Consider the following 57,671-nt stretch of genomic DNA (forward strand, 5'->3'; position numbering starts at 1 on the left):
CATTCCTCTTTATTTATTTCTTTTAATTGTTCTATATTAAAATTTAATAAATTTAACTTACCATAACCCATACTACTATTTGGATATTCAAATCTTGAATCTCTCTCAGCAAATTTAACTAATAACGACTTTAGCTTTTGAGAATATAAGTGGCTATCATTACCTCTTACTACTCCCCATTCTAAAATAAGAGCACACACTCCTGTAACATGAGCAGCAGCCATACTAGTTCCTCTCAAAGCTTCTTGAGTACCATGCATATATATAGGTGCTATATCCTCCCCAGGAGCTAATATATCAGGCTTGAACACTTTAGACAGTACGTTACCTTCTCCAGAAAATGTTGATACCAATTCACTTCTATGGTTATAACTACCAACTGTAATCACATTTTCTGCTGTACCTGGTGATGTGACAGTAGATTTTCTATCAGGAATTAAAAACTTTGATTTACTCGTATTACCATCTAATATATAGATATCAATATTTCCTGTCATTATATTAACTGGAATAATTACTATCTTCCATATACCTAAGTCTATAAAATCGTCAGAAGTCATATTTATATTAATTTTTCTATTTAAAAAATAAGTTGAGACAGGATAGAAAAATCCTTTAATTTTCGTTTTTCCTATAATGTTTTTAACTTCTCCAGATGATAAGGATATCAACTGAGTTTTTCGATTTTGTGGACTTTCTAAATACAACATAAAATCATCAGCAAAATCTGGCCATAAATCTATATTAACTTGTTTACAACCTCTATCAACATTAAATTCAACCTCTATATTTTTACTTTTATTTTTAATATTAAGATTTTTATGATGTGATTTATCTCCATTATTTCCTAATGCTACTACAATATTATTTTTCCAATATGAACACATACAGTTAATATAAGTTTCAAATAAACATATTCCTTTATGATTGCCTTCATTGCTACCATAGCTAATATTTATTGCTACAGGCATATTTAATTCTATACCCTTATCTAAAATAAATTTTATAGCCCTCATGATATCCGTGCTTTTTGAATTAGCGTTCCCTTCAATATCTCCAACTCTAACAACTATCAAACTTGCTTCACTAGCAATCTCGGCACAAATTCCTGCTACATTTGTACCATGCGCACTAACAGTTGATACGTGTATTTGTAACTCTCCATTAATAGCCCTATCAATATCTTTATTAGTATATAAAGTTCCTTGACTAAATCCCGCTGGTGGTTTTCCTTGTATAGATTGGTCCCAATAATATAGTATTTTTGTGTCCCCTTTATTATTTTTAAAAACAGGCATATAATAATCTATCCCCGAGTCGATAACACCAAGTATTACACCATCTCCTGTCAGCCCACTATTTTGCTTAAAATTATTTATTCCTGAATTTATATAACTCTGCTCATCCTGTGGTTCTAATATAAATGGTTTTTCTATATATTCTATCTCCTGGTATTTTGATAAACTACATAAAGTTTCTTCAAAATTTGAACTAATAATTGCATAATTATATCCTAATTCTTCTATATATACCTCTAGTTCATCTTCTATTCTTTTAATATTTCCATTATATCTAACTATAACTTCATAATTTATGACAATCCCTCCTTATTAAAACCAACTTATTTTAGTTGTTCAAACATACCTCTAATATTTAGCACACCATATCCATAATCATTATTTGGGTATATTCTATTTGGATTTCTATCTGCTCCTGCCTTTAAATATGTTCTAGCTTGTTGAATAAAAGCTCTGTCTGGATATGTTCTTTCTACTAAAGTGTATTGTAAATAGAGGGCTAATGCTCCACTCACATGTGCTGATGCTGCAGATGTTCCTGTAACCGTACCATAACTATTTCCTGGGTATGGCCCTATTATATTTACCCCAGGTGCAACTATGGAAGGTTTACTTAATCCATCTACAGTTGGACCTCTTGATGACGTTGGCCAAAGTCCTTTATTGATTGTATCGTATGCACCAACTGCCAGTACTTCTTCTGCTGAAGCAGGAAAATCGATGGTATAATAAGGATCCGGTTGTCTGAATTTAGTACCCGGCTTCAAAAATACCCTATTAGGTAAAAACAAATGATATACACCACTAATAATATTTTCTCCTGTCAGTCTAATTTTCCAGATACCTTTTCTAGCATTACTAATTTTAATCCTAGTTTCTTGTTGGCCTGAAAATGCTGTAGGATATATATATATTATTCTATATTTTGAGCCTTCCAAGTCAAATATACCCGTTATCTCCTCATAACCTTGTACTTCCAAACTTTTACTTTCCTCTCCCATTGGTGATATTATAGATACAATAATTTTGTCTGGTTTGTTAGCCAATACTTGTATTTCTAAGTTTTCCTCTTCCTCAGATACTTCTACTTCTATAGAAGCACTCTCTCCATTAAATTGTAATTTTCCTGTAGCATGTGTAGCAGTATTCCCTTCATTTCCTGATCCAGCAACTAAAAATAGTCCTCTTGTAAGGTATGGCGAAAATTCCTCATTAAATAGTATTCTTGAGTTTAGGCCTATTGAAAAGTTACTTCCTAAAGATAGATTTATAACTACAGGCCTATCTAGCTCCAATGCTTTTTTGTAAATGTATTGAGCAGCTGCTACTAGAGTTACATTATTATAATGTCCACTAATCTCTGCCACCTTTACTACTATGAGCTCAGACTCTTCTGCTATACCAGAATATGCTTTATTAATATTTCCCATACCTGCACATATTCCACTGATTATCGTTCCATGACCTACCTCATCTTTAGATAATGAAGGATCGTTGTCTGCTATTGCTTTATTTATGTCTTCCCTAGTATACTCACTTCCAACTAAATATTCTTTAGGTGGCTTACCTTCTTTTGATTGATCCCACAAGTATAATATTTTTGAAGTTCCATCAGGGTATATAAAATCTCTGTGTAAATAATCAATCCCAGTATCAACTATTCCAATAATCACACCTTTTCCCGTAATAGAAAGATTAGGATTATTTTTAAGAAAATCTGCACCTGTTTCTGTTGTCGCTACAATACCTCCGGATGTACCTTCTCTAACCTCTCCTAATACTGCAAGGTTTGATATTTCTTCTAGTTTTATAAATCCTTTCATTGAAACTATTTTTTTTACATTTGCTTTAGTATTAGGATTTATAAATATAATTCCTAAGTTATCACCAAAGTTTAATAATTTATAAGATTCCCCCAGACTCTTAAGTTCTTCCTCAAACTCAGGACCATGAATAACTCCAAATCTCGGTATAAAGCCTTCAAAATCTATATTTTGTCTATATAAATTTAATTGTTTATCACTTTCTATGATTTTTATTTTATTTCTTACTATATTATTATTGTAGTTATTTTTTAAAAATAGCTCTTCATAGTCTAATTTATCTAAATTAAAATGACCATATCCCATACAGTTTTTTGGATAGTCAATGTTATCTATATTATCTCTATCTATTATAAAAAGTTTAGTGCACTCTGACATTGCCTTAGAGTAATGCATATCAAATTCTAACTTTCCACTTATTACACCCTTAGGAACCATTACTATTTTCCATATACCAGCTTCAATTGAAGAAGTTGAACTCATTTGAATTTTTACTCTTCTTTCTGTTATAGATTGATCTATTTTTTGAAGATATCCTTTTATTTTTGTATTACCAATAATATTTTTTATTACTTCTGATTTAGCTGAAATAGTATATGATTTTAATTTTGATGGGCTGATTATATATAGTTTAAAATCACCTGAGATATCAGAGTACAGATTAATATTAAGTTCCTTTTCACTCTCACCGACTCTAATATATATCTCTAATTCTTCACTCTGTTCATTTATATTTATACTTTTATAAGTAACATTGTCTCTACTATTATTTTCTAGACTATTACTGTACTTAATATCTTTAACCTTTTTATTTACAATATTAGAGTGATATTTTGGTGTAATAATTATTGTTTTTTCGATTTTTTTAATTTCATCGTGCATCAATATAGCATCATCAATTTTTTTGCTAGAACTAATAATCGCATGATTATTCCCTAGTATTTCAGCTTTCATATTTAGCTTTTTAGCTATATCCAATATATCACCAATATATTTTACTATTACTTCATAAGGTATATTAATCCCCTCCTAAGAATCTAATTTATATACTTCATTTTAATAATTCTATATTTATTGCAACTTCTTTATAAGATATTATATTTAAGTTTTTAATATTATTGCTTATAATATTACTTTTTCTTTTAAGTTTATAATACTAACATACATTTTATATACAATATTTATATACAATATAAAAAAAGCTAGGATTATAATCCTAGCTCATCATTTACTATTTCTTCCATTTCGTGAGTTTTATTCCTCATCATTAAGTCAATTACTACTTCATTAGGGTTCATACCTTCATAAAGTACAGAGTATATAGCATTAGTTATAGGCATATCTACGCCTAACTCTTTAGCCACTTTATAAGCTACCTCAGTTGCAGTAATACCCTCTACTACCATTTTTACTTCTGTAAGTGTTTCATCTAAGCTTTTACCTTGCCCAATAAGTATACCAGCTCTTCTATTTCTACTATGCATACTTGTGCATGTAACTATTAGATCTCCAATACCTGATAACCCTGCAAATGTAGATGTATTTGCTCCCATAGCAACACCTAATCTACTTATCTCACTTATACCTCTTGTCATAAGTGCGGCCTTTGCATTATCTCCAAAGCCTAGTCCATCACATATACCAGCTCCAAAAGCTATAATATTTTTTAATGCACCACCAAGCTCAACACCTACTATATCAGGATTTGTATAAACTCTAAGTTTAGGGCTCATAAATATATCTTGTACAGTCTGAGCTATTTCTAAGTTCTCAGAAGCAACTACTACCGTTGTAGGTATATCTCTTGATACCTCTTCTGCATGAGATGGTCCAGAAAGGGCTACATATGGATTATTAGGAAGTTCTTCCTTACAAACTTCTGATAATCTAAGTCCTGTTCCTTTTTCTAAACCTTTAGCAACATCAACTAATATTTGATTCTCTTTAACATAAGGTTTAATGTTTTGACAAACACTTCTTATTGCTTGCGATGGAACTGCTAAAACAACTATTTTACTATTTTCTAAAGCTTCTTCAAGACGTGTTGTTACTGTTATGTTGTTAGGGAATAAAATTCCTGGTAAGTAGTCTATATTTTCTTTAGTTTTATTTATTTTATCTGCCTGTTCTTCATTTAATGTCCAAAGGCTTACTTCATAACCTTTTTTAGCAAGGCTTAATGCTAGAGCACTACCCCAGCTACCAGCTCCTAATACACACATTTTTTCCATTTTAAACACCACCTATGTATATAGTAATATTAATCTTTCTTTTGACCTATCTTTCTCTCTGTTCCATTAAATAGTCTCTTTATATTTTCTCTATGAGTATATATAACTGATAAAGTTAAGAATAAGCATACAATAAATCCTTCTTTATTTTTAAGTGCTATCATTACAATTGGCGACATACCAATTCCTAATACTGATCCTAAAGATACATATTTAGTCACAGCTACTATAATTAAGAATACTGCAAAACAGCTAAGGGCTATCACTGGATTCATAGCTATCATGGCTCCAAGTGAAGTTGCAACCCCTTTTCCACCTCTAAATCCTAAAAATGCAGGCCAATTATGTCCACACACTACAAATACTACAGCTATATAACCTGCCATTAGGCTATCTACTCCCGCTATATTTGCAATTAACCTTGCAATAAATACAGCTAACATACCTTTAAGCAAATCACCTAAAAAAGTAAGCGCTCCCGCTTTTTTTCCAAGTGTTCTAAGTACATTTGTTGAGCCTGCATTACCTGAACCTTGTGTTCTTATATCTACGCCTGCCATTCTTCTTGCTATTATATACGAAGTCGAAACATTACCTAAAAGATAGGCAATTATCATGATTATTATGTAACTAAACATCTTAACCCCCCTCGAGTAAAATTCGCTTCGCTCATTTCGCCAACGTCTGCTCGGCAAGCTCGCATCCCGTTGCTCAAAATATGCTCCCTTACATTGTAACGTCTGCTCAACTAGCGAAGCATCTTACTTTTATTTAAAAATATTATTTTCTTTTTTGATTATATTCAAATCTTATTGAAGTTCCTTCAAATCCAAAGTTCTCTCTTATTTTATTTTCAAGATATCTTTGGTATGAGAAGTGAGTTAACTCCTTATCGTTTATGAATAGAGTTATCTTTGGTGGCTTAATATCAGTTTGTGCACCGTAGTAAATCTTTAATCTCTTACCTTTGTCTGATGGTGGTTGGTTTAACATTACAGCTTCACCTATTACATCATTTAATGCTGATGTAGATATTCTCTTACTTTGTTCACTTGCAACAAATTCAACTGTTTCTAGTATCTTATTCATTCTTTGGTTAGTTTTTGCCGATACGAAAACTATTGGTGCATACATCATGAACGGGAACTTTTCTCTTATTTCTTTTTGATAGTTACCCATTGTTTTGTTATCTTTTTCTATTAAATCCCACTTATTGATTACAAATATACATCCTTTACCTTCGTCATGCGCTATACCTGCAACCTTTGTATCTTGCTCTGTAAATCCTTCTGCTGCATCTATTACTATAAGTACAACATCCGCTCTGTCTACAGCACTCATAGCTCTTATTACACTGTATTTTTCTACATTTTCATATATTTTGTTTCTTCTTCTTATACCAGCTGTATCAATAAGAAGGAACTTTTGATCACCTTTTTCAAAGTAAGTATCTATAGCATCTCTAGTTGTACCTGCTATTGGACTTACTATAACTCTATCTTCACCTAATATGTTATTAAGTATAGAACTCTTACCAGCATTAGGTTTACCTGTTATCGCAACTCTAATTATATCTTCGTCATACTCTGTATCTAATCCTTCTGGGAAATTTTGTACAACTTCATCTAATAAGTCTCCAAGTCCCATACTGTTAGCACTTGATATTGCAAAAGGCATTCCAAGTCCTAATTCATAGAAATCATATACATTGTCATATTGATTTTGATTGTCTATTTTGTTAACAACTAATATTACTGGTTTTTTAGTTTTTCTAAGTAATTGTGCTACTTCTCTATCTGCAGCTGTCATACCAGCTTTACCATCAACTACAAATAATATAACGTGAGCCATATCCATAGCAAGCATAGCTTGGTTTCTCATTTGAGTTAATATTATATCGTCATTAGCTGGTTCTATACCACCTGTATCTACTAATGTAAAGTATTTAGTTAACCACTCTACCTCCGTAAATATTCTATCTCTCGTTACTCCTGGAGTATCTTCTACTATTGATATTCTTTTTCCTGCTAATTTATTAAATAATGTTGATTTACCAACATTTGGTCTTCCTACAACCGCAACTACTGGTCTATTATCACTCATAGCAATCTCCTTTCTTATTTTAAAAGTTTATCTACAAAGTCATTTCCTTCATTTAAGCAAGGAACGACTTCTAGTTTCATTATTTCATTAAGTTCTTTCAATGTTATATTATCAAGGAATATTTCTTCGTCTGCTTTTAACATACTTCTAGGAATATACAATGTTTCTCCTAAATCTTTGTCTTTTAACTGATCTATAATATCAGTAGCAGTAATAAGACCTGAAACAGTTATTGTCTCTCCGAAGAAATTATTTACAATCTTATATACATCTATTTCTATATTATCAAACTTGTCCATTACCAATTTAGCCATATTCTTAATAAATTCATATGCTGAATGTCCTGTTGCTATAGAAACTTTTTTCTTTCTTGTTAAATGTTCTTTAGGTAATGTAGCTAAATAATCAGTAATTTCTCTTTCTAGCTTGCTTATCATACCTACTCCATTTTCAAACTGTATAAATCCTTCATACTCATCATACTCAAGTAAAGGTCTATTTGCTATTATGTAGAACTCGTCTGATAAAAATGCAAATCTAGTTCCTCTTTTCTCAAGATATTTCTTTTGTATTTCATTGATTTGGTCTATAGTTTCACTTGCAGTTTTTTCATTAAATATTTCTAAATCAGGTAAATGACTTCTATGCTTAGTTATACCAACAGGAACTATTGCCGCACTATTTACATGTGGATATAGTCTTTCTAAATCAGTTATTGTTCTAGTTAACTCTTCTTTATCATTATATCCGGGACATAAAACTATTTGGCAGTTCATTTCTATACCTGCTTCTGCTAGTCTTTCCATTATACTATATAATTTACCTGCAAATTTATTCTTTATCATTTTTTGTCTTAGTTCTGGATTAGTTGTATGTACAGATATATTAATAGGACTTATCCTATATTTTATTATATTATTTATATCTTCTTCACTCATATTTGTAAGAGTTACGAAGTTTCCTTGTAAGAATGATAATCTTGAGTCATCATCTTTAAAATAAAGAGTTTCTCTCATTCCTTTTGGAAGCTGATCTATAAAGCAAAATACGCATTTATTTCTACAACTTTTAGCTTGGTCTATTATAGGATTTGTAAACTCAATGCCTAAGTCGTCGTCATAATCTTTTTCTATTTCATATATATATATTTCGCCATCTTTTTTCTTTATTTCTACTTCTAAGTACTCATCACTTAGTAAAAATTTATATTCTATAATATCATGTATAGGCTGCTCATTTATTGATATTAATAAATCTCCGACTTCAATACCAACTTCTTCTGCTATACTATTTTTATATACTTTACTTATATAATTATTGATGTTTTTAACGTTGACTTCCATTTTCTATCACCACTTTTCTTATAAATACATCATATTATAATACCATGTATGTATTATAATAGTCAACTTACAAAAGGTACCGCAAGGTACCTTCTTAATGCTTAACTACAATTAATGTTCCTTTTGTTAATTCATGAACCATCCCACCAACACTTTTTGCCATTAACATAGCTTTATGTTGTAAGTCTTTATTATCATTAGCATGGAATATGGGACATCCTCCACTACTCTGTAAGTTCTTATCTGTTGTTAAAATAGCTAAGGTATATTCTGTTAAGCTAGTATTATTTCCCATTATTGTGCACTTCCTTTCTCACCTATTTTATAATTAATTGATAAGTTTTTACCTTTAGAACTTGAAAGAATAGGGGCAGATTTGACAGCTTCTATAACTTTTTGAGCATCTTTTTCTATTGGTATATAGGCTAACATAATACTTTCATTTTTAGGGTTTCTTCTTGGAAGAGGAACAAACGCTGGCTCATCATCTTCTCTTTTTATACCTAATCTAGAATAAATATTAAATACTATAGCTTGTCTTTGACCTGAATCATATAATATACTCGCATTACTATAACTGTTATCCTTTGGCTTTATTTCTATACCTATTCCATACTTTAAATATCTTTCTCTATCGCTTTCTAAACCTACATTTGTAATACCTTTTAAATCACCTACTTGCATTATTGTTCCATCTACAAAACTAATTTTAACTTCTCTAACATCTGCAATATCTCCAACACTTTTTCTTGTTATTAATTTTTTTATAAGCAGCGATAATGCTATCCCAAATACTCCGCTTATCATTAAGCTTGTATTATTAGTTATATTAAACTCTTTAATAAGCATATGATAAAACGCCATAGTTGAAAAAGATGTAAGTATACACATATAGTTTCTTACTTCGTATGTTCTTGCTATTTCTTCTATAAATGCACTTCCTCTTTTAACTAGTTGAATATCTTCTAAGTTTTGCAATGTATTTCTTCTACTTTCCCTAACTTTTCTAAACTGCTCTGCCGCTAATGATAAGAAAGTTATTGACGTATAAGACTTCGCTGCTAAAGCTGGTACTACTAATGCGCCTAGTGCAGAAGCTACAAAAGCTAATACCATTTGTGTTAATAATGTATTCGGTTGGGTTGGATATTGTTTTTTATCCAGATTTAACATTATTACCCTAGACATTACCCCTATAAACATTGCTACTAAAAATGCTCTATCCACTATATCACCTCATCTAAATTATGCATTCTTTTTATAATCACTATTTTTACTTTTTGCAGTCTCTAATATAGGAGTACTTTTTGCTATCTTAATCATTGTGTCTATATCTTGTAAAATAGGAATAAATGGTATCACCACCGTATTTTTGTATATATTCAATTTAGATACAGTTAAAATATCTTTTTCATCTACATCTTTATTTACTCCCATGTGTATAAAAATATTATGTATTATCGCTTGTCTTTGACCTATGTCACTAACAATCCCATAATCTCCAATATTTTTAGGAACAATTTCTATTGCAAGCCCTTCTTCCAAATATCTTTTTCTTGTATCTTCTAATCCTATATTTGATATCATTACATCATTTACTTTTAATAATGGCCCGTCAAATTTTATTTTTGCAGGACGTATATCTGCAATATCTCCTACGCTATGTCTTCTTAAATATCGTCTGATTAATAGTCCTACAATCGCTGCTCCAATACTTGCTGCGACAGTACACATAAAAAATCCAAATTTAAATCTGTTGTTGCAAAATATAAATAACCCTGATGCAGCCAAAGCTGACAATAAACTAATGTAACATCTGCTTTCATATGTTGATGATATTTCTTCAACGTATGCTGATCCCTTTGGAACAATTTCATCTTCATCAATATTTTTTAAGGTAATTCTTTCTTGTTCACCTAATCCTTGAAACTGTTGTATCGCTATTGCAAAAAAAGTCAGTGCAGAAAACTCCTTATCTAAAAGTGCAGGTAATGCTATGGCTCCCAGAGATGCAGCTAGCCCTGATGTAATAATTTGCTCTAGGAAGTCTTGGGGTCTAGTTGGATATTGTCTATCAGTTACTCTTAGTACTAATCCTCTACACAAAACACCTAATGTTAAAGCCACTAGAAATGAATGTCTAAACAAAGCTTCTTTCAGTAAATCTTCTCCCATTATTTCAACTCCTTATATTAAATGTATTTTTATAGCTTTTTTTATTTACACTCTTTAGTTTGTGCAAAAACAAAAAAAAATTTCCTTTATTCAAGGAAATTTTTCTGTGGCAAAGTAACAATAAATTCGCTACCTTCGCCTAATTCACTTTTTAATTCTATATTGCCACCTAGACTTTTTACTATATGTTTAGTAATAGCTAGCCCTAAACCTGTTCCACCAACATCTCTACTTCTAGCCTTGTCAACTCTATAGAACCTTTCAAATACTCTATCAACATCTTCTTTAGGAATACCTACTCCATTATCTTTTACTCTTAAAATAACATTTTTATCTTTTGTGTATACACTAGTATGTACTTGTCCATCTTGACCTGTGTATTTTACCGCATTGTCAATTAAGTTTAAGAATACCTGCTTTATATAGTCTCTATTTGATAATATGCAAAGACTTTCATCACTAAAATCATAGCTTACATTTATATTTTTACTATGTACGCTATAATTAGTCATTTCACAAACTTCTTTAAATACTTCAAATATTTTTATATTCTCTAAAACTACATTGTCCTTATTTTCTATAAATGATAACAGTAATATGTCATCTATAAGTCGTTTTAATCTATCTGATTCACTCTCTATTATACCTAAAAATCTATTTCTTGTTGCTACATCAATATCTTCATTTAACTTTAATGTTTCTACAAATCCACTAATAGATGTCAGAGGCGTTTTTAACTCATGACTTACATTTGCCACAAAGTCACTTCTCATATTTTCAAGTCTTACCTTTTCAGTTATATCTTCTATGTTTATAATAGAACCAATCATAACATTAGTTGTGCCTTGAAGATATATTGGATCTAGTTTTATTTTATAGACAATACCACCTTCTGTAGTTATTTGACTACTTTCATTTTTTCTTGATCCTGCAAACTTATATATTTCTTTTAGAATTTGTGGCTCTTTTATAGTGTTTCCTATACTCTGACCCTCAGGAGAGTTGTCTATATCACTTTTTATCATTCGTTTTGCTTCTTCATTTATTAATAATATATTGCCATTTACATCTATAGCTAAAATACCATGAGATATGCTTTTTATTATAGACTTTAATTGAACATTTTTATATTCAACTTCTGTAACTGTATCATCCATCGTTTCTATCATATAGTTAAAGTTACTTGCTAGTTCTCCCAGTTCACCCTTTGCTGATATGTATAACCTAGAATGAAACTCTCTGTTACTTACTTTTTTAGAAACCTTAATAAACTCCTCAAGGTAGCTTCTAAGCCTAACAGTATATCTTACAGATAATATAGCAACAATAACTGATATTAGCATAACAAAGAAATATATATTATTTATTTCTTCCATATATTATCTCTCCTAATACTCTTAATCTAGTCAATTTTATATCCCACACCTCTTATGGTTTCTATATATCTTTCATGCGTGCTTTCATTTTCAATTTTCTTTCTTAAATATCTTATATGAACATCCACAGTTCTAGTTTCACCATAGTATTCGTATCCCCAAATTTTATCAAGAAGGAAGTTTCTAGAAAGTACTTTCCCCTTATTTTGAAGTAATAATTTTAAAAGTTCAAACTCCTTAAGAGTTAAATCTATTTTTTCGCTACCCTTCATTACTTCGTGCTTAGATAAATTTACTTTTAAATTACCTACTGATAAAATTTCTTCTTCATTACTTCCATTTAAGTTATAACGTCTCAAGACAGAACTTATCCTTGCTAATAACTCTTTTATACTAAAGGGCTTAGTTATATAATCATCTGCTCCTACTTCTAAACCTTCTACTTTATCGTTTTCCATATTTTTCGCTGTTAACATTATAACAGGAATATTTTTCAAACTTTCATCACTTCTTATTTTTCTTAAAACATCAATTCCACTAATATTTGGTAGCATCCAATCTAGCAATATCAAATCCGGCTTTACTTCCTTCGCTTTAACGAATCCATCAAATCCATCATATGAATAATGCACCTCGTAGTTTGATGTTTCTAGATTGAATTTAAGAAGTTCTACTATATGTATTTCATCATCTATAACAAGTACTTTAGTATTCATTTTTATTTAAGCTCCCTCCTATTTTATCTGCAGTATCATTCCTATTCTCTTTTGTGTTTTATCATGCTTTCTATATGAATGGAACTCTTCTTCTTTACAACTGCTGCATAGATTTAAATTTATAATATTTTTTTCACTAATCCCACTAGATTTTAATATATATTCATTTATTTTCCATAAATCTAAATAGTATTTTCCTTCTTTTATTATATAGAATTTTTCATCGCAGTTTGTAAGATTTGTGTTAAATTTTTCAATTAGTTCTTGAGATACTTCATAACAGCATGGTCCAATAGAAGGTCCTATAACACAAACAACATCTTCTGGGTTTGAATTATACTCCTTATTCATAAGATCTATAGTCTTTTGTCCTATTTTATCATAAGTTCCTCTCCAGCCTGCATGAGCTAAACCTATTGCTTTATTTTTCTTATCAATAATTGCAATAGGCACACAATCTGCTGTAAATATTAATAGTGGAACACCTTCTACATTTGTAATTAATGCATCTCCATCTATTTTTTGATTAATATTATCTTCCTTTATTACATTTACAATATCCGAATGTATCTGAACATTACTTGTCAAGTTGCTAAAATTAAATCCTGCATCACTACATACTTTAATCATATCTTCTCTGGACTTTGCATCTACATTTTTACATGTTATGGCTAAGTTTACACAATCAATCTTTTCTTCTATCTCTTTAACTCTAATGTAGTCAATCATAAACTAATCTCCTCTTTCCATAAGTATGTTTTTTAATTCTTTTACAAATGTATTTATATCTTTAAATTGTCTATATACAGATGCAAACCTTACATAAGCGACTTCATCAACATCTTTTAGCTTATCCATAACCATTTCACCTATTTTAACACTCTCAATTTCTGATATGTAATATTTATTTATTTCATTTTCAACATAAGAAACTATTTTATCTATTTGATCTATAGATACGGGTCTCTTTTCACAGGCTTTTAATATACCATACTTGATTTTTTCTCCATCAAAGCATTCTCTAGAATTGTCCTTCTTAATTACCATAACTGGAGTTGTTTCTATCTTCTCATATGTTGTAAATCTCATTTTACAAGATTCACACTCTCTTCTTCTTCTTATAGACTTACTGTCTGTATGTCTAGAATCTATTACTTTAGATTCTTTATAGTTACAATACGGGCATTGCAATGTCATGTCCTCCTTTGTTTTTTTGCTATATGTTAAACTCGTCTAACTTTAATTCAGAACCAATATTTACTATTATTGTATCACAACCTATTTTTAGTATATCATTCCAAAATATTACTTGTCCCTCTCCTCCTCTTGAGAAAAGTCCTCTTCCTCCATCGCCATAGATTGTAAACGATACTACTTTACCTTCATTTATATCCATATCTATGTCTGTTATAAACCCCATTCTTTTTCCATTTTTCACATTTATTACTTCTTTTTCCATTATATCAGATATTCTAATCATATTATAATCTCCCTCCCTTTAAAAATAAATATGTACTTGAACAAAAAAAAATGACCTATATTGGTCATTTTTATTATTTTAAAATTCATTTTTAAAGATTTTAAGCATTTCAATAAACTGTTCAACTAAAATAGGATCAAATTGAGTACCAGCATTTTCCCTTAACTCCATAATACCTTCTTCATGGCTTTTTCTAACATTATAAGGCCTATTTGATGTCATAGCATCAAAACTATCAGCAATAGTTAACACTCTAGCCAAATAAGGTATTTCTTCACCTTTTAAACCATCTGGATAACCTCTACCATCATAACGTTCATGATGATGCCTAATAAGCGGTATAAATGATTTAAATTGTTCTATATGCTGTATTAATTCTACCCCTACTATTGGATGTTGCTTTAACATAACAAACTCTTCATCTGTAAGTCTTTCCTTTTTATTGAGTACATCTTCCGGAATTTCGATTTTTCCTATATCATGCAAGTATGCAGCTATCTTTAAATCTATTTTTTGTTCATCTGTTAGCTCTAAATGCTCAGCAAACCAATTTGTATATATCACTACTCTTTCAGTATGACCATAAGTGTATCTATCTTTTTTATTTATCATACTTATAAATGCTTTTAGAGATTTTACAGTATCTTCACTAACTTCCATATGACTACATATGTATTCTAATACGTTATGATATGTTTCTACTCTATTTTTATTAAATGACTTTGCTCTATATAAAGCATCATCTGCTGTATTAATTAACTGATGCTTATTTTTTGACCTTTTAGGATATGATGATACTCCTATTGATATTGTGATGTTTCTATTTGGCTGATTTTCTTGACCATAAAAATGTGTATTTTGTATAGCCTGTCTAATTCTTTCACCAACTATTATTGCATATTCTTCTTTTGTATCAGGTAGTATTGCTGCAAATTCTTCTCCACCGTATCTTGCTACGATATCATTTTGCCTTATACAGCTTTTTAAAATTGTTCCTACTTCTTTTAATAACCAATCCCCAGATTGATGACCATTGATGTCATTGTAGTTTTTGAAGTAATCTATATCCATAAATAACAGTGATATTTCTTCTCCTGTCTTATCAGCCTTTTCAATGGCCTTTTCAAGATATTCTTGGAAATATCTATGATTATATAATCCTGTTAATTCATCTTTATTTACTAATGTAATTAATTGATTTCCATGTTCTTTTTCAACGTTAACATACATACCTAGTATGTAAGATGTTGCCAATAAAGCACCTATTAGAACCAAGTCTGCCTCAAAAATCGGACTAGTTAATTCATTGCTACTAGATATATATATCATGTCTGTTCCTAATATTATAATTGCAGAGCATATAGATATTGATATACTATATATTCTTCCAAATTGAATTGCACCTACTAAAATAACAAATATACACATAAATTTATATTGACTCTCATATGCCCTAGTTACGCTAAGGACAATAACAAATATTACTAAAAGCAGTGTAGTTTCTAGTATATCTTTAAGTTTAGGTTTTTTACCAATATTGTCTTTTTGATAATATACTGTCCATAAAAAATAAATAGCTATAAAAAGAGGAATTACACTAGCATATATTACAAGCATCTCAGGTTGAGGATTATCTCGTATTGCATCTGAACCAAGTACTGCAACAACACCTAACAATACATATACAACTTTTAATACAATTATTATCTCAAATATTTTTTGATTTCTTGCCTTCTCAAATCGATTCATTATACCTCACCTAAACAACTATATTCGTTTCAAGTAATAAACCACAAGGTTTACCCTCATGGTTTATATTTAATCTACTATTCTTCTCTTAATGATTCTGGTACCTCTGGCTCATAGAATACTATCATACAATATGTAGATACTCCATTCGCAATATTTTCTGCTAAAGTTGATATTGCATTAAATAAGAAATCCATAATATTCCCTCCTTTTATATTATAAATTGAATATTAAATTATATATCTTTTACAGATATAATAATTAACTAGGTAAACACAGCATATCTTTGTGATATTTAATCATTATGTCTTCTTTGTAATAATCCATCAATAAATCCTATTGTTTTTTCACCTATAACACTTAGTGCAAAAATTTGAATAAAAGCTCCAAATAGTATTGATATACATATTGATTTTGCAAAGGTATTATCCAAAGAACTGCTATAAATATACATAATCATCATTGAAAAAGCATATAAGTTCATAACTTTAAATGACTTTTTCCTTAATAATTTTCTCTTAGCTTCATTCTTAAGAGGCTTCTGTTTAGAGCCTATTGGACATCTTTTATACAACACAAAGTAACATACTAAAATTCCAGCTATTAATATGACCAGCAAATTCATATTGCTAAGCTTTTCCACAAATAATTTACTAGTCAATGCTAGCGCTGTACACATACTTACGCCAACAAGCAAACATCTTATCGGACTGCTTGAATGAACCCCCCCTGAATATCTTTTTAATATCGCTGAACATAATGATATTATTATAATCTCCTTAACTGTATTTGTAACTACTCCTACAATTAAGGTAGCTAACATAACTAAACTTGTATGTAATATGGCAAACATACCATAATTTATAACCGCAATTTCTTCCTCTGTTTTACCCAGTCTATCTCCAATTTTGTTTGCAATGTTTAAGGATATTTGCTCTATTCCCATATAAAATTCCCCTTACTTATTTACACTTTGCTTAGCGCTAATTTTATTAACAAAATATTTCATCAAAATAACTATCCCTATAAATATAATTAACGAAGGAAGAGTACATAAAGCCGCTATTGCATCAGTATCAGTCAATATTTCCATAGGTATGCCTATAATACCAGTAGCTATTCCTATATATATTCCTTCACTTAATGCTAATGATATAAATATTCCGCATGTTGCCATTACGACTTGGGCTAAAGGAAGCTTACTTATTTTAGTTAGTATATAGCCCCCTATCATCATCGCTAGGACTGTATGTATTCCATATGCAATAGGTAATGACCTTATTGCAGTTACAATCCCACCTAATAAAAGCCCATATACTAATAACTTAATTTTATCTATTTTTAAATTCAGTAATATGAATCCTGCTAACATAAATAGGATACTTTCTGGCAATGTTCTTATTATAATATATTCAAATGATGACTCTAACATATCATTTCTCCTTCTATAATTTGATGACATATGTATAATTATAGCATTTAATACCAAATTTTTCAATTTTTCGTTAATTTTTAATACTTTTTTTTACAACGAAAAAACGTTGGTATAATAAATACCAACGCATAATATCTAATCTAAATATATTTCCTCATATTTTTAAGTGCATTTTTCTCAATTCTAGAAACTTGAGCTTGAGATATCCCTATTTCATCAGCCACTTCTATTTGAGTTCTTCCTTTGTAAAATCTTAAATCTAATACTAACTTCTCCCTGCTATTTAATTTTTTAATAGCCTCTTTTAATGCAATTTCTTGTAGCCAATTTTCATCCGTATCCTTTTTATCTTGAACCTGATCCATTACAAATATTGCATCTCCATTATCCTGATAAACTGGATCAAATAAAGATATAGGATCTTGTATTGCATCTAATGCCATTACCACATCTTCCACAGGCAGCTCTAACTCCTTAGAGATTTCTGATACTGTTGGCTCTTTCGCATTAACTCTTACTAATCGCTCCCTGACTTGTAGAGCTTTGTATGCTATATCTTTTAACGATCTACTTACCCTTATTGGGTTGTTGTCCCTTAGATATCTTCTTATTTCTCCGATAATCATTGGAACTGCATAAGTTGAAAATCTAACATTTTGGCTTAAGTCGAAGTTATCTATAGCCTTTATAAGTCCTATGCATCCTATTTGAAATAAATCGTCTATATTTTCCCCTCTGTTATTAAACTTTTGTATAACACTCAGAACCAATCTTAAATTCCCTCTAACAAATTGCTGTCTTGCTTCTTCGTCTCCATCTTTTATTTTATGTAGGAGCTCAGTCATTTGGTTATTTTTAAGAACTGGTAGCTCTGATGTGTTAACACCACAGATTTCAACTTTGTTAATTTGCATACATTTCAGTCCTCTCTTAAAAGTATTTATCTATTGAAATTATTTACACTTCATATATTTTTATACTGTTAAGAGAAATTTATTTATTTTAGACAAATTTTTTCATCTCTTTTTTTAATCTTGAAATTATCTTTTTCTCCAGCCTCGAAATGTAAGATTGAGATATACCAAGGATATTAGCCACTTCTTTTTGAGTACGCTCTACTCCTTTACTCGCTAATCCAAATCTTAATTCCATAATTTGCTTTTCTCGATCTGATAAACTATCCAATGCCATAACTAATAAATCTCTATCTATTTCTTCCTCAATAACCTTATATATCTCATCATTTTCAGTACCTAACACATCAGATAACAGCAACTCATTTCCATCTAAGTCAATATTTAAAGGTTCATCAAATGACACCTCAACCTTTTTCTTATTATTCTTTCTAAGATACATAAGTATTTCATTTTCTATACATCTAGATGCATATGTAGCTAATTTTATGTTTTTATTCAATTTAAATGTATTTACTGCTTTAATTAGACCTATTGTTCCTATAGAAATTAAATCTTCAACATCTATTCCTGTATTTTCAAATTTTCTTGATATATATACTACTAGCCTTAGATTTCTTTCTATAAGTACAGTTTTCACACTATTATCTGCCTCTAGCTTTTGTAATAATTCATTCTCTTCTTCTGCATTTAATGGTGGAGGTAGTATATTAACCCCGCCCATATAATAAACTCCTTTAGGTTTTATTATCTTTAGTTTTATTCCTACCCCTATAATGAAATTAGTTATTTTTGTCTTTACCTTCAAAATTAATGACTTCATTTTGCTCTCCCCCTTCGATAATTGTATTTATCTAAATCTCTGACAATATACCTGGATTTAATATTGCTCCATATTCATCTTCTTTAAAATCTGAAATACCTAAAATTACATTACCTATTTTCTGATTGTCAATAATTACACAATCAGCCTTGAGACCAATTATAATTCCACTACCACTACTCCCTGCATGTTTGTAAGGAATCATTCTTACTCTTGTTGAAATTTCATCATCTAAACTACTAATTATTTCTTCAGCTTTTATAATATCCATATTTTCATAACTAAACTTTAAAAGAGAACTTGGTAACAAATTTGTTATTGCACTAGATTTTACTATTATTACATCATTATTACTCATCGGATCTTTTAAAAGATTTCCACTATCTAAAAGAGCTTTACATTGACAACTTTTATCTAATAAATTTATTGTTATTGTTTTTGAAAACTCTTTAATATACTTCATAAACTTAATATCTTTGTAAATATACTTTAATAATTCACAACTTACATATGCACATACTATTAAAAAAGATATCTTCATGTGGTCAATACCAGTAAAATAAATTATAAAATATGTAGTCCCTGATATAAAAATATTGACCATATAAAAAACCAATAACAATCTAATGTAATCCCTTTTATTTACATATTTAAAGGATATTATCGTAATTAAAGTCATAATTATTATTTTCAATGGCCATGTAAATAATATATCTAAAGAAGGATATAAATAGGCTACACTATAAGCTACACCAATACTTGATCCAATTACTTTTCTTTTAGTATCATTTGGTCTTTTAATTAGAATATAAGTACAACTTATAATAATATAATTTATTAATAGGTTTTCTATAATGTAATACTCTATATACACTACATACTTCCCCCCCTTTGTTCTTTAGTATATTATAAGTTAACTATATAACTCTTTTATGTCACTTTTAATAGTCGAATGGCTAGAAATTTACCCTTTAAAATAACAAAAAAAGAAAGTATTCCACTTTCTTTTTTTGTTAAAAATTATATATTTATTTTTGATTTATTACCTCAAATACTGTTAATTACTTTATTCTTAATAAATATTTATTCATTTAGTATTATTTTTATTCTTATATTTTCTATTTTATTTAAAGATATTAATTTGTAGAAATTATTAGTTAATAGTAATAATTCGCTTATTGTTTTTATGATTTATATGCATAATTTATAAAAATAATATTTCATTTTATTTCTAAATACTAAATTGAGACAGTAAAAAAGAAGCCTTTTAGGCTTCTTTAATATCAGTTAGTTATCTTCTTCTTCTTAAGAATGTAGGTATTTCCATATCGTCATCTTCTACTATACTAGCTCTTTTAGGTTCTTCTCTAGTTATAGCCACTTCTTCTTTAACTTCTGGAGCTACATTTTGATTTATAGCACTATTTAAAGATGGTCTTTCAGAAACCTTTGGCTTATTGTCAAAGTTTAACTTCATATCTTGACCATCATCAAATCCTGTAGCTATTACAGTTATCATGATTTCATCACCTAAGTCTTCTCTTATCGAAGCACCAAATATTATATTAGCTTCTGCATCACAAGACTCTTGTACTAAAGTAGATGCTTCGTTTATTTCAAATAGACCTAAGTTAGACCCACCTGTTATATTAAGTAAAACACCTTTAGCTCCTCTTATCGAAGTTTCTAATAATGGCGATTCAATTGCTTTTCTAGCCGCTTCTACAGATCTATTTTCTCCAGTAGCACTACCTATACCCATGTGAGCTAATCCTTTTTCTTTCATTATTGACGTAACGTCAGCAAAGTCTAAGTTTATTAACCCTGGTACAGCTATAAGATCTGATATAGATTGTATACCTTGCTTTAATACATCATCAGCTACTGAGAAAGCTTCTAACATAGATGTGTTTTTTTGTACTATTTGTAGTAGTCTATCATTAGGTATCGTTATTAATGTATCAACCTTAGATTTAAGCTCAGCAATACCTGCTTCAGCATTTTTCATTCTTACTTTACCTTCGAAAGCAAATGGCTTAGTAACAACCCCAACTGTTAATATACCCATTTCCTTTGCTAATTGTGCGATTACAGGTGCTGCACCAGTTCCTGTTCCCCCACCCATACCTGCAGTAACGAATACCATATCCGCTCCTTGAAGTACTTTTACTATTTCATCTTTACTTTCTTCTGCTGCTCTTTTACCAACTTCAGGATTTGCTCCTGCTCCAAGCCCTCTTGTTAATTTCTCACCTATTTGAATTTTATATTCAGCTTTAGATGTGTATAAAGCTTGCTTATCAGTATTAACTGCTATAAACTCAACACCCTTAAGTTGTGCCTCAACCATTCTGTTAACAGCATTATTTCCGCCGCCGCCTGCACCGATTACTTTAATTTGCGCAAACCCATCTAATTCTACGTCAAAGTTTAGCATCAATAGACCTCCTTATTTAATGATTTAAGTAAATGTATGTATTAATTATATCATTTAATCTTTTAATTTTGTTAATATTTAACTAACTTATTCCACAAAAATGTTTATTTTCCTCTTTTTTTATTACTCAAATTTGAAATAATATGTCTTCTTATCACGGATAAATTGTCAAATAATCTCGAACCAAATACCAATATAGCAACATAGTATAAAGGAAGCCCTAATCTATCTCCTATATAGGTTAAAATAATCGCTAACAATGAATTTCCAATAAATCCTGTTACAAATATCAAATTATCATATTTACCTTCAAATCCTGACTTTACTGCTCCAAATATAGAATCCATTGTTGCAAGTATTGCCACTGACATATAAAGCGAGTAATCCATAGGATATGTAAATGGAACATAAAATCCCACTACTATACCTAAAGCTAGTCCAGCCAATATCCATATCAAAATTATCACCTTCTCTATTTTACTTTGAAATACCTATTTTGTTCAAGTTTTTTAATCATTTTTATGTATATTTTTCATAAGAATTTACAATCATGTTATTATTTTCTTCTATTTGTATATTTATTCCATATACCTCCTTTAGTAAGTTAACATATGAATCAGGTGAAATAACAGCTGCTTTTAGCATATCTATATTACCGATAGCTTTAATTACAAATGGCTGTCCATAAGTAGTTTCATTTACAGTAATTGTTGCACCTGAACAATTGACCTTACTAGTAGGCAAAACTCTTTCTCCATTTATAGATATAGCTTTTGCTCCAGATTTTTTCAAATCATTTAATATCCTTAAAATATCTATATCATGAACCAGCAAATCATTCGGATTTTGACCATTTTGTAACTCCTTATCACTATCACTAATAGATAATACTACACCTGAACCTTCAACTGCCGAGCGTCCACTTATCATTTTATAGTGTTCTAGCTCCTTTTCCATCAAATCCATAGGTGATTTATTAACATCTTCTAATGCACTCTCATAATCATCTAGTGTTTTTTCTTGTTCCTTTAAAACACTTTTTAATCTCAAAATCTCTTTTTTTGTATTTTCTATATTACTTTCTATTTCTTTTTTTTCGTCTAAGGTTATATACACTTTATCCGTATCTAATGTTTTCAAATAAATAGATATAAGAATCCCAACTATAAACGCGCCTGTAATAACCATCTTTTGTTTAATACGTTTATCTCTTTTATTCATGTTATCCCTCTTACTTGTTGATTATTTAACGCACATTGCTAGCACTATCGCTATATCCATTAATCGTTACTGTATCCTTCTTTTCTATCTCTACAGTTGCTCCATAGTATTTTTCTATTTCCCACACTATTCCATACTTTATTTGTAAAGCTGATGCAAGAGTATCTGGTTCTCCTATAGCTTCTACAACAAACGGTTCACTGATTTGTGTATCATTAATGTATAACTTGTCTGATTTTAAATGAAAGTATGTATTCCCAACTATTCGTTGGCCATTTATAGATATTGCATTTGCCTGGGCTGAGTTTAACTTATTAATAAGGGATAGTAATAAATCATAATTATACATTATACTTTTGTCCACATCTTCACCAATGGTTCCATTAGTTGGCTTTATCTTAACCTCTATACCTTTTCCTTCTACATCAGTATATCCTGCTAGTATTTCATATTTTTCTATTTCTGATAAAATAGAATCTTGTCCTTCTTCATCTTCTAAACCTTTATATTTATTTATATTTTCTTTTATTTCGCCAATTTCATTTTTTAATTCTTCTTCTTCCTTTTTTAATGATTTAAGCTCTTGAGCTAACTGTTCCCCTTTTTTAGTTGTTGTCATACCATTATTCTCCATATTAACAACTTTAAGCTGGATACTAATAAATATACCAAGAATTACACTAACTACCATTAAGCTTTTATAATTATTTTTTTTCAAGTCTAATCACTCCCTGTTACCTTTCCTACTTAGGACTATATAAGGCATAGTTACTATATGTTAAATCAATAGTACCTTCTTTCTTATTTTTACTTTGTAAATCTACAAGTATTTTACCTAGTCTAGATACATTATAATCCAAGTTATCATCATTAGGTATAATTACTTTTGTATTATTTTTTGTTTTTAAACTTATTATATTTTCTTCTCTTAAGTTTATCTCATAAATTTCCTTACTTATATTTTTATCAACAACACAATCTAATAAATATAATAACCTTTTCTCTATTTCATCATTCTCAAATTCTATACTGTTTTCCTTGTTAACATAGTCAATATCCACTATTATTTTATCGGTATTTTCGTCTAGGTCTTTAATATCAACTATTTTTTCTCCCTTTGATGAAATATAACAATAGTTATTGTCATCTTTTAAAAGCGCAGAAGGAGTTATTTCTTTTATAGAAATTATCATCGTACTTGGTAGCTTTAATTTTATATTTACATCCTCAATATAAGGATTTTGCATTAATGTTGACTTAATATTTTTGCTATCATAAGAAAAAATATTTTTATTTTGAATTATATCTAACTCACTAATTACGTCCTCTGTTTTTAGTTCTTTATTTCCCTTAATAGTTACTTGTTGTAAATCAAATATATTGCTTTTTAAAAATACCGCTATACTAACTGTCATCATTAGTGCTAGCATTAAAACTAATATTAATTTATTTGTATTTATCTTTTTTTTCTTTTTTTTACTTTTTTTCAAAAAATCATCTCCTCATTCTTTAGGTTTATTTATTACTAATACAACTTTACTATTTAAATTTCCTACATAAAAAAACTATTATTTTAAACTAATTTCATAGCTTTTTTTACAAATTTTATTAAATAAATTAAGTAAATTTACATTATATGAAAAAAAGGTATAAAATAATATTTATTTTATACCTTTTCTCACAAGAGCTAATGCTGCTTTATTTTAATAATATTATTAGCAGATCTTTAACAATAATCTAATATTCTACTTTTCTTATATTCGCGCCTAAACTTCTTAATACAGTTTCAATATTTTCATATCCTCTTTCCACATGATATATATCAGAGATTTCTGTATCTCCCTGTGTTGTCAAAGCTGCCAATACTAAAGATGCTCCGCCTCTTAAATCTGTACTTTTTACACTTGCACAATGTAACTTATCTACACCTTTTACCATACAAATCTTTTCCGTAATATATCTAATATTAGCTCCCATCCTTGCAAGTTCAGAGACATGCATAAATCTATTTTCAAAAATAGTCTCATGGAATACACTTATTCCATTGGATAAGCACATTAATGTCATTAATTGAGCTTGCATATCAGTAGGGAAGCCAGGATGAGGTGAAGTTTTTACTAAATCAATAGATTTTATAACTTTTGGTGGAATTAATGTAAGTCCTTCTTTCGTGTAATTTATATCACATCCAGCCATTCTTAGCATTTCACAAATTGGTTCCATATGAGAAACAACAACTCTATCCACTTCTAACTTTCCACCCGTAATGGCGCTTCCTATCATATAAGTTCCTATTGCTATTCTATCGGGTATTACAGTGTGCTCAACAGCATGTAGCTTGTCTACACCTTCTATCTCTATATAGTTAGTCCCCCCACCAGTTACTTTTGCTCCCATTGCGTTAAGAAAGTTTTGCAAATCTTCTATCTCAGGTTCTCTTGCGGCATTATATATTCGTGTTATTCCTTTTGCCTTAACAGCTGCCAATATTGTATTTTCTGTAGCCCCTACACTAGGGAATTCAAAGTTAATTGTTGTGCCTATAAGTTCATCTTTAAAACATCTCATATATCCATTTTCTTCTTCTATCCTTACCCCTAATTGACGCAAAGCCTTCAGATGTAAATCAATTGGTCTAGAACCTATCTCACAGCCTCCTGGATGGCTTATAATAGCATAATCTAACCTTCCTATCATCGCTCCCATAATAATTATTGAGGATCTCATCTTTCTTACATACTTTTCATCTATTTCACTATTATTAATATTTGTACTATCAATAATTAAAGTATCATCTTCATAACTAACTTTACATCCTACACTTTCCAATATTTTAATCATAAAATGAACATCAGAAATATCAGGTACATTGTGAATAATACTTGTACTCTCATTTAAAATAGAGGCTGCCATTAATGGTAAAATCGCATTCTTAGCACCTCTGATACTTAGTTTCCCCTCTATTTTATTTCCTCCGGTAATTATATATTTAGACAAAATTAACCCCCCTAGCTGTAGTATATTAAATCAAATGCCTATAATTTAAATACTATGATCTAGAGGGGTAATATGTTACTTTTTCTTTATTCCTATTGTTTTAGGTTGCTTTTCTGTAGTTTCATTATTACTAACTTCTACAGATTTTGTTTCTTCTTTATATTCTTTTTTAGCTTTTTTTACTTCTTTATTATTAGAATTATATATCTTCATTACTTCATTATATATCAGATCTATTGATTCTGGCTTACCTATTTCTTTACTTGCATTAGCCATATTTAATAAAACTTCTTTATCTCCTAAAAGTTTAAATACTGCGTTGTTTAAGCTTTCTGGTGTAAGGTTTTTTTCTAATATAGCTATCCCTGCACCTTTTTCTTCTATACTTCTAGCATTATATTCTTGGTGATTTTCAGCTGTATAAGCTTTAGGTATTATTATAGATGGCTTACCAAGAGCTGTTATCTCAGCTAATGATATTGCACCTGCACTACCTATTACTAAATCACTTGCTGCTAGGGCATTTGCCATATCTTCTAAATATGGTACGACCTTTTGGTATGGCTTTAAGCTTATACCTTCTATACTCTTTATAAATTCATCATAATAGTACTTTCCTGTAGCAAATATAAATGCCACATCGTCTTTTACCATATTTTTAATTACTAATTTCATTGCTTCATTTATTTCTTCTGATCCACCACTACCTCCGTAGCAAAGTACCATCTTCTTATCTTCAGCAATACCTATTTTCTTTCTTGATATTCCTTTTCTAGCAACTAAGATTTCTTTTCTAACTGGATTTCCTGTAAGAACAAGCTTTTCTCTAGTTCCTTCTGGGAATCTTTCATGAGAATCTTCAAAACTAGTTAAAACAGTTGTTACCATCTTCGCAAGTATTTTATTAGTAACTCCAGGGAATGAATTTTGTTCATGTACTACTGTTGGAATTTTGCCCATAGCTGCATTGAATAATACAGGACCACTTACATATCCTCCAGTACCTATTACTACATCTGGCTTAAACTTCTTAACTACTCTTCTGGATTCTTCTAGACCCTTGAATAATTTAAATACTCTTTTTACGTTATCAAAATCTATTTTTCTTTTGAATCCTTGTACCGTGACAGTTTTTAGTTCATATCCATACTTAGGAACTATTTCAGATTCTATTCCTTTTTCTGTACCTACAAAAACTATCTCAGCTTCAGGATGTTCTTCTTTTATTTTGTTTGCTATGGCTATGGCTGGATATACATGTCCTCCAGTTCCACCGCCAGATAATAATACCTTCATTGTATCATCTCCTGTTAGTTAATTTTGACATGTTTTGAGATGTTTAACACTATACCTATTGCCGCCATAAATATACAGAGCGAGGTTCCTCCTGAGCTAATAAATGGTAGTGCCACACCAGTTGCTGGCATAGAAGATGTAGCAACTGCAATATTTAATGCCGCTTGTATACCTATTTGCGCTCCTATTCCGATTACTGTCATACATGCAAAAACATTTGAACACTTTAATGCTATTCTAACACATCTATAAACAAGTATCAAAAATAGCAGCATTACAACTATACATCCTATAAATCCTAGTTCTTCTCCTATTATGGCAAATATAAAGTCATTTTGCGGTTCTGGTATGTAAAAATATTTTTGTTTACTCTTTCCTAGTCCAAGGCCAAATAACCCGCCTGAACCTAAAGCGTATAAACTTTGTATTACTTGATATCCTTTACCAAGAGGATCTTGAAATGGGTCTAAGAAGGATGTAACACGAGCCAATCTATAGGGTTCTGCTATTACTAGAGCTACAAATAACCCGACTCCAGTTCCCATCATTGCAATTACAAACTTCATATTCATTCCTGCTACAAATATCATTATAAATGTAACTATTATTATTGTTCCTGCAGTGGATAAATTGGGTTGTAATATTATTAATGCGAAAAATATACTAGGCACAATCAGAAGTGGTAAAACACCTTTTGTCAAAGATTTTATATTGTCATATCTCTTTTCAATGAACTTTGCGGTAATAATTATAGTTGCGAATTTGGCAATTTCAGCTGGTTGTACACTGGCCCCACCAATGCCTAGCCATCGTTTCGCACCATTAGCCTCAACTCCTAAAGGAGTAAGAACTAATATTAATAATATTGTTGCAACTATTCCTACAATGTGAGCATTGTCTTTCCAAAAGTTATAGTCTATGTTTGCGGTTATCATCATTGCAATAAATCCTAAAACAGCAAAAATAACATTTCTCTTTAGAAAATAATAACCATCATGGTGTTTAAATGATGCTTGAACAAAGCTTGCACTAAACACCATGACGATTCCTATAAATACTAAAATCATGGTAGTGTAAAATATTACACTATCAAATTCTCTCTTATTCCCTCTATCAATGCGCTTTTTTATAGCTTCCTTAGACATTAGATAGACCTACCTCCATTCTTCCTTTGAACAGATAAGAGGTTTCTATAAGTTGTTTACATTATCTTTGAAGTCATTACCCCTTACTTCAAAATTTTTGTACATATCCCAGCTTGCACAAGCTGGTGAAAGAAGTACAACTTCCCCGCTATTAGCGATTTTGTATGAAGTGTCTACTGCTTCTTTCATATTCTTTACTACATGTATGTCTGTAAATCCTTTATTTTCAGCACATTGTTTAATGCTAGAAGCTGTTTCTCCTAATAATACAAGTGCTCTTACATTTTCTTTTGCTATTTGAAGAAGTTCATCAAAGCTACTTTGTTTATCCATTCCACCTGCAATAAGAATTATAGGTTTATTGTAAGATTGTATAGCTTTAATAGTAGAGTCTGGATTAGTTGCTTTAGAGTCATTTACAAACATTATATCATTAACACTTCTAACGAATTCTTGTCTATGCTCAACTCCTCCAAAAGTTCTTAAAACTTCTTTTATCACGTCTATACTTACATTAGATACATAAGCTATACCTAACGCTGCCATACAATTTTCTAAGTTATGGCTACCTGGTAAGCTTAGTTCATCTTTATTAAGAATTACTATTTTTTCATTTATGTCTACAACTATATTGTTATTTTCATCTAAGTATATTCCACCTTCTATTTTCTCTAATCTCGAGAAGAATATTACTTTAGCATTACAATTTTTTGCTAAAGCCCTAACACCTAAGTCGTCATAATTAAGTATACAAAAATCTTCATTAGTTTGATTCATAAAAATTCTTGATTTAGCTTCTGTATAATTCTCCATAGTATGGTGTCTATTTAGATGATCTTCTGTAATGTTTAATATTGCACTAACCTTAGGTCTAAACGATTCAACACTTTCTAATTGGAAACTGCTTAATTCAGTAACTAATACTGAATCGCTGTTTGATGTGTCAACAGTATCAATAACAGGGTTTCCTATATTTCCAACTATATAAGTATCTCTATTAGCAGTTTTGAAAATTTCACCTACTAAACTTGTAGTAGTTGTTTTTCCGTTAGTACCTGTTATTCCTATAAACATAGGACTTTTAGATAATCTATAGGCTAATTCTACTTCGCCTATTATTTCTATATTGCTTTCTTTTAGCTTTATAATAAATGGTAAATCTAGAGGTACTCCTGGAGATACCACAGCTAAATCAATATCATCAACATTTTCTGGATGATACCCAAGTATATATTCTATGCTATTTAAGTTTTTTAATTCATCTAATATATCTATTAACTTGCTTTCATCTTTTATATCATTAACTACAGTTTTTGCACCTAGCTTATCTAAGTGCTTAATTGTAGATATTCCAGTTTTTGCAAGTCCTACTAATAAAACTTTTTTATTCTTTAGGTCCATTTTCTATACCCCCAAATTTAGAATACTGATATTATTCCTATCCATGCTAAAACTACTGTTATTATCCAGAATACGAATACAACTCTTGTTTCTGGCCAACCACATTGTTCAAAATGATGATGTATTGGTGCCATTTTAAATATTCTCTTTTTAGTAGCTTTGAAATATGTTACTTGAAGTATAACTGATATTGCTTCTGCAAAGTATATTCCACCTACTAATGGTATTAATAATATAGAGTTTGTAAGTACTGCAAATGCAACTACTGCTCCTCCTAGAGCCATAGAACCCGTATCTCCCATAAATATTTTTGCTGGATATGAGTTAAATCCTAAAAACCCTAAGCAAGCTCCTACTGTTGCTGCTGCTAATACCGCTACATCTTGGTTTCCTAATGAAAGAGCATATATCATAAAGAATGATGCTACTATTAAAGTTACACCTGAAGCTAAACCATCTAATCCATCAGTTAAGTTAACTGCATTTACTATACCAATTATTATGAATGTCATTATTGGTATATATAGTGGTCCTAAATTTATATATGCATCAGTAAAAGGTATTATTAATTGTGTTGCACTAGGCGATGTTGTATATTGGTAATACGATACATATATCGCTAATGCAAATTGAAGAACTATCTTTTGCCATGGCTTTAATCCTAAAGATCTCTTCATTTTTATTATAATAAAATCATCTAAGAATCCTACAAATCCAAATCCTATTATACAAATAAGTCCTACCATCATATCAGAAGTTACTTTGCTTCTTGTAAGACCTGTAATCAGTATTGCTACCATCATTAATATTCCACCCATAGTAGGTGTTCCATTTTTCGCCAAATGTGTTTGTGGTCCGTCGTCTCTAACTGTCTGACCGAATTTAAATTTAGTTAACATAGGTATAAATATTGGTCCTAATATAATCACTATTAGAAATGAAATCATTGCTGTATACGTAAGTTCTGTTATTCCTAACATAATATAACTCCTCTCCCTTGTTGGCTAATTCTTTTGTTTAATTATTTATTTAGATATTCTACTATTTTTTCTAATTTCATACCTCTAGATGCCTTAACTAATACAATATCTCCTGCATTAATTATTCCATCTAATTGGTTAATAGCTTCTTCTTTTGTATTGAAATGATATATTTTACTAGCATCTAATCCATTTTCCTTAGCTTCAATACCAATAAACTTTGATATATCTCCTATTGTAATTAATATGTCAGTATTTTCTACTGCACCTTTACCAACTAGTCTATGACCATATTCTGCATGTTCTCCCATTTCAAACATATCACCAAGTATAGCTACTCTTCTTTCTTTATATCTTCCTAATATCTTTAAAGCAGCAGTCATTGAATCTGGACTTGCATTATATGTATCATTTATGATTGTCATATTATCATTTTTTACTATGTCTAATCTCATAGCTGTCGCCTTAAAGTTTTTAAGTCCTGATTTTATCTCATCTAAAGTTAATTCTAAAGATAGTCCTACTAAAATCGCAGCCATTGCATTGTAAATATTATGTTCTCCTACTGTAGGTATGAATATTTCTTCAAGATTACCATCAATATTACACTTGAATGTAATACTATCTTGAGTCATGTCATAACTTTCACAGTAGATATCATTATCTTTATCAAATCCAAATGTCTTTAACTTATAAACCTGCTCTTTACTTTTTAGAGTAGATAAAAACTTATCATCTCCATTTACAATTAATGTACAACTTTCATCGAAGTTAGTCGTAATTTCCATTTTTGCTTTAAGTATACCTTCTTGCGATCCTAGTCTCTCTATATGTGATAATCCTATATTAGATATTACACCTATTTTAGGATTAACAATATTAGCTAGATATTCTATCTCATTAAATCCAGACATACCCATTTCTATTACTGCACACTCGTGTTCCTTGTTTAGTGTAAACAGTGTTAGAGGTACTCCAAGTTGATTATTTAGATTGCCTTGGTTCTTAAGAGTATTAAACCTTGCAGATACTGCACCATAAACCATGTCTCTAGTAGTTGTTTTGCCTACACTACCTGTAATTCCTATGTACGGTATTTTAAATTTTTCTTTATAATACTTTGCAATTTGTCCTAATGCAATTTCTGTATCTTTAACCTCTATTAAATTTATGTCCGAACTATCTAATTTTATGCTACTACTTTGATTTTTTATAAAAGTTCTGCATCCATTTTCATACGCACTTTGCATAAATGTATGTCCGTCTAAGTTTTCTCCGATAATCGCTACAAATACATTGTTTTCATTTGCTTTTCTACTATCTATAACAACGTCGTTTACACGGTCATTTTCATTTCCTGTTATTAAATTTCCATCTGTTGCAAGTACTAACTCCTTTATTGTTAAGCACTCCATGTTATATCCTCCTTAATTAAATCTATAAGCTATATTATTTTATACCTATTCTGAACAAAAGGCAATGTATATTCATACATATACATTGCCCCCGATTATTATCAACTTTATAATTATATACTATATTCTTACTTTTTTGAAGGTATTTGTAGCTATATATATTTATTTTCTAACTATTATTCTTCAAAGTATAAAGTAATGCTTGAATCCGCTGAAACCTTTACTCCTGGTTTAGGGAACATATCTTTTATTATTGTTCCTTTTTCCAATTGTATATCTGTATCTAGGTTTGGTTTTAGTTTAGCTTCTTCTAGAGCCGCCACAGCATCTTCTATAGTTAAATTTCTTACATCAGGAACTACTACTTGTTCTTTTTGATATTCTTTTTGTTCCTCTTCAGTATATTTAGGTTCTACTCCTAAGTATGGTAGTGCATCACTCATTATTTCTTTAACTATAGGACCAGCAGTTGTACTACCAAACGCACTAACTCCTGTTGGTTCATCTACTATAGCTAACACTACTATTTGTGGGTCATCTGTTGGAGCTATCCCCATAAATGAGCATATATATTTACCTTGTGCATATCTTCCATCTATAACTTTTTGAGCTGTTCCTGTTTTACCACCTACTCTATATCCTGGTAAATACGCAGCTTTACCTCCTCCTAATCTAACAACCGATTCTGCTAATTCCATTACTTCATCAGCCGTCTCTTCTGAAATTACTTTTCTTACAACCTTCGGCTCTATCTCTTCCGTTATATTACCTTTATTGTCTGTGTATGCTTTTACTAGTCTTGGTTGCATCAAATTACCATCATTAGCCATAGCTGATATAGCAGTTATAAGTTGTATTGGAGTTACTGAGTTTGCTTGACCAAAAGATATTGTTGCAAGCTCTACTGGTCCAACATTTTTTTCTTTATGTAATATCCCTTTACCTTCTCCAGGAAGATCTATTCCTGTTTTATCCATAAAGCCAAATCCTTCTATATAATTATACAATTTTTCAGTTCCCAGTCTGTTTCCTACCTCTATAAATACCGGGTTACATGAATTTTGTACACCCTGTGCAAAAGTTTCTTCTCCATGAGGTCTATAATGTCTCCAACATTTAAGTTTTTGACCTGCAATGGTTACACTACCTGTACAAGTAAATTTATCATCTGCTTTAACTACATTTTCCTCTAATCCTGCAGCAGATGTAACTAATTTAAAAGTCGATCCTGGTTCGTATGTATCACTTACTGCTGGATTTCTCCACATTTGATAATATCCTTTTATTTTGTCTTTTTCATTATAAGAGTCTAAAACTTCTTCATAGTATGAATATATTGGAGTTCTTGGTTCATTAGGATCATAATCAGGTTTTGAAGCCATTGATAATATATCTCCCGTTTTAGGATCCATAGTAATTACGGTTACCCTTTTTGCATTGTTCACTTCATATGCCTTTTGTACTGCCTTCTCTGTATAATGTTGTATTACTTCATCTACTGTTAATACCAATCCATTACCTTGTACTGGTTCATAATACTTTTCTGTACCTTGTGGTATTTCTCTACCTGATGCATCTGTACTTACTATTAATTTTCCAGATTGACCATTTAGATGCTTATCATATGTCATTTCTATACCTGCTATACCTGTTGCATCAGAAGATGTATGCCCTAATACATAAGATGCAAAGTTTCCATAAGGATAATATCTTTGATTATCTTCTGCAACCCATATACCAGGTAACTTAGCTTCTGTAACTTTATTAGCTGTTTCATCATCTACCCATCTTTCTATTTTAACAAGTGCCATATTTTTTTTATTTACTAATTTATGGATATCTTCATATTCTTTTCCTAATATTTCTGCTAATTCCTTCGATGCGCCTTCTTTATCACTTACTTCTACCGGCTTACACCAAACCGTGTATTTTGTTACACTAACTGCAAGTTCCTTCATATTTTTATCATAGATTGTACCTCTTTTTGAAGGTATAGGTATCTCTCTCGTCTGCTGTTCTTGTGCCTGAGTGCTTAGCCATTCCCCTTTGACTAACTGAAGGTATCCTGTTCTTAGTATTAGTGCAAAAAATAGTGTAGACGCTAATATAAGTACTAGTACCATTCTCTTTCGGCTTATAATTTTAATTTTCTTCAATTATCTCCCCCCTAGTCCTCAATCTTAATATATTCAACTTGTTCATCCTTAGGGTAATCCATGTTTAATTCTTCTTTAACCTTATTTTCTATTTCTTCTATAGAAGTACTATTGTTATTTTCAACTTCTAATTGATTTAATAGTATTTCTTTTTTATTCAAATCTTTTTTTAAATAATGTATATCGTACTTCAGCTCAGATACCACTGAATACCCATATATATTACATATACACACCCCAAGCATTAATATAGCCGTAAAAAAGAAAACCAATTTTTTATTTGTACATCTTCTCCTCTTATTTTTATTCTTCTTTTCTTTTTTATATTCTCGTATGTCCTTTATTTTATTATTTTTTTCCAATTAGAATCACCTCTAAGCAAATAAATATTCTTTTTCCAACTACTATAATATTTGTCTTAAGTATTCATCCTTCCTTTAAAGACTTGTCTAAAAATTAGTGTATTAAAATACATATTTCACTATATGATTCTATATATCAAAAAAAAATCGTATTATTACAAAGTAACAATACGATTTTTGGCTTATTTTGAAATTATTTATCTCTTCTCTGCAACCCTTAATTTTGCACTTCTAGATCTTGGGTTGAATTCAATTTCTTCTTTACTAGGCAATATAGGTTTTCTTGTTATTACCTTTACTTCTGACTCTTTATCACATTGACATATTGGTAAATGAGATGGACATATGCAATCTAGAGCTAAATCTCTAAATTCATTTTTAACTATTCTATCTTCTAAAGAATGGAATGTTATTATACATACCCTTCCACCTTCATTCATTATAGAAACAGCATCATCTATCATTTTAGTTATTACTCCAAGTTCGTTATTTACTTCTATTCTTATAGCTTGGAATGTTCTTTTTGCTGGATGCGGTCCATCTATTCTAGCTTTTTTAGGTATAGCTTTTTTTATAATGTCAACTAATTCTCCTGTAGTTTCAATAGGCTTTTCAGCTCTTCCTTCTACTATAAACTTAGCTATACGCTTGGCCCAGTTATCTTCACCATAGTCTTTTATTATCTTAGTTAATTCCTCTTCACTATAAGTATTTACAACATCATAAGCCGAGAAATCACTTCTAATGTCCATTCTCATGTCTAGTGGTGCATCTTGCATATATGAAAATCCTCTATCTGCTTCATCTAATTGATGAGAAGAAACTCCTAAGTCAGCAAGCACTCCATCTATTTTATAAACACCTATCTTAGCTAATTCTTCTTTTATATTTTCAAAGTTGCTGTGAACAAACTTAACTCTATCGCTATATTCACTTAATCTCTCTTTTGCTGTAGCTATTGCATTTTTATCTTGGTCAAATCCTATAAACAGACCTTTGTCTGATAGTTTTTTGACTATTTCCTTCGAGTGTCCTGCACCACCCATTGTACAATCTACATATACTCCATCAGGTTTTATATTTAAGTTTTCTATGCACTCATTTAAAAGTACGGACACGTGATGAAATTCCATTTTTATCTCTCCTTAGTACTACTAATTTATTTCGTTATTCGATTCATTATTTATTTTGTTTCTTTTTGATAAATATATGTGAGCTATTATACCACCAACTACTCCTACTAAGCTTATTACTTGTGCCATTCTAAGTGATCCAATCATTAAACTATCCGTTCTAAGACCTTCTACAAAGAATCTTCCTAATGAGTAAAGAGTAATATAATAAACTAATATTTGTCCTTCATACTGTTTTTTCTTTCTAAATAACCATAAGAATATAAACAATCCTAAATCCCATATAGACTCATATAAAAATGTTGGATGCACCTTAACACCATCAACAATTATTCCCCATGGTAAGTTTGTTGGTCCTCCATGCGCTTCTCCATTTATAAAATTTCCCCATCTTCCTATAGCTTGAGCTAGTGGCATACCTATTAAAACAGCATCTGCCATCATGAAGAAGTTAATCTTTTTAATTTTAGTAAATACATACCCTGTCAATATACCTGCTATTAACGCTCCATGTATTGCCATTCCACCACCTCTAAAGTTTAGGATTTGAGAAGGGTTTTGAGAATAATATCCCCAATTAAATAAAACATAATACAATCTTGCACCTAATAAACCTAAAGGTATTGCAATAATTGCTAAATCAAGTACATCATCTTCTTTTATTCCAACTCTTTTAGCTTCTCTTAATGCTAATAAAGTCCCTAAAATCATCCCTGTGGCCATTAATACTCCATACCACATTACATCTATCCCAAATACCGTAAATGCAATTTTGTCCATTAGTACACCTCTTATTCATAAGTATTTTATCATGATGATAATTGTTTTTATATATTGTAATATTATAACAGTTTCATAATTATAATAATAGATACTATTTATACACTTAATGCTTCTATGCATTCTTGTTGTATAAGTTCTTTAGCTTCCTTCTCTGGAAGTGGCTTAGAAAAAATATAGCCTTGTATTGCATCCACATTCATATCTTTTAGTTTATTTAGCTGTATAGTGTTTTCCACACCTTCAGCAACAACTGGAAGTTTAATAGAATGTGCTACATCTGTTATTAACTTTGTCAAAGTATAATAATCTCCCTTTTGTGCTATCTCATCTATAAAACTTTTATCTATCTTAATAGATGAGATAGGTAATTTAACTAGATAATTTAAAGATGAATATCTTGTCCCAAAATCATCTAAGAATATCTTTATACCTAAATCTTTTAATTGAGAAATTAAACTTATACTATCCTCTGTATTTTCTAAGAATATACCTTCGGTAATTTCTAGTCCTAAACATCTTGGATCAACACCAATCTCATTTATAACATTAATTATTTCTATCACGAACTCTTTTCTCATAAGTTGTATAGGTGATATATTTATTGATACCACTATTTTATCATATTTGTCTTCATTAATTTCCTTAGCAAAAATACAAGCCTTTTTAAATATATACTTCCCCATTTTATGTATAAGCTTACTTTGTTCCATTATGCTAATTATTTTACTTACACTAACATTTTTATATTTATCATTGTCCCATCTAAATAAAGCTTCAAAACCTAGTAATTTTTTATCGCTAGAAAATTGAGGTTGATAATGTAAATATACTTCTTCTTTGTCAATAGCATTATACAAGTCTGTTTCTATCCCTGAGTTTATCTCAACTTCCTCTGCCATACCTGGTTCATAGAATGCAAAAGTATTTTTACCTTTTTTCTTAGCACTATACATTGCTAAATCAGCCTTAATTAGTATACTTTCAATATCATCTTCCCTTGTTGAGTTTACTACCCCTATACTTCCAGATACAAAACATTGATGCTTTCCTATTGTAATATCAAAGCTTATTTCTTCTAAAAGCTTATTTAGTATATATACTAATTCATCATTATTACTTTCTTCTATAACTACAACAAACTCGTCTCCACCAATTCTACTAACAAAGTCTTTTTTAAATACATTACGAATCTTCTTTGTTACCATATTTAATATATCATCACCAAATTTATGCCCATAAACATCATTTATTTTTTTAAATTCGTCTATATCCATAAATAATACAGTTATACTTCTATCTTTATTTTTTAATTTGTCTTCTAGATAATCATATAAGCCTCTACGATTAGGAATTTTAGTTAAAAAGTCTGTAATAGAAGACTTCATAATATGTTTTTCCCTTAGCCTAAAGTCAGTTATGTCTTGGGATGTGCCTATTAGACCTATAGTATTTCCATATATATCGTATAATGGAGATTTATTCACCTTATAAATTCGTTTCTTGTTGTCTAGCTCTAATGTACCCTCTAATTCTACTGATTCATTATTTTTTAGCACAACATCATCAATTTCTATAAAAGGCCTTGAGCTATCAACTTTCCATATCTCCTTATCAGATTTTCCTATTAGTTGATTTGGTTTTAGGTTGTAAAATTCATAATATTTTGCATTGGCATCCATATAAAGGCCATTAGTATCCTTCACCCATACAGATATTGGTAGTTCATCAATCATACTTTGAAACTTTGTCTTTTGGTTCCTAATAATTTTTCTATGTTTTTCTATACTAAAATTTGCCTTGTATAGTTTTTTTAAAGTCCTATTATATCCTATTATTTTTTCCAACCTAAAAATAACTTCATCTAAGTCATAAGGAACTTTAATAAAGTCATCCATTCCCCATTCCATATATAAAGTCATGTTTTTTAGCTCGTTAGCTTCTATTATTCCTACTACTGGTATTTTCCTTAAAGTACTACTCATTTTTATATTTCCCATATGGAATAATTTAAATTGTTCACTTCCATCTATAAGTATTACATTAACATCTTCTTCATTATTAATATCATAATTAACATTATACCCATATTTATTCAATTGACTATAGTAACTATTTTTATTTATATTTTCATTAATTACTATTATTTTGTTTCCCTTTGTTTTCATTAATATCCCCCATTAATATAATAAGCGCTACTTCCCCCTCTGACTCATCAAGTGTTTTATTTTTTATACATATATAATGAATATAATATTTATTGTTAATTTTTGCAATATAAAAGGGTATCTTATATGTTTCATACATTATAAGATACCCTTTTTATTATTTAGGTTCTACTATTGATATTACACTAGATTCTTCTTTAAAATGACTATTAAGTCTTTCTTGAACTTCTTCAAAAGTAACTTCTTTTATTACATCTAAATAATCTAGTAGATTTATTCCTTTAAAATTATATGACGTAAAGTTATTAGCTATAAAGTTTACTGAGTCAAAGTATTTTAGGAAGTTACCTATTTTCTTTTTCTTACTTCTTTCAAATTGTACTTTATCAAGCCCTTCTTTTTTATATCTTTCTATATACTCATGTATAACTCTTTTTACTTCTCTAGGTTCTTTAGAGTCTCCTCCTATAATAGTGAATCCATAGTCTACTTGAGAAGAGAAACCTGCTCCAAAGTTTTCATTTATTAAACCATTCATGTATAAATCTTCGTATAGTTCGCTACCCTTTTTAAATATCATGTCTATTAATACTTCTGTTACTACTTCTTTTCTAAGTAGTTCATTACCTTTTATACCTACTTTATTATCTTTAAAAGCTATGTTAAACATAGGTATTGATATAGGGAATTTTGCCACTATTTCTTTTTCATTCACATGTTCAGGTTCTTCTGGATAAAACTTTTGTATTTCTTTTGATAGTTTTTCAACATCATAGTGATTTGTTTTCTTAACAACATCCATTACTTTATCAGCTTCTAAATCTCCAACGACAAATAACATCATATTTCCCGGGTTATAGAAAGTATTGTAACATTTGTATAGCTCTTCTTTTGTTATTTTATATATACTATCAACTGTACCTGCTATATCTACTCTTACCGGATAATTAACGTATAATGCTTTTAGACAGTTAAAGTATACGTTCCAGTCTGGATCATCATTATACATTTTTATTTCTTGTTCTATTATTCCTTTTTCCTTTTCAACATTTTCATCAGTAAAGTATGGAGTTTGAACATAATCTATAAGATGTTCTAAACTTTCATAGAAATATTCTGTTGTTGAAAATAAATATGCCGTCATTGTGAAGTTTGTAAATGCATTAGCACTTGCTCCCCATTTAGAGAATTTATCAAATGCATTACCTCCATCAGGTTGTTCAAACATTTTATGTTCTAAGAAATGAGCAATTCCTTCATTAACTCTTATCTTTTCAGTTTCACCTATTGGCACAAACTCTAATTCATTTGAACCATAGTTAGTTGACAATATAGCATACTTCTTTGTGAAACCAGGTTTTGGCATAAAATAGACATCAAGCCCATTTTCTAATTTTTCATAATACACTTCTTCTTTTAATATTTCATTAACTATCTTTTTCATATATGCCTCCTTAGTTTCTCAAGAAATATACAGTATCTAATTTTATTTCTTTTGCTACCTTTGCTATGTCTTCTATCTTAACCTTAGCAACATTCTCAATCATTTCCTCTATTGTTGAATTTGACTTGCTCATAACTTGAGCAAAGTAGAAATCAGACAATCCACCTATACTGTCTTTTAATGATCTCATAGAATTTATTAAAGCACTTTTACTGTTTTCTATTTCTTCTTCTGTTATATTACCTGCTTGTAAACTTTCAATTTGTTTATTTACTAATTCAACAGTTTTATCGTAATTTTGGAACTCTATTCCTGATGATACAAATAATATTCCTTTGTATTTTTCAACTGATGAATAAATATAGTAACATAAACTTTCCTTTTCTCTTATGTTAACAAACATTTTAGAGTGAGGTCCTCCACCTAATACATTACAACCTACTACTAGTGGATAGTATTTATCAATATCTTTATAATCAATATTTGTTCTATAACCCATCACAAGCTTACCTTGAGTTATTTCCATTTTGTCTTCTATAACCTTAACATCTTTTATGTCTTTAACAAAATCTTCTCTAGGAATATCTATTATATTTCCTCTTTCAAAAATAAAGTTTTTACTTATTATCTCTACAACTTCTTTTTCATTAAAATCGCCTTCAATTACTATATCAATGGGAGAAGTTTTGATTATCTCTTTATAGTGATCATATAATTCTTTTCCACTTATAGCATCTATTTCATCTTCATATCCATATTCACTAATACTATATCTTTCATCACTACACATTTCTTCAAAACATCTTTCAAGAGCATATCTGCTTTTATCGTTGATTTTAGCTTGAATTCTATCTTTTAAATTTTGTTTTTCTATACTTAATATATCCTCTTTAAAACCACCATCTACTATTAGTGGCTTATTTATTACTTCATTAAAAAATTCTATTACATCTTTAAATATATCTTCTTCTAAATATTTTTGATTTGTACTTATTATCTTAAAACTTAGTACTTGTCGTTCTCCTCTTTTACTTACATCTCCGCCCATAGATGATCCATATAAGTCATCTAACTTGTTAGAGATTTCTCTTATACTAGGATATTTTTCGCATCCACTTGTTATAAGAGTTGGTAATAATGCATTTTTTGTAGCCTCACTTTTGTCTAATAACCTTTGTATGTATATACTTACAAGATTAGACTTAAATTTAGTGGCAGGAATTAAAGTTAAGTTAATATTATTACCTAAGTTTATTTTTTTTACTTCTTCCATGTTATCCTCCTATTTGATTTACTAATGATATTCTTGTGAAAAGTTCATCTACTATTACATCTATCTTGTTTGGTGGATCTATATAGTAAAATTTAGTATTTCCCATATCAAGCTCTTTAAATATACTCTGAGCTAGATGTTTAGTATATATGGTGTCTATTATATATGTTGGTATAACAACATACATCTCATCAATTCCATATTCTAACAATTGCTCTCCAGATTTTATTATATCTTTTTTATTATTTTCTAAAAGAGGCAATTTTATTTGAATATCATTATTTTTTTCTTCGACTTCTATGTATTCTTGTATTTTTTGTCTAAATAATACATCTTGTTCTAAGTTATTTTTATTTTGTAGTCCTATCATTAATACCCCAACATCTTTGTCTTTACTAATATTTTTTAGTATCTCATCTTTATATAATGTTGCTAGTTTGTTAGATTTATAAAAAGTGTCTAGTATTTCTACCTTTTTCAAATTATATGTACTTAAATTCAAAGCCTCATATCGACTTTTAAAAATCTCATACTCTTCACCTTCTGTCATAAACATAGGGCATAATATTACATTTTTATATCCCTTTGATATAACATCCTCTAAACTATTTTCAAAATACGGTGCAGAGTATAAATAAGAGTTTACAACTCTATAATTATTGCCTAGTTTTACTCTTAGCTCATCTGCTACTTGTTCTGCTTTTTCTTTAAAATCACTTGAGCCTATTTCATTATAGTAGCCTTGATAATCATATAAATCCTTACTTGCACTAAGAAATGATTTAAGACCCTTATTGTAATATATTTGAGTTGATCTTTCTTTCAAGTTATAATTTTTACTTTCACCTTCTGAAATTAAAAGTACAACCGTCTCTTCCTTTTCTTCTTGTGGCGAAATATCTTCAAATACAATCCTATCTCTAAAAGCTGATATTACAATGAAATTTACTCCAATAAATGAAATTAAAAGTGCATAAACCATATATTTATATTCTTTATCAATAAATATTTGCTTATAAAAAGCTAATGTTGCCAAAACTATAAATATATTCTCCATGTACCCACTAAATACAAAACTTAAAATTATGCACGAACACAAAAGTATTGATATTAGCATATAATCAACCCCATTACAAAGTATAGTTTACATCTATTATATATATGAGGTATAATCAATATGTATGTCTACAATAGATTTTTGTAAATTTGTGTAATAATTTCACTATGATTATAAATATCACAAAAGAGAGGAAGATTTAATTATGAAACTAGGTATAGTTGGTTTACCAAATGTAGGTAAAAGTACACTATTCAATGCAATAACTCAAGCAGGTGCAGAATCTGCAAACTACCCTTTCTGTACAATAGAGCCAAACGTTGGTGTTGTTTCTGTTCCAGACGAAAGATTAGATAAATTAAAAGAGCTTTATGACTCTAAAAAAATAGTTCCTACAGCTATAGAATTCTGTGATATAGCAGGATTAGTTAGAGGTGCTTCTAAAGGTGAAGGTTTAGGAAATAAATTCTTATCTCACATAAGAGAAGTTGACGCTATAGTACACGTTGTTAGATGTTTTGAAGACCCTAACGTTGTTCACGTAGATGGTTCAGTTGATCCGCTAAGAGATATAGAAACTATAAACTTAGAATTAATATTCTCTGATATAGAAATATTAGATAGAAGAATACAAAAAGGAGCTAAGGCTGCTAGAGCTGATAAATCATTAGCTGCTGAACTTGAATTCCTAAAAGAAATAATGGCTACATTAGAAGATGGCAAGTCTGTTAGAACTATGGAATTTACGGAAGATCAAAAAACTTTTGTAGATTCATTAAACTTACTTACATCTAAGCCAGTAATATACGCTACTAACGTATGTGAAGATGATTTAGCTGATGAAGCTGAAAATAACGAATACGTAAATAGAGTAAGAGATTTCGCAGCTACTGAAGGTGCTGAGGTTGTTGTTGTTTGTGCTCAAATAGAAGCAGAAATAGCTGAACTTGAATCTGATGAAGAAAAGAAAGAATTCTTAGAGACTTTAGGTCTTGAGCAATCAGGATTAGATAAGTTAATAAAATCTTCTTATGCTTTACTTGGATTAGTTTCTTACTTAACAGCAGGTCCTCAAGAAGTTAGAGCTTGGACTATAAAGGTAGGAACAAAAGCTCCTGCTGCTGGTGGAAAGATACACTCTGATATAGAAAGAGGATTCATAAGAGCGGAAACTATAGCTTTCAATGATTTAGTAGGTGTTGGAACAATGACTGCTGCTAAAGAAAAAGGACTAGTTAGACTTGAAGGTAAAGAATATATAGTTAAAGATGGAGACGTTATATTATTCAGATTTAACGTATAATATAAAAAAGAGGACTCACAATGTGAGTCCTCTTTTTTATATTATGCTGCATTTGCATCTATTTTCTTTTCTGCTAATTTATTTTTATTTATCATAAATAATACGAATAATACTACTGCTACAACTACTCCTACTCCATTTGAGAAGTTAGCTGCTAATCTAAAGCCTTCTGGAGCTTGTAATATATAAGCTACACAAACTGAAGTCATAAATGTTGCTGGTATTAAAGCTATCCAGTAATTAGCTTTATTCTTAAGTAAGTATACTGTAGCTGTCCATAAGAATATAGTCGCTAATGTTTGGTTTGACCAAGCAAAATATCTCCATATTATATTGAAATCTATTCTAGTTAAGAATATACATACTACGAATAATGGTATTGCTAATATAAATCTATTTTTTAATCCTTCTTGCTTTATTTTAAATGCATCAGCTATTGTAAGTCTAGCACTTCTAAATGCTGTATCTCCACTTGTTATAGGACAAGCTACAACACCTAATACTGCAAGTATTGCTCCTACAGTTCCTAATAATTCTTTTGATATAGTACTTACTACTCCAGATTGTCCACCAAATTCAGTTAATGCACTTTGTATTGAAGCAGTATCTCCAAAGAATGCTATTGTAACAGCACACCATATTAAAGCAACTATTCCTTCTACTACCATTGCTCCATAGAATACTTTTTTACTTTCACTTTCTTTAGTTATACATCTAGCCATCATAGGAGATTGAGTAGCATGGAATCCAGATATTGCTCCACAAGCTATCGTTGTAAATAAGAATGGGAATATCGATAATCCATCTGGATGCATATTCTCTAAGCTTAATTCAGCCATTGTCATAGTTCCATTAAATTGGCCTATAATCATCGCTCCTGCTAAACCTACTGCCATGAATAATAATGCTGCTCCAAATAATGGATATATTTTACCTATTACTTTATCAACTGGTAAAACTGTTGCTAATATATAATATATTATTATTATTACAACCCACATTGTCTTATCTAAACCAGTCATTGACGTTAACAGTCCTGCTGGAGAAGTTACGAAAACTGTACCAACAAGTATTAATAATATTACTGAGAAAACTCTCATGACTTGCTTCATACCATTACCTAAGTATATACCTACTATCTCAGAAACCGAAGACCCATTATGCTTCATAGATATTACACCTGATAAGAAATCATGAACTCCACCTGCAAATATAGTCCCAAATGTTATCCATAAGAAAGCTACTGGTCCAAATAATGCACCCATTATAGCCCCAAATATAGGTCCTGTACCTGCTATATTTAAGAATTGTATTAAGAATACCTTATACCAAGGCATCGGTATATAGTCTACTCCATCTTGTAACTTAATTGCTGGCGTTTGGTTTTTGTCATCTAATTTAGTTATTTTATCAACATAAGTTCCATAGACAAAATAGCCACCTATAAGTATTGCTAAACATACTAAAAACGTTATCATTGCGCTTGTCCCCCTCGTATATTATTTATTATTACATTAATATAATAACCTATATTATAATGAGGGTTTACATTCATTACATGAAGTGCATTTTTTTATACATGAAATACACTTATATATTCATAATTTTTTTAAACTCTTTAATTTTACTTCTACTTACGAAAACTTCATTATCCATATATTTTAATTTAAGCTTATATGTATTGTTAAACCATGGTATTATTTCTTGAATTTTAGATAAATTTACTATATAAGACCTATGTGTTTTGAAAAATAAATTATTAGAAAGATTATTATAAAAATCACTTATAGAATTTTTTACAATATAACTTTCATCCTTGGTATAAACAACAGTTTCCCTTTCTCTAGCCTCACAATAAAAAATTTCATTAATATTTACCACTCTCAGCTTATTATCTTTCCATAAACTGACTGTGCTATGATGTATTTCTTCCGGTTCATCATATACTTCTTTGCGATATTCTATATCTTTTAATTTTTCTAATTTTTTTAGCATAGATAATATTCGATCTTCCGAGTATGGCTTTAATACATAATCAAATACCTCTAACTCAAATGCATCAACTGCATATTCCTTATATGCAGTTATAAAAACTATTTTAGGTTTTTTCTTAAATTGATTTATAGTTTTTGCTAATAACATTCCATCAAGTAATGGAATATTAATGTCTAAAAATATTACATCAATACAATTTTCTTGAATAAACTTTAATACATCTAGGCCATTATCAAATTCTCTCAATATTTCTATATCACTATAATTATTAATAAAGTATTTTAATTCCTCTCTTGCTGGAAATTCATCTTCAACTATTATAGCTCTCATCACTGCCCCCCTTAGATATCAAACTCTATCCTAGTTCCTGGATTTAACCTTTTAATAATCACTCCATTGCCATAGATTAATTTTAGTCTTAAGTGAACATTATAAAGGCCTATTTTATTTTCTGGCATATTATTGTTATAGATATTTTCTATAACTTCTTCATCTATAGTTACACCATCATTTTCAACCCATATTCTAGTGAACTTGCCTTGCTTTACTCCTATTTTCACAGTACCATATCCACCATTCTTTCTTATACCATGTATTATTGCATTTTCAACCAATGGCTGTATTATTAGACTAGGAATTTTAATATCGACGTTTTCATCAATATCATAAATTACTTTTAGCTTATCCCCAAATCTAGCTTTTTCAATTTCTACATAAGCTTTAACTTGTTCGAGCTCTTTGTTAATATCAATTAAGTTATCATTTATTTCTAGATTATATCTCATATATGTAGATAGATTTACAATAAGCTGCCTAGCTTTATCTGGGTTAATCCTAATAAATGAAGTTATTGTATTTAGTGCATTAAATAAAAAATGCGGATTAATTTGTGTTTGTAAGGCTTTTATTTCAGCTCTATTTTTAGCTTCTTCTATCTTTTCTATTTTTGAAATCTCCATTAAAGTAGATATTATTTGAGACAATCCTATTGCTAATGTTTTTTTAGAGTGACTCATATCATATTGCTTAGCATAATAAATTTTCAAACTACCAACTACTCCATCTGAATCTGTAAGTGGAATTATCATGGCTGTTTTAAGATTTACCTTTTCGCTTATTGAGTGCTCTTCTTTATCTACCTTAACATTTAATATTTTATTATTTTGTATAGCCTCTCTTGTCATCTTACTAATTTTTATATTAGGTAAATCAAATGCATTTTCTCCTATACCTACGTAAGCTAATACTTCGTCATTGTCAGTTATGCTTACAGCATCTGAGTTTATTTCAGTTTTAATTATTTCACATATTTTTCTTAGAGAATCAGGGTTTATACATCTAAAGTACGGTAAGGTTTTATTGGCGATATCTAAAGCTAATTTAGATTGAAATGCTGCGATTTCTTCTTTCTCTCTTTTTATATCTTGTACAATAGATACCAAAAATCCTATACTTATTTGACCTACAATCATAGATATATAAATTTGTCCAATAATATCGATTGCAACATCATGAGGCTTAGATATTAAATAGATTAAAGTCATAGTTATACTTTCCGATAATACTCCACACAAAATCCCATAGAGCCACTTTCTATTGTCCGGTGCTATTTTGCTAAAAACTCCTGATATCACACCTGCAAATATACTTGATATAAAACAAGGTATGGCTGTTATTCCTCCTATATCAATAGCAAATCTATGCCACCCAGCTATAATACCAGATGTAATACCAATAACAGGCCCAAATAATATACCTCCTGATACAATAGAAATAATTCTTGTATTTGCTAAAGAACCATTTACATTTATACCATTATATGTACCTAGTATTGCTAGTCCACTAAATATTAATGCTATAATTATTAAATCTTTTAATTTATAATTTTCTTTTTGGAAAATATCTTTAAGTACTTTTATCTTAGTTATTATAATAAACAAAACAATTATTAAACTTGATTTTTCCATTATTGAAATAAATATACTACTATTATTCACTCTCATCACCCTATTTATTAATAATTATTCACACAAAAAATATAACTAATTATTTTATAAATAATTAGTTATATTACTTAATTAATTATATCAAATATTAAGATGTTAATCATCATTTACATAATAAAACTCTTATTTCATTTTGTATCTCTTATCTTATATTCATATTCTTTAATAGTAATAGGTCTTGAATATATATATCCTTGACCTATATCGCATCCAATAGAATTAAGATATAACTTTTGTTCTTCGGTTTCAATACCTTCTGAAACTATTGATATATTTAACATGTGAGCCATATTTATTATGCTTAATAAAATAATTCTACTTTTATTCTCATCTTTTATATTATATAAAAAGGCTCTATCTAGTTTAATCTCATCTACTGATATATTTTTTAGCATATTCAATGATGAATATCCAGCTCCAAAATCATCTATAGACACCTTAAATCCTAGATCTCTCAGCCGATTTATAACTTGAACTAATTCCCCTTCATTTTCAAATATTGCACTCTCCGTAATTTCAATTTGTATAATACTATATTCAATTTCATACTTATTAACTAATTTAATAAATTTATCTATTAAATTTTCATTTTGTAAACTAACTCTTGATACATTGATTGATATCGGGTAAATAAGAGTATTTTGATCTATCCATCTTTTAATTAATTTACATATGTCTTCAAAGACAAATAAATCTAATTCCTCTATAAATTTATTTGTTTCAAACAGAGGTATAAATTTGTTAGGTGAAATCATACCTTTTTGAGGATGATTCCACCTTATTAGCGCCTCTGATCCCACTATACTATTAGTAGACATATTATATTTAGGCTGTAAGTATATTTGAAACTCCTTTTCTAAAATAGCATTTTCCATATCCCTTTCCATCTCTTTTTCTTCTATAAGTTTATCTCTTAAAGTTACATCATATAAAGCATATGTGTTTATACGATTCCCCTTAACTTGATACTTCGCTATTCCTGCCCTATCAATACAAGTTTCAATACTAGTATCTTCTTTTAATATTATATATACACCTATTGACGGTTTTATATCTAAGTTTTCATCATCATCTAAACTTATCATATGTATTTTATCGCTAAGACTTTCAACTATTTGTTTCACATTGGTCATTGTTCCATTATATTTACATAAAATAAAAAAATCATTGTTGCATGACCTACAAAATACTGAATCCTTTACGAATATCTCTTTGATAGTACTTCCTATTTCTTTTAATACTTTATTACCATATTCATACTCATATTTGTCATTAATTAGCTTAAATTTATCTATGTCAAAATATATAAGAATAATATTTTCTTCATTATATTTATTTATATATTCCTTTCCTTTTATTCTAAAGTAGTTGTAGTTCCACAGTTCTGTAATTTCATCAATAAAAGCTATATTATATAACCTTTTATTTGTTATTCTACTGCTTATAATTATATATATACTCAAGAAAATTAATATTAATATAATAAATAAAATTGATGTTGTTATTGTAAAACATGAACTCATACTTAATGCACTTCCTATTGCATCTAATTATCTTACATTGTCTTCTATCTTACTTTAAATTACTTTAGTGATTATTTCTTTAATATTACATATCCAATCTTGTGCCCCCACACTAAATATATTATATTTTCTTATAAATTGTTCCTTATATCGACAAAATATGAACTATTGCATTAAAACTCTTAAGTTATTATTTTTATATACATATATAATTAGCTATCATAGTTGGCTTATACGTAAAAAATTCGCTGCGCTCATGTCGCCAAAATTGCATGTCGTCAACGTCCATTCGACAAGCTCATCTCCCGTTACTTAAACGACTTCGTCCGTTGCTCAAAATCTTTTTTTACGCTCAAAACCAGTTTATTGATATTACTTACGTTGATAAGTTATCCATATAATGCGAAGTATTATAATGGCCTTAAGCGAAAAAAAGAGATATGGCTACATTTGTAAAAATTATCCATATCTCTTTACTTATTAATATTATATTTTATCCAACTATATCTTTTTTAGCTTTTACATATCTAGCTGCTTCAATAGCTACTGCTCTCTCACTAAAAGGAATTCTCTCTCCCTTTATTAACTGATATTCCTCATGTCCTTTACCTGCAAATACAATCATATCCCCTTCTTTAGCAATGTTTATTGCTAACTCTACAGCTTTCTTTCTATCAGGCTCAACTAAATATTCACAGTCAGTTCCTTTAAATGATGTTGCAATACCTGCAATTACATTTAGAGGATCTTCAAAGTCCGGGTTGTCACTAGTCAATATACATAAATCACATTCTCTAGCTGCAACATCACCTAACTCTTTCCTTCTAAGTTCTGTTCTTCCACCGACAGATCCAAATAAGCATATTAATCTTTTCGGATTATAGTTCTTCAATGTTTGTAATATATTTTCTAAACTTACACCATTATGAGCATAGTCTATTATTACTGTTGCATATGGTAAAATAGGTAATACTTCTACTCTTCCACTTACTTTAGCATTTTTTAATGCTTCTATCATTATACCTCTATCTACACCTAGATATTTACAAACAGATATTACTGCAAGTGCATTATATATACTAAATGTACCTGGTGAGCATATAAATGATTCAAATCTTTCTTCCTTAGTTTCGCATGTAAATTTTACACCTAAAGAATCTATTTCTTTAGAATAATTTATATTGGTAGCTTTTAAATCAGCTTCATTTTCTATTGCAAAAGTTTCTACATCACAAGTAGCATTTTCAATTACATATTTTGAATACTCATCATCTGCATTTACTATACCATGTTTAGCATAAGAGAATAATTTAGTTTTACATTCTAAATAATGTTCAAATGTAGGATGTTCCTTTGGTCCTATATGATCTGGAGATATATTAGAGAATATTGCAACATCAAAGTCAACATCCTTAACTCTATCCATCATTATACCACCTGATGAAACTTCCATCGAAACACATTTTACTCCGTTGTCTAGCATAGTTCTAAATATTCTATGAAGCTCATAGCTTTCTGGAGTTGTATTAACTGTTTTCTCTTTTATTCCGTTGTAGAAGGTACCATTAGTTCCTATAACCCCTGTATTAAGTCCAGATGCATTTAATACTTCACTTATATAGTTTGTTATAGTTGTTTTACCCTTAGTTCCTGTAACTCCTACTACCTTTAATACTTTAGAAGGATTTCCAAAATAATTTGCTGATGCTTTTGATAAAGTAACTCTAGTATCTTTAACAAATATCTTTATTGAATCTTCATCAAGGTCTAAATCATCTTGAAGTATAAATACTCTACAACCTCTTTCATATGCCTTTATTGCGTATTTATGACCGTCTACAGTCTCCCCTTTTATTGCTACAAATATATATCCATCTTCAGTTTTTGAAGAATTATAAGCTATATCTTTTATCTCTATATCTTTAATTTCATCCCAAGGTTTGTTACTTGAGAATTCAATATTTTCCATTATCTTAAGTAATTTCATACTATCTCCCTCCTCCAAGTTCATATAATATTTAAGTAGTATATCATATCTACTACTTAGTTTTCATTTGTAATACTTGGCACTTATTATTTTTTTCCTAGAAAATTAGCTGTCCCAAAGTAATAAATTTACGTTGGGACAGCTTTTTATTTTACTTTTTTTCCACACTTTTTAATAGTTTCTCTAACTAAAACTTCTAGTGAGTCTGTATAAAATTCTTCGTATAAGTTATTATCCACTCTTAACACAGATAATTCAGTACATCCAAGTATAGCTCCATCGCATCCATTATCTTTTAGATGTTTTACTACATTATTGAATTTGTTCATATCTGCATTTTTTCCACTTTTAATGTCTTTGTAAATAATATCCATTACATCTTGTTGTTTTTCTTCATCTAAAACTAGATATTCTATCCCATGTATTTTACACATGTTTTGGTAAATATTAGTTTGAATATTACCCGTTGTAGCTAATATTCCTAGTCTCTTATGGCCTTTACTTTTAGCAGCTTTTATAGTTTCTTCTATAATATTTAAAACTGGTATATTCACACTTGCTTGTATTTCATCATAGAAATAATGAGCAGTGTTACAAGTTATCACTAAAAAATCTACTCCATATTGTTCTAGCTTTTTAGCATCTCTAATAATAGTGTTTGCAGGATTTTCTGGCGATTTCCCCACTATATAATCAGTTCTATCAGGTGTAGTTGCTCGATTTGCAATTATCATATCTATATGTTCTTGATCACTATTTGCATCAGTCATTCTTACAACCATTTCATAAAAATATACTGTTGCCATAGGCCCTAGTCCACCTATTACACCAACTGTTTTATTAGTTTCCATAATTTTATCACCATCTATTTGCAGTATTTTTTAAACTTTCTCATTTGGTTTATATTGTATAAGAATATGTACCATTTTCTCTTAAAGTTTCCTTTTAAGTCAGCTTCATATCCAAATGATGTAGCACTTTTACCTTCTTTAACAAGATTCTTAGCTTTATTTACTAACTCTTGATTCTTAACATATTTATACACTACATTGTTAGGTATGACATGCCAGAAGAAGTTTTCTTTTTGAATTTTTAAATCTAATTCTTTATTATAAACTCTGTCTTCTACAACATATTTAGCTATGTTGTTTCCTGAACTTGTTACATAGTAGTTACTTCTACCTTGTCTTAAGTTTATTTCAAATACTTTGTATGTGTTGTCTCTTGAATCATACTTTATGTCAAAGTTTGAGAATCCAGTATAGTTTATATCTTCTAAGAAAGTCTTAAACTTTTCCATTAAAGCTTCATCATATTCTGTTATTATAGCAGCATGATTTCCTATTCCTTTTGGAGTATGTTCTTCAAGTAAAACGTGACCTAAACACATCATCTTAACTTTTGCATTTTGATCTGAGTAACAAGTTAATACTCTCATGTGAGAATCATCACCTGGTATAAAATCTTGTATTATAAGATTCTTTTCATACCCATTTGAATATATTTTTTCAATTATTGACTTATATTGTTCAAAGTTTTCAACTATATATGCTTTTTCCATCCCTTCAAATGGATATTGGAAATAAGATATACTATCTGCAGCCTTTAATATTAAAGGATATTGTAAACCAAAATCAGTTATTTCATCTCCCTTAGCTAATACGAAAGTCTTTGGATATGCTAATCCTTTTTCTTCACACATTTGATAGAAAGAATCCTTTGATATTAATTGTTCCTTTAATTCACTTCCTATATAAGGAACTATGTATTCATTTTTTAATATATCTCTATGATCTATAATGAACTCAGCATACTCATCTGTACATCCCATTACTATCAACTTTTTATTAGTTCCTGCAAATTCTTTTGCTGTATCTAAAAGTATCTTTAATAATTTGCTTCTATCCTCTATCTCTGGTCTTACTCTAAAGTCTATTATATTACTATCCTTAGTTGCACCTAGTGCATATCTTCCAATAGCTATAGATTTTACTCCATATGCCTCATGGTATGCTCTTGCAACGCTGTAACAATTTATGTCTCCACCTACTAATACTGGTTGAATAACTATATTGCTCACTACTTACACCTCTTTTTTATTTAATTTTTCATTTATCACTAAATTTAGGTATTTATTATTTTTTATTTGTATAATATGCCTACTAATACAATACTTAATTATACTTTATTTTACTTCCTATGTCAAAAACCCAGCTTTTCTGACTAACTCATTTTTTAATATGTTTTGTGTTTATTTATGTAGTGTTAATTCCTTTAATATCTTATCATCAATTAAGAGGGATATCTTTAATGATTGTAATCATTTTTAAAGATATCCCTCTCTTATATTGTTCAATATTTAATAATTTTATTATTTTATTATAGAAACTCTACCAGATTCCTTAACCTTACAAGAACCTGCATTTACTTGTACACTTTGTCCTTCTTCTAAGTTAGTGAATATTACTGGACTTATTGATGATTCAGCATTCTTTTCAATGTAATCTAAATCCATTTTAACTAATTTATCTCCTGATTTAACTTCTTGACCTACTTCTACAAATAAATCAAATCCTTTACCTTCTAACTTAACTGTTTCTATTCCTAAGTGGATTAATACTTCTCTTCCAGCTTTAGATTTTATTATTATCGCATGCTTAGTAGGGAATATTACTTCTACTGTACCATCTACTGGAGAACATATTACTCCGTCACTAGATTTTATAGCAAAACCATCTCCCATTAACTTAGTTGAGAATACTTGGTCTGGAACTTGAGATATATCTAATATTTCTCCATTCGTTAATGATAATATTTCCTCATCACATTTTATAGCTGCTTCTTGTTTTACTTCTTTTTTAACCTCTTGAGGTTTAACTTCTTGAGGTTTTTTATCTACTTTTATTTTTCCTGAAACTATTTCATTTATTTCAGATTTTAATGTGTCTGACTTAGGTCCAAATATAGCTTGAACATTGTTTCCTATAACCATAACACCTGCTGCTCCAAGTGCTTTTAATCTCTCTTGGTCAACATTGTTTATATCATTAACAGCTACTCTTAATCTTGTTATACAAGCATCTAAGTGTGCTATATTTTCTTTATTTCCTAAAGCTTCTAATATTCCAAATGCTAATTCACTATTAGTTAATGTAACACTTGATGATGATTCATTGTCATCTTCTCTACCTGGAGTTTTTAAATTAAACTTTGTTATTAAGAATCTGAATCCGAAGTAGTAAACTACAGCAAATACTGCACCAACTACTAATACTAAATACCATGGTGTTCTATTTGGTATTACACCAAATAACATAAAGTCTATAAGACCACCAGAGAATGTCATACCTATTTTTACGTTTAATATTTGCATTAACATGAATGATAAACCTGCAAATATACAGTGAACTCCGAATAATACTGGTGCAACAAATAAGAATGCAAATTCTATTGGCTCAGTTATACCAGTTAAGAATGAAGTTAAAGCTGCTGATGCCATTATACCTGCAACAAACTTTTTCTTTTCAGGCTTAGCTGTATGAACTATTGCAAGTGCTGCTGCTGGAAGTCCAAACATCATGAATGGGAATTTACCAGTCATGAAAGTACCTGCTGTAAATGGAACTAAATCCTTTAATTGAGCAAAGAATATACTTTGGTCACCCATTACAAGTTGACCTGCTGCATTTGTATATTCACCAAATTGATACCAGAATGGGTTGTAGAACACATGGTGTAAACCAAATGGTATTAATGCTCTTTCTATAACCCCAAATATGAATGCTGCTACTGTAATGTTTGCTTCTATTACTGATCTAGAGAAATTAAGTAACGCATTTTGTATTGGTGGCCAAACAAATGCTAATGCTATACCTATTAAAATAGCACTTGCTGCTGTAACAATCGGAACAAATCTCTTACCTGCAAAGAATCCTAAGTATTGAGGTAATTCAATCTTATAGAACTTCTTATAAAGACCTGCCGCCACTATACCTATAATGATACCACCAAATACTCCTGTTTGAAGTGTTGGTATACCAACAACTGACGCATACATTGGGTTACCTATCATTTCTGGAGTAACTCCAGCCATAATACCCATTGATCTATTCATTACTAAGAAACCAACTATTGCAGCTAAACCTGCAACACCTTCACCTTCACTTAAACCAACTGCTACCCCTACCGCAAATAGTAATGGTAAGTTATCAAATATAATTCCACCTGAGTTTTCCATTATGCTAACTATTAATTGAACTGTTTCATTAGCTAAGAAAGGCATTCTTGCTATTATTTCTGGGTTAGCAAATGCATTACTAACACCTAGTAATATACCTGCTGCAGGAAGTAATGCAACTGGTAACATTAATGCTTTACCTACTTTTTGTAAGACACCAAATATCTTTTTCATATCGTCTCTCCTTAGTATAATTTTTAAAATTTAAGCTAATATAAAAAAACTTATTAGCTATAGGGCAGGAATTCAAATTCCTTTTATAAAAAAAGACCTAAGCCTATAAAAAGGTACAAAGGCATATTGGTATTCTAAATTAAGCTAATATTATTATTTTAATATTTGGCCTAATAAATACATCAATATTAATTGTTTTTGTACACTATTTATAAACTTAAGTCTTGCCTGCTTAACCAGTAACAATCTTAATGTTTAAAAATTGTTATATTAAATTTTATTTAATACATAGATTTTAGAGTATTAAACTAATTATTGCTTTTAATCACTGAAATAACTCTATTTATATGAAGTGTAAGATATAATAATTCATCTTCACTTACGCTATATTCGTATTGTTCTTCTATATGCTTTTTTATTTTACATGCACAATTATACGAATCTTCATATTTTATTTTAATTATTTCTATTAAATCATTACTTTTTCCTTGTTCTTGCTCTTTCATTATTAATCGTTTTGCAAAAAACTTTAAGTGAGTAATTAATCTATCGTAGTTTATTTCATCTTCCTTAAATTCTACTTTATAATAATACCTTATAATATTAAGTATTTCTTTAACTATTCTAGTCATTAAAAAAGATTCTGTAGTATTTTCTTTGTAATTTGCATTTACTATATGCATTGCTATAAATCCAGCTTCATCATTTGGGAAATTCACGTTAAATTCTTTATTTAGATATTCAACTGCCCATTTTCCAATCTCATATTCATTTTTATGAATTCTTCTTATTTCATATATTAAATCATTTTTGATAGTTATATTTTCATTGTATCTCTTTAGTGCATATGATATATGGTCAGTTAGTGATACATATACGTACTCGTACAACTCAGTTTTAAGTTGTTTTTCAGCATATTCTATTATATCTGCACTTGCCTTGAAAATACTTTCATCAACTTCCTTGGCTAACTTTATTATTTTATTGCTAAAACCTTCATCTTGTATTACAAACTTTTTTTCTATTTTACTTTCATCAACTTCATGACCAGGCTTTTTTTGAAATCCAATACCACATCCTGTAAGTATTAATTCCTTGCCCGAGACTTGTTCTAAAACTTGTATGACATTGTTATTGTATACTCTTTCAATAATCATTTTTAATCACTCATCCCCTAGTTTTTTTAATTAATAAAAATAATTTTAACTAGTACTCTTGAATATATACATATAAACCTCTTATAAATATAAAAAAACCCAAATCAAGATACAGCTATGCCGTATATCTTAACTTAGGTATTGCCTGCTTTATCAGTAACAATCCAATTATAGTTAATCAATAATATAACCTTTAATTATCTTAATTTTACAACACTTCCATAAATCTGTCAATAATCTTTTGAAATCTTTTTCCTATTTAATTTTTATTTAAATTTCTATTTTTCTTTTTTAAAATTCATCATATTATACATATGAAAAAGAAGGGTGATAACTCACCCTTCTTTCTATATATTAACTATAAGTTATTACATTTGTTCTGATAATCTCTTGTAGTTATTGTATCTTTCATTAGCATTTTCTTCAGCCATAGTGAATAATTCTTCAGCTACGTCTGGGAATTGCTTAGCTATTGCAGAGTATCTTACTTGTTGCATTAAGAAGTCTCTGAAGCTTGCTGTTGGTTCTTTAGAATCTAATGAGAATGGATTCTTACCT

The 57,671-nt window shown here is 29.5% G+C and carries 51 protein-coding genes (2 of these 51 running past the window's edge); 1 reads left to right on the forward strand and 50 read right to left on the reverse strand.

What is annotated here, in order from left to right; genetic code table 11:
- The 40 genes from ACI48P_RS04805 to ACI48P_RS05000 all read right to left on the reverse strand — a co-directional run.
- A protein-coding gene (locus ACI48P_RS04805) for a S8 family serine peptidase (RefSeq protein ID WP_475214158.1) crosses the window boundary here: on the reverse strand, nt 1-1,601 show its 5' portion. It extends 37 nt beyond the left edge of the window; 1,601 of the gene's 1,638 nt are visible here — the first part of the coding sequence; it begins with the start codon at nt 1,599-1,601; the stop codon falls past the left edge of the window.
- A gap of 20 nt (nt 1,602-1,621) precedes the next feature.
- Nucleotides 1,622-4,099 carry a S8 family serine peptidase gene (locus ACI48P_RS04810; protein WP_475213993.1) on the reverse strand — a complete coding sequence of 826 codons (2,478 nt, stop codon included), beginning with the start codon at nt 4,097-4,099 and terminating at the stop codon, nt 1,622-1,624.
- Nucleotides 4,100-4,329: 230 nt separating this feature from the next.
- Complete coding sequence (locus ACI48P_RS04815) at nt 4,330-5,352, reverse strand: NAD(P)H-dependent glycerol-3-phosphate dehydrogenase (RefSeq protein ID WP_475213995.1); 1,023 nt, start codon at nt 5,350-5,352, stop codon at nt 4,330-4,332.
- Between the two features lie 29 nt (nt 5,353-5,381).
- The gene (gene plsY / locus ACI48P_RS04820; protein WP_475213996.1) at nt 5,382-5,990 is read right to left on the reverse strand and encodes a glycerol-3-phosphate 1-O-acyltransferase PlsY; all 609 of its coding nucleotides are present in this window, start codon (nt 5,988-5,990) and stop codon (nt 5,382-5,384) included.
- A 142-nt stretch (nt 5,991-6,132) separates the two neighbouring features.
- Nucleotides 6,133-7,455: a ribosome biogenesis GTPase Der gene (gene der / locus ACI48P_RS04825; RefSeq protein WP_475213998.1), complete on the reverse strand. Its 1,323-nt coding sequence runs from the start codon at nt 7,453-7,455 to the stop codon at nt 6,133-6,135.
- Between the two features lie 14 nt (nt 7,456-7,469).
- Entirely contained in the window at nt 7,470-8,798 is a 1,329-nt protein-coding gene (locus ACI48P_RS04830) for a DUF512 domain-containing protein (protein WP_475213999.1), read from the reverse strand.
- Nucleotides 8,799-8,892: 94 nt separating this feature from the next.
- Complete coding sequence (locus ACI48P_RS04835) at nt 8,893-9,093, reverse strand: capping complex subunit for YIEGIA (protein WP_475214001.1); 201 nt, start codon at nt 9,091-9,093, stop codon at nt 8,893-8,895.
- The gene (locus ACI48P_RS04840; RefSeq protein WP_475214002.1) at nt 9,093-10,025 is read right to left on the reverse strand and encodes a YIEGIA family protein; all 933 of its coding nucleotides are present in this window, start codon (nt 10,023-10,025) and stop codon (nt 9,093-9,095) included. Before ACI48P_RS04840 ends, ACI48P_RS04835 begins: the two co-directional genes overlap by 1 nt.
- Nucleotides 10,026-10,043: 18 nt before the next feature.
- Nucleotides 10,044-10,973, reverse strand: coding sequence for a YIEGIA domain-containing protein (locus ACI48P_RS04845; protein ID WP_475214004.1), 930 nt, complete (start codon nt 10,971-10,973; stop codon nt 10,044-10,046).
- Between the two features lie 86 nt (nt 10,974-11,059).
- On the reverse strand, nt 11,060-12,349 hold the full coding sequence (locus tag ACI48P_RS04850; RefSeq protein WP_475214006.1) for a HAMP domain-containing sensor histidine kinase: 1,290 nt from the start codon (nt 12,347-12,349) through the stop codon (nt 11,060-11,062).
- A gap of 26 nt (nt 12,350-12,375) precedes the next feature.
- Nucleotides 12,376-13,065 carry a winged helix-turn-helix domain-containing protein gene (locus ACI48P_RS04855; RefSeq protein ID WP_475214008.1) on the reverse strand — a complete coding sequence of 230 codons (690 nt, stop codon included), beginning with the start codon at nt 13,063-13,065 and terminating at the stop codon, nt 12,376-12,378.
- Nucleotides 13,066-13,083: 18 nt separating this feature from the next.
- Nucleotides 13,084-13,794, reverse strand: a complete 711-nt coding sequence (gene pgeF, locus ACI48P_RS04860) for a peptidoglycan editing factor PgeF (protein WP_475214009.1) — start codon at nt 13,792-13,794, stop codon at nt 13,084-13,086.
- A gap of 3 nt (nt 13,795-13,797) precedes the next feature.
- A complete protein-coding gene (nrdR, locus tag ACI48P_RS04865) occupies nt 13,798-14,256 on the reverse strand; it encodes a transcriptional regulator NrdR (protein WP_475214011.1) in 459 nt (152 codons plus the stop codon).
- 25 nt (nt 14,257-14,281) lie between these two features.
- Nucleotides 14,282-14,545: a YlmC/YmxH family sporulation protein gene (locus ACI48P_RS04870; protein WP_475214013.1), complete on the reverse strand. Its 264-nt coding sequence runs from the start codon at nt 14,543-14,545 to the stop codon at nt 14,282-14,284.
- A 78-nt stretch (nt 14,546-14,623) separates the two neighbouring features.
- On the reverse strand, nt 14,624-16,294 hold the full coding sequence (locus ACI48P_RS04875) for a bifunctional diguanylate cyclase/phosphohydrolase (protein WP_475214014.1): 1,671 nt from the start codon (nt 16,292-16,294) through the stop codon (nt 14,624-14,626).
- A 77-nt stretch (nt 16,295-16,371) separates the two neighbouring features.
- Complete coding sequence (locus ACI48P_RS04880; RefSeq protein WP_475214016.1) at nt 16,372-16,491, reverse strand: cyclic lactone autoinducer peptide; 120 nt, start codon at nt 16,489-16,491, stop codon at nt 16,372-16,374.
- Nucleotides 16,492-16,589: 98 nt separating this feature from the next.
- Nucleotides 16,590-17,240, reverse strand: a complete 651-nt coding sequence (locus tag ACI48P_RS04885) for an accessory gene regulator ArgB-like protein (protein ID WP_475214018.1) — start codon at nt 17,238-17,240, stop codon at nt 16,590-16,592.
- Between the two features lie 12 nt (nt 17,241-17,252).
- Nucleotides 17,253-17,726 carry a hypothetical protein gene (locus ACI48P_RS04890; RefSeq protein ID WP_475214020.1) on the reverse strand — a complete coding sequence of 158 codons (474 nt, stop codon included), beginning with the start codon at nt 17,724-17,726 and terminating at the stop codon, nt 17,253-17,255.
- Nucleotides 17,727-17,869: 143 nt separating this feature from the next.
- Nucleotides 17,870-18,643, reverse strand: coding sequence for an RNA polymerase sporulation sigma factor SigG (sigG, locus tag ACI48P_RS04895; RefSeq protein ID WP_475214022.1), 774 nt, complete (start codon nt 18,641-18,643; stop codon nt 17,870-17,872).
- Nucleotides 18,644-18,731: 88 nt separating this feature from the next.
- Nucleotides 18,732-19,466, reverse strand: coding sequence for an RNA polymerase sporulation sigma factor SigE (gene sigE, locus ACI48P_RS04900; protein ID WP_475214024.1), 735 nt, complete (start codon nt 19,464-19,466; stop codon nt 18,732-18,734).
- 31 nt (nt 19,467-19,497) lie between these two features.
- Nucleotides 19,498-20,340 (reverse strand): sigma-E processing peptidase SpoIIGA, encoded by an 843-nt coding sequence (locus ACI48P_RS04905; RefSeq protein WP_475214026.1) that lies wholly within the window; start codon nt 20,338-20,340, stop codon nt 19,498-19,500.
- Nucleotides 20,341-20,757: 417 nt separating this feature from the next.
- On the reverse strand, nt 20,758-21,903 hold the full coding sequence (ftsZ, locus tag ACI48P_RS04910; protein ID WP_475214028.1) for a cell division protein FtsZ: 1,146 nt from the start codon (nt 21,901-21,903) through the stop codon (nt 20,758-20,760).
- Nucleotides 21,904-22,007: 104 nt separating this feature from the next.
- Nucleotides 22,008-22,361: a small basic family protein gene (locus ACI48P_RS04915; protein WP_475214030.1), complete on the reverse strand. Its 354-nt coding sequence runs from the start codon at nt 22,359-22,361 to the stop codon at nt 22,008-22,010.
- 61 nt (nt 22,362-22,422) lie between these two features.
- Complete coding sequence (locus ACI48P_RS04920; RefSeq protein WP_475214032.1) at nt 22,423-23,124, reverse strand: DUF881 domain-containing protein; 702 nt, start codon at nt 23,122-23,124, stop codon at nt 22,423-22,425.
- Between the two features lie 25 nt (nt 23,125-23,149).
- On the reverse strand, nt 23,150-23,842 hold the full coding sequence (locus tag ACI48P_RS04925; protein ID WP_475214034.1) for a DUF881 domain-containing protein: 693 nt from the start codon (nt 23,840-23,842) through the stop codon (nt 23,150-23,152).
- A 25-nt stretch (nt 23,843-23,867) separates the two neighbouring features.
- Nucleotides 23,868-24,614, reverse strand: coding sequence for a cell division protein FtsQ/DivIB (locus ACI48P_RS04930; RefSeq protein WP_475214038.1), 747 nt, complete (start codon nt 24,612-24,614; stop codon nt 23,868-23,870).
- A gap of 247 nt (nt 24,615-24,861) precedes the next feature.
- Nucleotides 24,862-26,121, reverse strand: coding sequence for a UDP-N-acetylglucosamine 1-carboxyvinyltransferase (gene murA / locus ACI48P_RS04935; protein ID WP_475214041.1), 1,260 nt, complete (start codon nt 26,119-26,121; stop codon nt 24,862-24,864).
- A gap of 75 nt (nt 26,122-26,196) precedes the next feature.
- A complete protein-coding gene (gene murG, locus ACI48P_RS04940; protein WP_475214043.1) occupies nt 26,197-27,417 on the reverse strand; it encodes an undecaprenyldiphospho-muramoylpentapeptide beta-N-acetylglucosaminyltransferase in 1,221 nt (406 codons plus the stop codon).
- Between the two features lie 14 nt (nt 27,418-27,431).
- Nucleotides 27,432-28,562, reverse strand: a complete 1,131-nt coding sequence (gene spoVE / locus ACI48P_RS04945; protein ID WP_475214046.1) for a stage V sporulation protein E — start codon at nt 28,560-28,562, stop codon at nt 27,432-27,434.
- A gap of 45 nt (nt 28,563-28,607) precedes the next feature.
- Nucleotides 28,608-29,963 carry a UDP-N-acetylmuramoyl-L-alanine--D-glutamate ligase gene (murD, locus tag ACI48P_RS04950; protein ID WP_475214048.1) on the reverse strand — a complete coding sequence of 452 codons (1,356 nt, stop codon included), beginning with the start codon at nt 29,961-29,963 and terminating at the stop codon, nt 28,608-28,610.
- Nucleotides 29,964-29,980: 17 nt separating this feature from the next.
- Nucleotides 29,981-30,946, reverse strand: coding sequence for a phospho-N-acetylmuramoyl-pentapeptide-transferase (gene mraY / locus ACI48P_RS04955; RefSeq protein WP_475214160.1), 966 nt, complete (start codon nt 30,944-30,946; stop codon nt 29,981-29,983).
- A 38-nt stretch (nt 30,947-30,984) separates the two neighbouring features.
- The gene (locus ACI48P_RS04960; RefSeq protein WP_475214050.1) at nt 30,985-32,358 is read right to left on the reverse strand and encodes a UDP-N-acetylmuramoyl-tripeptide--D-alanyl-D-alanine ligase; all 1,374 of its coding nucleotides are present in this window, start codon (nt 32,356-32,358) and stop codon (nt 30,985-30,987) included.
- Nucleotides 32,359-32,534: 176 nt separating this feature from the next.
- Entirely contained in the window at nt 32,535-34,514 is a 1,980-nt protein-coding gene (locus ACI48P_RS04965; protein ID WP_475214052.1) for a stage V sporulation protein D, read from the reverse strand.
- A gap of 11 nt (nt 34,515-34,525) precedes the next feature.
- Nucleotides 34,526-34,876, reverse strand: a complete 351-nt coding sequence (locus ACI48P_RS04970) for a hypothetical protein (protein WP_475214054.1) — start codon at nt 34,874-34,876, stop codon at nt 34,526-34,528.
- 197 nt (nt 34,877-35,073) lie between these two features.
- Nucleotides 35,074-36,009 (reverse strand): 16S rRNA (cytosine(1402)-N(4))-methyltransferase RsmH, encoded by a 936-nt coding sequence (gene rsmH, locus ACI48P_RS04975; protein ID WP_475214056.1) that lies wholly within the window; start codon nt 36,007-36,009, stop codon nt 35,074-35,076.
- Nucleotides 36,010-36,030: 21 nt separating this feature from the next.
- Nucleotides 36,031-36,789, reverse strand: a complete 759-nt coding sequence (gene lgt, locus ACI48P_RS04980) for a prolipoprotein diacylglyceryl transferase (protein ID WP_475214058.1) — start codon at nt 36,787-36,789, stop codon at nt 36,031-36,033.
- Nucleotides 36,790-36,887: 98 nt separating this feature from the next.
- Nucleotides 36,888-38,957 (reverse strand): sensor domain-containing protein, encoded by a 2,070-nt coding sequence (locus tag ACI48P_RS04985; RefSeq protein ID WP_475214060.1) that lies wholly within the window; start codon nt 38,955-38,957, stop codon nt 36,888-36,890.
- Between the two features lie 157 nt (nt 38,958-39,114).
- Nucleotides 39,115-40,401, reverse strand: coding sequence for an EF-P 5-aminopentanol modification-associated protein YfmH (yfmH, locus tag ACI48P_RS04990; protein ID WP_475214062.1), 1,287 nt, complete (start codon nt 40,399-40,401; stop codon nt 39,115-39,117).
- Nucleotides 40,402-40,411: 10 nt separating this feature from the next.
- Nucleotides 40,412-41,674, reverse strand: a complete 1,263-nt coding sequence (gene yfmF / locus ACI48P_RS04995; RefSeq protein WP_475214064.1) for an EF-P 5-aminopentanol modification-associated protein YfmF — start codon at nt 41,672-41,674, stop codon at nt 40,412-40,414.
- Nucleotide 41,675: 1 nt separating this feature from the next.
- Entirely contained in the window at nt 41,676-42,731 is a 1,056-nt protein-coding gene (locus ACI48P_RS05000) for a hypothetical protein (RefSeq protein WP_475214066.1), read from the reverse strand.
- A gap of 205 nt (nt 42,732-42,936) precedes the next feature.
- On the opposite strand from ACI48P_RS05000, the gene ychF reads away from it, so the two are divergent.
- Nucleotides 42,937-44,034: a redox-regulated ATPase YchF gene (ychF, locus tag ACI48P_RS05005; protein WP_475214068.1), complete on the forward strand. Its 1,098-nt coding sequence runs from the start codon at nt 42,937-42,939 to the stop codon at nt 44,032-44,034.
- Nucleotides 44,035-44,075: 41 nt separating this feature from the next.
- Here ychF and ACI48P_RS05010 read toward each other — a convergent pair whose 3' ends face one another.
- The 10 genes from ACI48P_RS05010 to nifJ form a co-directional block, all read right to left on the reverse strand.
- Nucleotides 44,076-45,512, reverse strand: a complete 1,437-nt coding sequence (locus tag ACI48P_RS05010) for a carbon starvation CstA family protein (protein ID WP_475214070.1) — start codon at nt 45,510-45,512, stop codon at nt 44,076-44,078.
- Between the two features lie 112 nt (nt 45,513-45,624).
- Entirely contained in the window at nt 45,625-46,359 is a 735-nt protein-coding gene (locus ACI48P_RS05015) for a LytR/AlgR family response regulator transcription factor (protein ID WP_475214072.1), read from the reverse strand.
- 11 nt (nt 46,360-46,370) lie between these two features.
- On the reverse strand, nt 46,371-48,026 hold the full coding sequence (locus ACI48P_RS05020) for a LytS/YhcK type 5TM receptor domain-containing protein (RefSeq protein WP_475214074.1): 1,656 nt from the start codon (nt 48,024-48,026) through the stop codon (nt 46,371-46,373).
- Nucleotides 48,027-48,163: 137 nt separating this feature from the next.
- Nucleotides 48,164-49,558: a putative bifunctional diguanylate cyclase/phosphodiesterase gene (locus ACI48P_RS05025; RefSeq protein ID WP_475214076.1), complete on the reverse strand. Its 1,395-nt coding sequence runs from the start codon at nt 49,556-49,558 to the stop codon at nt 48,164-48,166.
- A gap of 493 nt (nt 49,559-50,051) precedes the next feature.
- A complete protein-coding gene (locus tag ACI48P_RS05030; protein ID WP_475214078.1) occupies nt 50,052-51,545 on the reverse strand; it encodes a UDP-N-acetylmuramoyl-L-alanyl-D-glutamate--2,6-diaminopimelate ligase in 1,494 nt (497 codons plus the stop codon).
- 146 nt (nt 51,546-51,691) lie between these two features.
- Nucleotides 51,692-52,396 carry a cysteate racemase gene (gene cuyB, locus ACI48P_RS05035; protein WP_475214080.1) on the reverse strand — a complete coding sequence of 235 codons (705 nt, stop codon included), beginning with the start codon at nt 52,394-52,396 and terminating at the stop codon, nt 51,692-51,694.
- A gap of 14 nt (nt 52,397-52,410) precedes the next feature.
- Nucleotides 52,411-53,625 (reverse strand): carboxylate--amine ligase, encoded by a 1,215-nt coding sequence (locus ACI48P_RS05040; protein ID WP_475214082.1) that lies wholly within the window; start codon nt 53,623-53,625, stop codon nt 52,411-52,413.
- Between the two features lie 291 nt (nt 53,626-53,916).
- A complete protein-coding gene (ptsG, locus tag ACI48P_RS05045; RefSeq protein ID WP_475214084.1) occupies nt 53,917-55,956 on the reverse strand; it encodes a glucose-specific PTS transporter subunit IIBC in 2,040 nt (679 codons plus the stop codon).
- 308 nt (nt 55,957-56,264) lie between these two features.
- Entirely contained in the window at nt 56,265-57,113 is an 849-nt protein-coding gene (gene licT, locus ACI48P_RS05050) for a BglG family transcription antiterminator LicT (RefSeq protein WP_475214086.1), read from the reverse strand.
- 368 nt (nt 57,114-57,481) lie between these two features.
- On the reverse strand, nt 57,482-57,671 hold the end of the coding sequence (nifJ, locus tag ACI48P_RS05055; RefSeq protein ID WP_475214088.1) for a pyruvate:ferredoxin (flavodoxin) oxidoreductase. Its footprint extends 3,353 nt past the window's final position; 190 of the gene's 3,543 nt are visible here — the last part of the coding sequence; the start codon falls outside the window, past its right edge — the gene reads right to left on this strand; it ends in the stop codon at nt 57,482-57,484.

The sequence above is a fragment of the Romboutsia sp. LXY-2 genome, assembly GCF_056171995.1.

Coding starts and splice junctions, on each gene's coding strand:
- ACI48P_RS04815 (WP_475213995.1), bottom strand. CDS start 5,352: ATGGAAAAAATGTGTGTATTAGGAGCTGGTAGCTGGGGTAGTGCTCTA.
- plsY (WP_475213996.1), bottom strand. CDS start 5,990: ATGTTTAGTTACATAATAATCATGATAATTGCCTATCTTTTAGGTAAT.
- der (WP_475213998.1), bottom strand. CDS start 7,455: ATGAGTGATAATAGACCAGTAGTTGCGGTTGTAGGAAGACCAAATGTT.
- ACI48P_RS04830 (WP_475213999.1), bottom strand. CDS start 8,798: ATGGAAGTCAACGTTAAAAACATCAATAATTATATAAGTAAAGTATAT.
- ACI48P_RS04835 (WP_475214001.1), bottom strand. CDS start 9,093: ATGGGAAATAATACTAGCTTAACAGAATATACCTTAGCTATTTTAACA.
- ACI48P_RS04845 (WP_475214004.1), bottom strand. CDS start 10,973: ATGGGAGAAGATTTACTGAAAGAAGCTTTGTTTAGACATTCATTTCTA.
- ACI48P_RS04850 (WP_475214006.1), bottom strand. CDS start 12,349: ATGGAAGAAATAAATAATATATATTTCTTTGTTATGCTAATATCAGTT.
- ACI48P_RS04855 (WP_475214008.1), bottom strand. CDS start 13,065: ATGAATACTAAAGTACTTGTTATAGATGATGAAATACATATAGTAGAA.
- pgeF (WP_475214009.1), bottom strand. CDS start 13,794: ATGATTGACTACATTAGAGTTAAAGAGATAGAAGAAAAGATTGATTGT.
- ACI48P_RS04870 (WP_475214013.1), bottom strand. CDS start 14,545: ATGATTAGAATATCTGATATAATGGAAAAAGAAGTAATAAATGTGAAA.
- ACI48P_RS04875 (WP_475214014.1), bottom strand. CDS start 16,294: ATGAATCGATTTGAGAAGGCAAGAAATCAAAAAATATTTGAGATAATA.
- ACI48P_RS04880 (WP_475214016.1), bottom strand. CDS start 16,491: ATGGATTTCTTATTTAATGCAATATCAACTTTAGCAGAAAATATTGCG.
- ACI48P_RS04885 (WP_475214018.1), bottom strand. CDS start 17,240: ATGGGAATAGAGCAAATATCCTTAAACATTGCAAACAAAATTGGAGAT.
- ACI48P_RS04890 (WP_475214020.1), bottom strand. CDS start 17,726: ATGTTAGAGTCATCATTTGAATATATTATAATAAGAACATTGCCAGAA.
- sigG (WP_475214022.1), bottom strand. CDS start 18,643: ATGCAAATTAACAAAGTTGAAATCTGTGGTGTTAACACATCAGAGCTA.
- sigE (WP_475214024.1), bottom strand. CDS start 19,466: ATGAAGTCATTAATTTTGAAGGTAAAGACAAAAATAACTAATTTCATT.
- ftsZ (WP_475214028.1), bottom strand. CDS start 21,903: ATGCTAAACTTTGACGTAGAATTAGATGGGTTTGCGCAAATTAAAGTA.
- ACI48P_RS04920 (WP_475214032.1), bottom strand. CDS start 23,124: ATGAATAAAAGAGATAAACGTATTAAACAAAAGATGGTTATTACAGGC.
- murG (WP_475214043.1), bottom strand. CDS start 27,417: ATGAAGGTATTATTATCTGGCGGTGGAACTGGAGGACATGTATATCCA.
- spoVE (WP_475214046.1), bottom strand. CDS start 28,562: ATGTCTAAGGAAGCTATAAAAAAGCGCATTGATAGAGGGAATAAGAGA.
- murD (WP_475214048.1), bottom strand. CDS start 29,963: ATGGACCTAAAGAATAAAAAAGTTTTATTAGTAGGACTTGCAAAAACT.
- ACI48P_RS04960 (WP_475214050.1), bottom strand. CDS start 32,358: ATGGAGTGCTTAACAATAAAGGAGTTAGTACTTGCAACAGATGGAAAT.
- rsmH (WP_475214056.1), bottom strand. CDS start 36,009: ATGGAATTTCATCACGTGTCCGTACTTTTAAATGAGTGCATAGAAAAC.
- lgt (WP_475214058.1), bottom strand. CDS start 36,789: ATGGACAAAATTGCATTTACGGTATTTGGGATAGATGTAATGTGGTAT.
- ACI48P_RS04985 (WP_475214060.1), bottom strand. CDS start 38,957: ATGAAAACAAAGGGAAACAAAATAATAGTAATTAATGAAAATATAAAT.
- yfmH (WP_475214062.1), bottom strand. CDS start 40,401: ATGAAAAAGATAGTTAATGAAATATTAAAAGAAGAAGTGTATTATGAA.
- yfmF (WP_475214064.1), bottom strand. CDS start 41,674: ATGGAAGAAGTAAAAAAAATAAACTTAGGTAATAATATTAACTTAACT.
- ACI48P_RS05000 (WP_475214066.1), bottom strand. CDS start 42,731: ATGGAGAATATATTTATAGTTTTGGCAACATTAGCTTTTTATAAGCAA.
- ychF (WP_475214068.1), top strand. CDS start 42,937: ATGAAACTAGGTATAGTTGGTTTACCAAATGTAGGTAAAAGTACACTA.
- ACI48P_RS05010 (WP_475214070.1), bottom strand. CDS start 45,512: ATGATAACGTTTTTAGTATGTTTAGCAATACTTATAGGTGGCTATTTT.
- ACI48P_RS05015 (WP_475214072.1), bottom strand. CDS start 46,359: ATGAGAGCTATAATAGTTGAAGATGAATTTCCAGCAAGAGAGGAATTA.
- ACI48P_RS05025 (WP_475214076.1), bottom strand. CDS start 49,558: ATGAGTTCATGTTTTACAATAACAACATCAATTTTATTTATTATATTA.
- ACI48P_RS05030 (WP_475214078.1), bottom strand. CDS start 51,545: ATGAAATTACTTAAGATAATGGAAAATATTGAATTCTCAAGTAACAAA.
- cuyB (WP_475214080.1), bottom strand. CDS start 52,396: ATGGAAACTAATAAAACAGTTGGTGTAATAGGTGGACTAGGGCCTATG.
- ptsG (WP_475214084.1), bottom strand. CDS start 55,956: ATGAAAAAGATATTTGGTGTCTTACAAAAAGTAGGTAAAGCATTAATG.
- licT (WP_475214086.1), bottom strand. CDS start 57,113: ATGATTATTGAAAGAGTATACAATAACAATGTCATACAAGTTTTAGAA.